General features: G+C 66.2%; 53 protein-coding genes and 1 pseudogene (2 of these 54 only partly in view). 22 read left to right on the top strand and 32 right to left on the bottom strand.

Annotation, left to right across the window (positions count from 1 at the left end):
* The 4 genes from AC1DGC_RS17985 to AC1DGC_RS17970 all read right to left on the bottom strand — a co-directional run.
* A protein-coding gene (locus tag AC1DGC_RS17985; protein ID WP_038686094.1) for a F0F1 ATP synthase subunit B crosses the window boundary here: on the bottom strand, positions 1-450 show its 5' portion. Its footprint begins 21 nt before the window's first position; the window shows 450 of its 471 coding nt (coding positions 1-450); it begins with the start codon at positions 448-450; its stop codon lies off the left edge, out of view.
* A gap of 111 nt (positions 451-561) precedes the next feature.
* Positions 562-864, bottom strand: coding sequence for a F0F1 ATP synthase subunit C (gene atpE / locus AC1DGC_RS17980; protein ID WP_038686092.1), 303 nt, complete (start codon positions 862-864; stop codon positions 562-564).
* Between the two features lie 67 nt (positions 865-931).
* On the bottom strand, positions 932-1,726 hold the full coding sequence (gene atpB / locus AC1DGC_RS17975; protein WP_259209692.1) for a F0F1 ATP synthase subunit A: 795 nt from the start codon (positions 1,724-1,726) through the stop codon (positions 932-934).
* A 31-nt stretch (positions 1,727-1,757) separates the two neighbouring features.
* The gene (locus AC1DGC_RS17970; RefSeq protein WP_181394075.1) at positions 1,758-2,126 is read right to left on the bottom strand and encodes a hypothetical protein; all 369 of its coding nucleotides are present in this window, start codon (positions 2,124-2,126) and stop codon (positions 1,758-1,760) included.
* 548 nt (positions 2,127-2,674) lie between these two features.
* On the opposite strand from AC1DGC_RS17970, the gene AC1DGC_RS17965 reads away from it, so the two are divergent.
* A complete protein-coding gene (locus AC1DGC_RS17965; protein ID WP_394164258.1) occupies positions 2,675-3,484 on the top strand; it encodes a hypothetical protein in 810 nt (269 codons plus the stop codon).
* A gap of 452 nt (positions 3,485-3,936) precedes the next feature.
* Here the strand turns inward: AC1DGC_RS17965 and lpdA are convergent, their stop codons facing one another.
* The 4 genes from lpdA to AC1DGC_RS17945 all read right to left on the bottom strand — a co-directional run bounded on the left by lpdA (position 3,937) and on the right by AC1DGC_RS17945 (position 8,545).
* Positions 3,937-5,754, bottom strand: coding sequence for a dihydrolipoyl dehydrogenase (gene lpdA, locus AC1DGC_RS17960; RefSeq protein ID WP_478048505.1), 1,818 nt, complete (start codon positions 5,752-5,754; stop codon positions 3,937-3,939).
* Positions 5,755-5,771: 17 nt separating this feature from the next.
* Positions 5,772-6,419, bottom strand: a complete 648-nt coding sequence (locus AC1DGC_RS17955) for a hypothetical protein (protein WP_394164223.1) — start codon at positions 6,417-6,419, stop codon at positions 5,772-5,774.
* On the bottom strand, positions 6,416-7,819 hold the full coding sequence (gene aceF / locus AC1DGC_RS17950; RefSeq protein WP_259209698.1) for a dihydrolipoyllysine-residue acetyltransferase: 1,404 nt from the start codon (positions 7,817-7,819) through the stop codon (positions 6,416-6,418). Before aceF ends, AC1DGC_RS17955 begins: the two co-directional genes overlap by 4 nt.
* 207 nt (positions 7,820-8,026) lie before the next feature.
* On the bottom strand, positions 8,027-8,545 hold the full coding sequence (locus AC1DGC_RS17945; protein WP_394164222.1) for a DNA-deoxyinosine glycosylase: 519 nt from the start codon (positions 8,543-8,545) through the stop codon (positions 8,027-8,029).
* 194 nt (positions 8,546-8,739) lie between these two features.
* Between AC1DGC_RS17945 and AC1DGC_RS17940 the strand changes: the two genes are divergently transcribed.
* The 3 genes from AC1DGC_RS17940 to glpK all read left to right on the top strand — a co-directional run bounded on the left by AC1DGC_RS17940 (position 8,740) and on the right by glpK (position 12,562).
* Positions 8,740-9,372, top strand: coding sequence for an OmpW/AlkL family protein (locus AC1DGC_RS17940; RefSeq protein WP_259209702.1), 633 nt, complete (start codon positions 8,740-8,742; stop codon positions 9,370-9,372).
* A gap of 140 nt (positions 9,373-9,512) precedes the next feature.
* On the top strand, positions 9,513-11,024 hold the full coding sequence (gene glpD / locus AC1DGC_RS17935; protein WP_478048504.1) for a glycerol-3-phosphate dehydrogenase: 1,512 nt from the start codon (positions 9,513-9,515) through the stop codon (positions 11,022-11,024).
* Between the two features lie 38 nt (positions 11,025-11,062).
* Positions 11,063-12,562, top strand: coding sequence for a glycerol kinase GlpK (gene glpK, locus AC1DGC_RS17930; RefSeq protein ID WP_478048503.1), 1,500 nt, complete (start codon positions 11,063-11,065; stop codon positions 12,560-12,562).
* 430 nt (positions 12,563-12,992) lie between these two features.
* On the opposite strand, the gene AC1DGC_RS17925 is transcribed toward glpK, so the two are convergent.
* The gene (locus tag AC1DGC_RS17925) at positions 12,993-13,787 is read right to left on the bottom strand and encodes a MetQ/NlpA family ABC transporter substrate-binding protein (RefSeq protein WP_394164219.1); all 795 of its coding nucleotides are present in this window, start codon (positions 13,785-13,787) and stop codon (positions 12,993-12,995) included.
* A 123-nt stretch (positions 13,788-13,910) separates the two neighbouring features.
* The gene (locus AC1DGC_RS17920) at positions 13,911-14,876 is read right to left on the bottom strand and encodes a helix-turn-helix transcriptional regulator (RefSeq protein ID WP_259209716.1); all 966 of its coding nucleotides are present in this window, start codon (positions 14,874-14,876) and stop codon (positions 13,911-13,913) included.
* Positions 14,877-14,968: 92 nt separating this feature from the next.
* On the opposite strand from AC1DGC_RS17920, the gene AC1DGC_RS17915 reads away from it, so the two are divergent.
* Together AC1DGC_RS17915 and AC1DGC_RS17910 are read left to right on the top strand one after the other, a co-directional pair.
* The gene (locus tag AC1DGC_RS17915; protein WP_394164218.1) at positions 14,969-15,586 is read left to right on the top strand and encodes a hypothetical protein; all 618 of its coding nucleotides are present in this window, start codon (positions 14,969-14,971) and stop codon (positions 15,584-15,586) included.
* 118 nt (positions 15,587-15,704) lie between these two features.
* On the top strand, positions 15,705-16,481 hold the full coding sequence (locus tag AC1DGC_RS17910; protein WP_259209720.1) for a DUF481 domain-containing protein: 777 nt from the start codon (positions 15,705-15,707) through the stop codon (positions 16,479-16,481).
* A 230-nt stretch (positions 16,482-16,711) separates the two neighbouring features.
* On the opposite strand, the gene hemC is transcribed toward AC1DGC_RS17910, so the two are convergent.
* The 6 genes from hemC to AC1DGC_RS17880 all read right to left on the bottom strand — a co-directional run bounded on the left by hemC (position 16,712) and on the right by AC1DGC_RS17880 (position 22,791).
* Positions 16,712-17,623, bottom strand: a complete 912-nt coding sequence (gene hemC / locus AC1DGC_RS17905; RefSeq protein ID WP_259209722.1) for a hydroxymethylbilane synthase — start codon at positions 17,621-17,623, stop codon at positions 16,712-16,714.
* A 9-nt stretch (positions 17,624-17,632) separates the two neighbouring features.
* Positions 17,633-18,361 carry a LytR/AlgR family response regulator transcription factor gene (locus tag AC1DGC_RS17900; RefSeq protein WP_259209727.1) on the bottom strand — a complete coding sequence of 243 codons (729 nt, stop codon included), beginning with the start codon at positions 18,359-18,361 and terminating at the stop codon, positions 17,633-17,635.
* Between the two features lie 10 nt (positions 18,362-18,371).
* Positions 18,372-19,418, bottom strand: coding sequence for a sensor histidine kinase (locus tag AC1DGC_RS17895; RefSeq protein WP_259209728.1), 1,047 nt, complete (start codon positions 19,416-19,418; stop codon positions 18,372-18,374).
* A 3-nt stretch (positions 19,419-19,421) separates the two neighbouring features.
* The gene (locus AC1DGC_RS17890; RefSeq protein WP_259209730.1) at positions 19,422-20,087 is read right to left on the bottom strand and encodes an alpha/beta hydrolase; all 666 of its coding nucleotides are present in this window, start codon (positions 20,085-20,087) and stop codon (positions 19,422-19,424) included.
* A gap of 53 nt (positions 20,088-20,140) precedes the next feature.
* Positions 20,141-22,048 carry a glucans biosynthesis glucosyltransferase MdoH gene (mdoH, locus tag AC1DGC_RS17885; RefSeq protein WP_259209732.1) on the bottom strand — a complete coding sequence of 636 codons (1,908 nt, stop codon included), beginning with the start codon at positions 22,046-22,048 and terminating at the stop codon, positions 20,141-20,143.
* 563 nt (positions 22,049-22,611) lie between these two features.
* Positions 22,612-22,791 carry a hypothetical protein gene (locus tag AC1DGC_RS17880; RefSeq protein WP_259209734.1) on the bottom strand — a complete coding sequence of 60 codons (180 nt, stop codon included), beginning with the start codon at positions 22,789-22,791 and terminating at the stop codon, positions 22,612-22,614.
* A gap of 197 nt (positions 22,792-22,988) precedes the next feature.
* Between AC1DGC_RS17880 and AC1DGC_RS17875 the strand changes: the two genes are divergently transcribed.
* Positions 22,989-23,378 (top strand): DUF2628 domain-containing protein, encoded by a 390-nt coding sequence (locus AC1DGC_RS17875; protein ID WP_259209737.1) that lies wholly within the window; start codon positions 22,989-22,991, stop codon positions 23,376-23,378.
* Between the two features lie 70 nt (positions 23,379-23,448).
* Here AC1DGC_RS17875 and arsC read toward each other — a convergent pair whose 3' ends face one another.
* Both arsC and AC1DGC_RS17865 read right to left on the bottom strand, forming a co-directional pair.
* Entirely contained in the window at positions 23,449-23,859 is a 411-nt protein-coding gene (arsC, locus tag AC1DGC_RS17870) for an arsenate reductase (glutaredoxin) (RefSeq protein WP_259209740.1), read from the bottom strand.
* Positions 23,860-23,870: 11 nt separating this feature from the next.
* A pseudogene (locus AC1DGC_RS17865) lies at positions 23,871-24,134 on the bottom strand (NAD(P)H-dependent oxidoreductase); the annotation flags it as partial.
* A gap of 93 nt (positions 24,135-24,227) precedes the next feature.
* Here AC1DGC_RS17865 and AC1DGC_RS17860 point away from each other — a divergent pair.
* The 4 genes from AC1DGC_RS17860 (at position 24,228) to AC1DGC_RS17845 (ending at position 27,598) form a co-directional block, all read left to right on the top strand.
* The gene (locus AC1DGC_RS17860; protein WP_478048532.1) at positions 24,228-24,554 is read left to right on the top strand and encodes an ArsR/SmtB family transcription factor; all 327 of its coding nucleotides are present in this window, start codon (positions 24,228-24,230) and stop codon (positions 24,552-24,554) included.
* Positions 24,551-25,642 carry an ACR3 family arsenite efflux transporter gene (gene arsB, locus AC1DGC_RS17855; RefSeq protein WP_478048502.1) on the top strand — a complete coding sequence of 364 codons (1,092 nt, stop codon included), beginning with the start codon at positions 24,551-24,553 and terminating at the stop codon, positions 25,640-25,642. The genes AC1DGC_RS17860 and arsB overlap by 4 nt, the downstream gene beginning before the upstream one ends.
* 62 nt (positions 25,643-25,704) lie before the next feature.
* The gene (locus AC1DGC_RS17850; protein ID WP_449335513.1) at positions 25,705-26,265 is read left to right on the top strand and encodes a DUF1003 domain-containing protein; all 561 of its coding nucleotides are present in this window, start codon (positions 25,705-25,707) and stop codon (positions 26,263-26,265) included.
* A 214-nt stretch (positions 26,266-26,479) separates the two neighbouring features.
* On the top strand, positions 26,480-27,598 hold the full coding sequence (locus AC1DGC_RS17845) for an acyltransferase family protein (protein ID WP_478048501.1): 1,119 nt from the start codon (positions 26,480-26,482) through the stop codon (positions 27,596-27,598).
* A gap of 80 nt (positions 27,599-27,678) precedes the next feature.
* Here AC1DGC_RS17845 and AC1DGC_RS17840 read toward each other — a convergent pair whose 3' ends face one another.
* Together AC1DGC_RS17840 and AC1DGC_RS17835 are read right to left on the bottom strand one after the other, a co-directional pair.
* Complete coding sequence (locus AC1DGC_RS17840) at positions 27,679-30,285, bottom strand: methyl-accepting chemotaxis protein (protein ID WP_449335511.1); 2,607 nt, start codon at positions 30,283-30,285, stop codon at positions 27,679-27,681.
* A 264-nt stretch (positions 30,286-30,549) separates the two neighbouring features.
* Positions 30,550-32,028: a SulP family inorganic anion transporter gene (locus AC1DGC_RS17835; RefSeq protein WP_478048500.1), complete on the bottom strand. Its 1,479-nt coding sequence runs from the start codon at positions 32,026-32,028 to the stop codon at positions 30,550-30,552.
* Between the two features lie 248 nt (positions 32,029-32,276).
* Between AC1DGC_RS17835 and AC1DGC_RS17830 the strand changes: the two genes are divergently transcribed.
* Positions 32,277-32,567 carry a putative quinol monooxygenase gene (locus AC1DGC_RS17830; RefSeq protein WP_259209750.1) on the top strand — a complete coding sequence of 97 codons (291 nt, stop codon included), beginning with the start codon at positions 32,277-32,279 and terminating at the stop codon, positions 32,565-32,567.
* 10 nt (positions 32,568-32,577) lie between these two features.
* On the opposite strand, the gene AC1DGC_RS17825 is transcribed toward AC1DGC_RS17830, so the two are convergent.
* Positions 32,578-33,441, bottom strand: coding sequence for a DMT family transporter (locus AC1DGC_RS17825; protein ID WP_478048499.1), 864 nt, complete (start codon positions 33,439-33,441; stop codon positions 32,578-32,580).
* Positions 33,442-33,557: 116 nt separating this feature from the next.
* On the opposite strand from AC1DGC_RS17825, the gene AC1DGC_RS17820 reads away from it, so the two are divergent.
* The 3 genes from AC1DGC_RS17820 to AC1DGC_RS17810 all read left to right on the top strand — a co-directional run bounded on the left by AC1DGC_RS17820 (position 33,558) and on the right by AC1DGC_RS17810 (position 37,331).
* A complete protein-coding gene (locus AC1DGC_RS17820) occupies positions 33,558-34,946 on the top strand; it encodes an aminotransferase-like domain-containing protein (protein ID WP_478048498.1) in 1,389 nt (462 codons plus the stop codon).
* A 142-nt stretch (positions 34,947-35,088) separates the two neighbouring features.
* The gene (locus tag AC1DGC_RS17815) at positions 35,089-36,876 is read left to right on the top strand and encodes a putative bifunctional diguanylate cyclase/phosphodiesterase (RefSeq protein WP_478048497.1); all 1,788 of its coding nucleotides are present in this window, start codon (positions 35,089-35,091) and stop codon (positions 36,874-36,876) included.
* A 101-nt stretch (positions 36,877-36,977) separates the two neighbouring features.
* On the top strand, positions 36,978-37,331 hold the full coding sequence (locus tag AC1DGC_RS17810) for a hypothetical protein (protein WP_478048496.1): 354 nt from the start codon (positions 36,978-36,980) through the stop codon (positions 37,329-37,331).
* A gap of 6 nt (positions 37,332-37,337) precedes the next feature.
* Here AC1DGC_RS17810 and AC1DGC_RS17805 read toward each other — a convergent pair whose 3' ends face one another.
* Positions 37,338-37,988: a hypothetical protein gene (locus AC1DGC_RS17805; protein WP_478048495.1), complete on the bottom strand. Its 651-nt coding sequence runs from the start codon at positions 37,986-37,988 to the stop codon at positions 37,338-37,340.
* 195 nt (positions 37,989-38,183) lie between these two features.
* Here AC1DGC_RS17805 and AC1DGC_RS17800 point away from each other — a divergent pair, with 195 nt between their 5' ends.
* Positions 38,184-38,369, top strand: a complete 186-nt coding sequence (locus tag AC1DGC_RS17800) for a hypothetical protein (protein WP_478048494.1) — start codon at positions 38,184-38,186, stop codon at positions 38,367-38,369.
* Between the two features lie 16 nt (positions 38,370-38,385).
* On the opposite strand, the gene AC1DGC_RS17795 is transcribed toward AC1DGC_RS17800, so the two are convergent.
* Together AC1DGC_RS17795 and AC1DGC_RS17790 are read right to left on the bottom strand one after the other, a co-directional pair.
* On the bottom strand, positions 38,386-39,459 hold the full coding sequence (locus AC1DGC_RS17795) for an alpha/beta hydrolase (RefSeq protein ID WP_478048493.1): 1,074 nt from the start codon (positions 39,457-39,459) through the stop codon (positions 38,386-38,388).
* A gap of 145 nt (positions 39,460-39,604) precedes the next feature.
* Positions 39,605-39,931, bottom strand: coding sequence for a nuclear transport factor 2 family protein (locus AC1DGC_RS17790; RefSeq protein WP_394164205.1), 327 nt, complete (start codon positions 39,929-39,931; stop codon positions 39,605-39,607).
* Positions 39,932-40,018: 87 nt separating this feature from the next.
* Here AC1DGC_RS17790 and AC1DGC_RS17785 point away from each other — a divergent pair, with 87 nt between their 5' ends.
* From AC1DGC_RS17785 to AC1DGC_RS17775, 3 genes are all read left to right on the top strand, one after another.
* Positions 40,019-40,363, top strand: coding sequence for a winged helix-turn-helix transcriptional regulator (locus AC1DGC_RS17785; protein WP_394164204.1), 345 nt, complete (start codon positions 40,019-40,021; stop codon positions 40,361-40,363).
* A gap of 55 nt (positions 40,364-40,418) precedes the next feature.
* Positions 40,419-41,396 (top strand): DUF2268 domain-containing putative Zn-dependent protease, encoded by a 978-nt coding sequence (locus tag AC1DGC_RS17780; protein WP_478048492.1) that lies wholly within the window; start codon positions 40,419-40,421, stop codon positions 41,394-41,396.
* A gap of 679 nt (positions 41,397-42,075) precedes the next feature.
* Positions 42,076-45,423 carry an autotransporter outer membrane beta-barrel domain-containing protein gene (locus tag AC1DGC_RS17775; protein WP_478048491.1) on the top strand — a complete coding sequence of 1,116 codons (3,348 nt, stop codon included), beginning with the start codon at positions 42,076-42,078 and terminating at the stop codon, positions 45,421-45,423.
* Positions 45,424-45,518: 95 nt separating this feature from the next.
* Here AC1DGC_RS17775 and AC1DGC_RS17770 read toward each other — a convergent pair whose 3' ends face one another.
* Positions 45,519-45,890: a response regulator gene (locus AC1DGC_RS17770; protein ID WP_478048490.1), complete on the bottom strand. Its 372-nt coding sequence runs from the start codon at positions 45,888-45,890 to the stop codon at positions 45,519-45,521.
* A gap of 137 nt (positions 45,891-46,027) precedes the next feature.
* Here AC1DGC_RS17770 and AC1DGC_RS17765 point away from each other — a divergent pair, with 137 nt between their 5' ends.
* The gene (locus AC1DGC_RS17765; RefSeq protein ID WP_259209771.1) at positions 46,028-46,399 is read left to right on the top strand and encodes a hypothetical protein; all 372 of its coding nucleotides are present in this window, start codon (positions 46,028-46,030) and stop codon (positions 46,397-46,399) included.
* 198 nt (positions 46,400-46,597) lie between these two features.
* Entirely contained in the window at positions 46,598-47,527 is a 930-nt protein-coding gene (locus tag AC1DGC_RS17760) for a tyrosine-type recombinase/integrase (protein ID WP_478048489.1), read from the top strand.
* 39 nt (positions 47,528-47,566) lie between these two features.
* Here the strand turns inward: AC1DGC_RS17760 and AC1DGC_RS17755 are convergent, their stop codons facing one another.
* The gene (locus AC1DGC_RS17755) at positions 47,567-48,181 is read right to left on the bottom strand and encodes a hypothetical protein (protein ID WP_478048488.1); all 615 of its coding nucleotides are present in this window, start codon (positions 48,179-48,181) and stop codon (positions 47,567-47,569) included.
* A 936-nt stretch (positions 48,182-49,117) separates the two neighbouring features.
* Here AC1DGC_RS17755 and AC1DGC_RS17750 point away from each other — a divergent pair.
* Entirely contained in the window at positions 49,118-49,699 is a 582-nt protein-coding gene (locus AC1DGC_RS17750; protein ID WP_478048487.1) for a hypothetical protein, read from the top strand.
* A gap of 1,264 nt (positions 49,700-50,963) precedes the next feature.
* Here AC1DGC_RS17750 and AC1DGC_RS17745 read toward each other — a convergent pair.
* From AC1DGC_RS17745 to AC1DGC_RS17720, 6 genes are all read right to left on the bottom strand, one after another.
* On the bottom strand, positions 50,964-51,839 hold the full coding sequence (locus AC1DGC_RS17745; RefSeq protein WP_478048486.1) for a hypothetical protein: 876 nt from the start codon (positions 51,837-51,839) through the stop codon (positions 50,964-50,966).
* Complete coding sequence (locus tag AC1DGC_RS17740) at positions 51,826-52,554, bottom strand: HipA family kinase (RefSeq protein ID WP_478048531.1); 729 nt, start codon at positions 52,552-52,554, stop codon at positions 51,826-51,828. Before AC1DGC_RS17740 ends, AC1DGC_RS17745 begins: the two co-directional genes overlap by 14 nt.
* Positions 52,555-52,960: 406 nt before the next feature.
* Positions 52,961-53,254: a DUF5681 domain-containing protein gene (locus tag AC1DGC_RS17735; RefSeq protein WP_478048485.1), complete on the bottom strand. Its 294-nt coding sequence runs from the start codon at positions 53,252-53,254 to the stop codon at positions 52,961-52,963.
* Between the two features lie 5 nt (positions 53,255-53,259).
* Positions 53,260-53,502, bottom strand: coding sequence for a hypothetical protein (locus AC1DGC_RS17730; RefSeq protein ID WP_478048484.1), 243 nt, complete (start codon positions 53,500-53,502; stop codon positions 53,260-53,262).
* A gap of 13 nt (positions 53,503-53,515) precedes the next feature.
* Positions 53,516-54,223 carry a hypothetical protein gene (locus AC1DGC_RS17725; RefSeq protein ID WP_478048483.1) on the bottom strand — a complete coding sequence of 236 codons (708 nt, stop codon included), beginning with the start codon at positions 54,221-54,223 and terminating at the stop codon, positions 53,516-53,518.
* Positions 54,224-54,457: 234 nt separating this feature from the next.
* On the bottom strand, positions 54,458-56,173 hold the 3' portion of the coding sequence (locus AC1DGC_RS17720; RefSeq protein WP_478048482.1) for a hypothetical protein. 705 nt of this gene lie beyond the right edge of the window; 1,716 of the gene's 2,421 nt are visible here — the last part of the coding sequence; its start codon lies beyond the right edge, outside the window — the gene reads right to left on this strand; its stop codon occupies positions 54,458-54,460.

Here is a 56,173-nt window from a genome sequence, read left to right as displayed (position 1 = left end):
GTCGAGCAGCGCCTTGTGGGCGTTGGCATCGATTTCGCGCTTGAGCAGCTTTTCGGCACCGCTCACGGCCAGGGCGGACACCTGCTTGCGCAGGTCTTCACGGGCACGGTTGGCGGCAGCCTCGATTTCGGCGTGGGCCAGGTCTTTCTGGCGGTTCGCTTCGGCGATGGCTTCATTCTTGGCGGCTTCAACGATCTGATTGGCGCGCGCGTGGGCCTGGTCGATGATCTCGTTGGCCTTGCCGCGTGCATCCTTCAGTGCTTCGTTGACCTTTTCCTGCGCCTGGGCCAGATCCTTCTGGCTGCGGTCGGCAGCGGCGAGGCCTTCAGCGATCTTCTGCTGGCGCTCTTCGATGGCATTCATCAACGGCGGCCAGATCTTGGTCGCGATGATCCAGATCAGACCGGCGAAAGCCAGTGCCTGGGCAACGAGGGTAAAACCGATATCCATGGGGTTCGCTCAATCGGGGGTGACGGGGTGGATGGGCCGCCGGGGCGGCGCATCCGATCCTTCATCCGCGATCAGGCGCACGGGGCGCCTGATCGTTTCGCTGTTGCTGGATCAGCCAGCAACAGCCGGCAGGCGTGCAACGAACTCGCCGATGGTCGGGTTGGCGAAGGCCAGCAGCAGGCCGACGGCGACCGAGATGATGAACGCGGCGTCGATCAGGCCGGCGGTGATGAACATGCGGACCTGCAGGACCGGAATCAGTTCCGGCTGGCGGGCAGCCGATTCCAGGAACTTACCGGACATGATGGCCAGACCAAGACCGGCACCCAGCGCGGCCAGGCCGATCATGATGCCGACGGCGAGGACGGTGGAGCTCTGGACTTGGGCGAGGTTGGTCAGGACGGCGAGGTACATGGTTTTCTCCTGGAACTTTGAATAGCTAAGGGTTTAGAAACAAACGGATGAAGGGTGAAGCGAAAACTCAGTGAGCGTCTTCCGACAGGCTCAGGTACACGATGGACAACATCATGAAGATGAAGGCCTGCAGCGGAATCACCAGCAGATGGAACAGCATCCAGCCCAGGCCGAATGCACCGCCTGCGATGGCGCCGGCAATACCCGCGCTGCCGAGCACCCAGATCAGCAGGAAGACGATTTCGCCGCCGAACATGTTGCCGAACAGTCGCATCGCCAGCGAGATCGGCTTGCTGAGCCACTCGACGATGTTGAGGATCAGGTTGAACGGCATCATGAACTTGCCGAACGGTGCGGTCAGGAATTCCTTGGTGAAGCCACCCAGGCCCTTGGCGCGCAGTGCGAAGAACAGCATCAGGAAGAACACGCTGATCGACATGCCCAGGGTGGCATTGACGTCGGCGGTGGGGACCGGCTTCCAGTACGGCACGCCGAGCAGTTCGAGCGGCATGGCGATGAAGTCGGCCGGGATCATCTTGATGAGGTTCATCAAGAGGATCCAGAAGAAGATCGTGATCGCGATCGGGGTCACCAGCTTGCTGGTGCCGTGGTAGGTGTCCTTGGCCTGGCGGTCAACGAACTCCAGGCAGATCTCCACGAACGCCTGCCACTTGCCCGGGACGCCCGCGGTCGCTTTGCGGGTCGCCATCCAGAAGCCGAACACCATCAATAGGCCCATCAGGACCGAAGTCACGATGGTGTCGACGTGGATCGCCCAGAAACCACCTTCCTGCATATGGAACGTCAGGTTGTGCAGGTGATGTTGGATGTAGGAGGTGGGTGTCAGCGCCTCGCCTGCCATGTGTCCGGAACCTTGAGTTAAATAAAATGGATCAGCGCCTGGCCAGAGCCAGGACCTGGAACATCAACCCGACGGCGATACCGGCCAGCAGCGCCAATGCAGGCAGCTTGAAGACCAGGAACCCCACCATCAGGACGCCGAATACGAGCACCCACTTTGCCACTACTGCCAGGATCAGGCGGGTCATCGCCGATCCCGCAGCCTGCACACCGCCCCCGAGGGCCATGCGCGCGGCAACCCAACCACCGGCTGAAACCGCCACACCCGATGCCAGCGCCCCCAGGGCGTACATCGTGCCCGCCAGGAGCAGGAAGGCCAAGGCCAGGACAGCCACTGCAGCCAGCGGGTAAACCGCTGCGCGCAGCATCAGTCGCCGACCCGAATCAACGGAGTTCAGCACACGTATGTCCTGCATGTTCTTGAGTAGAAAGGCCGGGGTCGCAAGCTAGCGCCCCGTCGAGCCGCCAAATTATAGCAACGGGACAATTTGCGAGACAACCGCCCCCTGTTCATCCCGGATGGCCGCAAGTTGCTGCATCGCCACAGATTTTGCGGTCCACCTCCGGGCCAATCCCGGCCTGTCAGGCTCTCCGCCTGCTGCAACGCAACATATTGAACTTTGGTCGCAGCGTCCGGTCAGACCCATCGACCTGCACTTTTCGATCCTCGTCGACGCCCCGAAGGCAGGTCTGCACCACAAAGTGGCCCCGAGCTCTCTCCGGGGCCACTTTTTTCGCGGCCCTGCTGCGGCCTTCACTGCCCCGCGGCACGACTGCCCAATAACGCGGGCCAGGCCACCCGGCGGACACAGAATGTGATCGGCGGCGCATCTTTGCGCATGAACGGTACACACTTCCTCCACCATACGTTCACGAATGGTGGACGCGGCGCTGGGCAGAGTGTCGGCACATCAATGAACCACTGCAAGGACACACACCGATGCGCCTGATGCTCCCCCTCCTCGCCCTGCCGCTGGCCATGGCCGCGCTGACCCATGCCAACACCGCCAGTGCCGCCGAGGGCGATGATCGCTTCGCGCTGCGCCTGGGCGCGATGAACATCGATTCGGACAACACGATCCGCGGCAACACCAACGTCGCTGGCCAGGACGTGGGCTTCTCCGAGGACTTCAAGCTGGGCGGCAAGGAATGGGAGCCGCGTGTCGACGGCATGTTCCGCATCAGCGACCGCCAGCGCCTGCTGTTCAACTACTTCAAGTACGACAAGGACCGCCGCGAGACGCTGGATGACGGCGTGAGCTTCGGCGATGTGTCGGTGCCGGCCGGCAGCTTCATCAAGGGCGAGCTGAAGTACCAGGTGGCCAGCCTGGTGTACGACTACTCGGTGGTGGACACCGATACCTTCGACCTTGGCCTGCAGCTGGGTGCCGAGTACGCGAAGGTGAGCACGAAGGCCTATGCGGACGTGGGTGACCTGTACCAGGGTCGCTTCCTGGACGAGAAGGCCGACGGCGTGGCGCCGGTGGTTGGCGCACGCATGAGCTTCAACCCGTCCGAGAAGTGGATGATCACCGTGCAGGGCCAGTACCTGAACACCAAGTGGGGCAACTTCGACGACTACGATGGCGACCTGACCCGCGCCAACGCGATCGTGGACTACCGCCTGACCAAGAACTTCGGCCTGTTCGCCGGCTACGACTGGTTCAAGCTGGACGTGGACCAGACCGGCAGCGACGGCACGATCGGTCTGAAGCAGGAGTTCAAGGGCCCGGTGGCCGGTGTGAGCTTCGTCTTCTAAGTCGGTTCAAGCGTCTGTCTCCGAGCGCGGCAACAGGGTGACCTGTTGTCGCGTTTTTCTTTGCGCGTTTGTTTTTTGGTGATTGGGTGCGTGGGTTTCAGGGCGAAGGCAACGGCGAAGGCAACGGCCTGCCGCCTTGCGGGTGTCGCCGGAGGGTACCGGGCAGCCCGGCCCGGGACACGCCGTGAACCCTTCCATGGGGGCTCGACACGCGGCATCCATGCCGCTTGACGGTCCCGGGCCGGGCTGCCCGGTACCCTCTGGAGGGATCATCGGGGGTGCGGTTGGGGGAGCGACGAGCGCTGCGGGCGGCGGGCGGACTTGATGTAGTGGTGCCTGGCGTTGGCGTGCCTTGACCGCTGATGTGGGTACCGCGCCTTGCCCGCCGCGCACAAAAAACCCGGCGTTCGCCGGGTTTTTTGTTGATGCGGTGCCATTGCCTTGCGGGCGGCTTACTTCTTCTTCGGCATGTACAGATCGGTGATGGTGCCGTCGTAGATTTCCGCCGCCATCGCCACCGATTCGCTCAGCGTCGGGTGGGCGTGGATGGTGTGGCCGATGTCTTCGGCTTCGGCGCCCATCTCGATCGCCAGCCCGATCTCGGCCAGCAGGTCGCCGGCGTGCACGCCGACGATGGCGCCACCGATGATGCGGTGGGTTTCTTCATCGAAGATCAGCTTGGTGAAGCCCTCGGTACGACCGATGCCGATCGCGCGGCCGCTGGCCGCCCACGGGAACTTCGCCACGCCCACCTTGAGCCCCTTGGCCTTGGCCTCGGTCTCGGTCACGCCCACCCACGCGATTTCCGGGTTGGTGTAGGCCACCGACGGAATCACCCGCGCCACCCACTCCTTCTTCTCGCCCGAGGCCACTTCCGCGGCCAGCTTGCCTTCGTGCGTGGCCTTGTGGGCCAGCATCGGGTTGCCGACGATATCGCCGATGGCAAAGATGTGCGGCACGTTGGTGCGCATCTGCCGGTCCACCGGAATGAAGCCACGCTCGGTGACCTGCACGCCGGCCTTCTCGGCAGCGATCTTCTTGCCGTTCGGCGAGCGGCCCACGGCCACCAGCACGCGGTCGAAGGTGCCCTGCGCCAGTGCCGGCGCCTCGCCTTCGGCAGCGGCCTCGAACGTCACCGTGATGCCCTTGGCATCGGCGCTCACGCCCGACGCCTTGGTCTTCAGGTGGACCTCCACGCCCTGCTTCTTCAGGCGGTCGGCCAGCGGCTTGACCAGGTCCTTGTCGGCGCCCGGCATCAGCTGGTCCATGAACTCAACCACGGTCACCTTGCTGCCCAGGGCCGCATACACCGTGGCCATTTCCAGCCCGATGATGCCGCCGCCCACCACCAGCAGCGACCCCGGCACGTCCGCCAGTTCCAGCGCATCGGTGGAATCCATCACCCGCTTGTCGTCCCACGGGAAGTTCGGCAGCTTCACCGCCTGCGAACCGGCGGCGATGATGCACTGCTCGAAGCGCAGCAGCTGGGTCTTGCCGTCGTCGCCGACGATCTCCAGCTCATTGGCCGACACGAACGTGGCCAGGCCCTGCACCGTGCGCACCTTGCGCTGCTTGGCCATGCCGGCCAGGCCCTTGGTCAGCTGGGTGACCACCTTGTCCTTGTAGCCGCGCAGCTTGTCCAGGGTGATGGTCGGCGTGCCGAATTCCACGCCGAAATCGCCCGCGTGGGCCACTTCGTCGATCACCGCCGCTGCATGCAGCAGCGCCTTGGACGGAATGCAGCCCACGTTGAGGCAGACGCCGCCGAGGCTGGCATAACGCTCCACCAGTACGGTGTCCACGCCCAGGTCGGCCGAACGGAACGCGGCGGTATACCCGCCCGGGCCCGCGCCCAGCACCACCATCTTGCACTCGATATCGGCCGGCTTGCCCGACGACAGCGCCGGCTGCGGCGCCGCCGGTTCGGCCGGGGCGCGGTGCGACGGGGTCACCGGCGGCTTGCTGGCCGGGGCCTCGGCCCTGGGTGCCTCGGCCTTGGCCGGCGCGGCCGGGGCCGGGGCAGCGCCCTCGCCTTCGGCCTCCAGCACCAGCACGACGTCGCCCTCGGAGAGGTTGTCGCCGAGCTTGACCTTGATTTCCTTGACCACGCCAGCCGCCGAAGACGGCACTTCCAGCGTTGCCTTGTCCGATTCCAGCGTGACCAGACCCTGGTCCTTCTTCACCGTGTCGCCCACGGCAACCAGCAGTTCGATCACCGGTACACCGCTGTAATCGCCGATGTCGGGAACCTTGATTTCAATTGCGGCCATCGTTGTTCTCCTGGTGCTCAGCCGGCCTTGCCGGCGAGCAGTTGCTGCAGTTCGTCGAGCGACTCGTCCAGATCTTTCCAGCGACGGTCGAGCTTCTTTTCCTTGGTGTCACTGGCTTCGATCAGCAGCGCCACCTGTTTCATCATCAGCTTGCCGCTGCCGCACTCCGGGCGCGGACCGCTGAAACGCTGCCCATCCACCTGGAAGGACAGCACCTCACCGTCCAGCGCCGCGGCCTTGCGGTCGGCCGGCACGGCCGCATCGAGTGCGGCCTGCCAGCTGCGCAGCAGGCGCTGCGCCAATGCGGCCGGAATGCTCACCTGGTACTGGTCCGGCTCCTGCGCCACGCGCAGTTCCAGGCCACCGCCACGGGCGTTGCTGCTCCAGTTGTAGACGCGCTTGTCGGCACGGCTGTAACGCAGCGTCCATTCCTGTTCCTGGGTGCCCGGCAGCAGCGCCACACCGGTCTCGACCCCGCTCTTGGGCAGGGTGACCAGCGACAACGCCGGCTGCGCCTTGCCCTCGAACAGGGTCTCCACCGCCTGGCCGTAGTTGCCCACCGCCGGCGGCCAGCCCCGTCCCAGGCCGGACGCGCATTCCGCCGCGCCCGCCTGCGACACCGGCAGCACCGCCAGCATCAGCGCCCATGCCAGGCCATGCCTCACAGCAGGACGCGCCGCATGTCGGCCAGCACCTGCGAGAGGTAGGTGGTGAAGCGTGCGGCCAGCGCGCCGTCGATGACGCGGTGGTCGTAGCTCAGCGACAGCGGCAGCATCAGCTTCGGGGCGAATTCCTTGCCGTTCCAGACCGGCTGGATCGACGACTTGGACACGCCCAGGATGGCCACTTCCGGTGCATTGACGATCGGGGTGAACGCGGTGCCGCCGATGCCGCCCAGCGAGCTGATCGAGAAGCAGCCGCCGCTCATGTCGGCCGGGCCCAGCTTGCCGTCGCGCGCCTTCTTGGCCAGTTCGCCCGATTCCTGCGCGATCTGCACCACGCCCTTCTTGTCGACGTCGCGGATCACCGGGACCACCAGGCCGCTCGGCGTATCGGCGGCGAACCCGATGTTGAAGTACTTCTTCAGGGTGAGGTTCTCGCCGCTGGCATCCAGCGAAGCGTTGAACTCCGGGAACTTCTTCAGCGCCGCGGCGCTGGCCTTGACCAGGAAGGCGAGCATGGTCAGCTTGATGCCGGCCTTCTCGTTTTCCTTGTTGAGCGCCACGCGCAGGGCCTCCAGCTCGGTGATGTCGGCCTGCTCGAACTGGGTGACGTGCGGGATCATGGCCCAGTTGCGGGCCAGGTTGGCGCCGGAGATCTTCTTGATCCGCGACAGCGGCTGGACCTCGACCTCACCGAACTTGCTGAAGTCCACCTTCGGCCAGGCCAGCAGGTTCAGGCCACCACCGGCGGCCACGCTGCCGCCCGTGGCGGCGCCACCGCCGGTCAGGGCCGACTTGACGAACTTCTGCACGTCGCCCTTGGTGATGCGGCCGCCCTTCTCGGTGCCGCTGAGCTGGTTGAGGTCCACGCCCAGCTCGCGGGCGAACACGCGCACCGCCGGGGAGGCATAGGGAACCTTCTGCGGCAGCACGCTGTCGGCGTTGAACTGCACCGGCGGGCTGCTCGGCGCGCCGGCCGACGGGGCAGCGGCGGCCGGGGCCGGCTGGGTCGGCTTGGCCGCGGCCTGCTCGATCTCGCGGGCGGCCAGCTTGTCCGGCTGGGCCGGGGCGGCGACCGGCTCGACCTTGGTCGCGGTCTCGGCCGCTTCGCTCTTGGCGGCCGGGGCCGGTGCGGCGGCAGCGGCCGGCTGGGCCTCGCCTTCGCTGACCTCGATCAGGGCCACGACCTTGCCCTCGGACAGGTTGTCGCCGATCTTGACCTTGATCTCCTTGACCACGCCAGCCACCGAGGACGGCACTTCCATCGTGGCCTTGTCCGATTCCAGCGTGACCAGGCCCTGGTCCTTCTTGACGGTGTCTCCAACGGCGACCAGCACCTCGATTACCGGGATATCGCTGTAGTCACCGATATCGGGGACACGTGCTTCCTTGATTTCGGCCATGGGGATAACTCCGGCAATCTGGTGTAGGGAATCGCCTATTGTAGGGCAGGAGGCGGCAGCGCCAACCGGCTGCGCGATTTTTTGCGGCGCCTGTCCCGGGACAAGCCGTTGCAGTGGCCTGGCTTGGCCGGCTTGCGCTTGGTACAGCGCAAAGCAGGATTTTCCAGTCGGTACCGTATTGTCCGCGGCACAGCGTGCCTGGCCGGCTCAGGGCAGCGCATCGGCCAGCGGCTGCCAGGCCGCCTGCAGCCGGGGCAGCGGCCAGGCTGCGTTGGCCGGGCTGGTCGATGGCAGCGACCAGATCGCCAGTGCGGGGGTACGCGCCGGCAGTGCGGGCGCGATGAAACGCAGGAACGCCTGGTAGGCGGCACTGCCGTTGCAGGCCACCGCACGCAGCTGCGCCAGCGTCGGGATCACGGCATCCAGTGCATTGGGCACTTCACTGCCGCGCACGATCGCCGCATCCAGGCTGCCACGCCGCCGGCATTGCCCGATCACATCCCACACGCCGACCCCCGCTGCGTTCAACGCGCGCATGCGCGCGGCGTAGGGAAGCGTGGCGTCAACCGCGCACAACGCCTGCATCAACGGCCAGAAGCGATTGCGTGGATGGGCGTAATACTGCGCGGCCTGCAGCGATGCCAGGCCGGGCATCGAGCCGAGGACCAGCACCCGACACCCCGGCGTGAGCTGCGCGGGAAACCCGATGCAGGTTGTTTCTTCCATCACATCTCCACCAGGTGCATGAACATCGGCAAACGCCGTAATGCGCATGTTTGCAGGCATTTTCTGCTGTTCGCTGAACAGAACAAACCAAATTTTAACGCGCGTCGGATTCGATTCATGTTGCGGGGACTACGTTTGCCTCGCCCCGGAACCAACGGGGTCAAGAACAAAAAAAATTCTGAGGAGATTCCCCCATGCGCTCCATCCGCACTCTGACCCTGGCTACCCTGACTGCCCTGGCCTTCGCACCGGCCGCTTTCGCGCAGGATTCCACCACCGACACCGCCTCGGGCAAGCATTTTGCCGTGGTTGGCGGCGTCTCGCTGCTGCAGCCGAAGAACGATCCGCTCGACGGCGTGCGCAAGGTGGACGGCGGCCCGGCCCCGACCCTGAGCTTCAGCTACTACATCAACGACAACTGGGCAGTTGAGCTGTGGGGCGCGGCGGACAAGTTCGACCACCGCGTGCGTGGCACCGATGGCGCGCGCCTGGGCACGGTCGAGCAGCAGCCGATCGCGCTGAGCGGCCAGTACCACTTCGGCCAGGCCGACAACGTGTTCCGTCCGTTCGTGGGCGCCGGCTACTACGAGTCCAACTTCAGCAATGAAGACCTGGCCAGCGACATCGGCCACATCGGCCTGAAGACCGCCAAGGGCGCCATCGGCACCGTCGGCGTGGACATGAACATCAACAGCACCTGGTTCGCCCGCGCCGATGCCCGTTACATGCATTCGCGTCCGGAGCTGACCGTCAACGGCGACAAGACCGGCGACAAGGCCAAGCTGGATCCGTGGACCGTGGGCTTCGGCATCGGCGCCCGCTTCTAAGCGCCGTCCGCGTCACTGCTGTACCAACGGGCCCCTCGCGGGCCCGTTGTCGTTTTCCGGCCCGGTGCCGGTCGCGTGCTTTCATTCGGCCTTGCCCCGGGCTCGCCGATACTGCCGGCATCGCATCAGCGGGAATGGGGATGGAAGCAGCCGGAACGGAGCCGATGCTGGACGTGCTGGTGATCGGCGGCGGCATCAACGGCGCCGGCATCGCCCGGGACGCTGCCGGGCGCGGCTGGTCGGCGTGCCTGTGCGAACAGGACGACCTGGCCGCGCATACGTCCAGCGCCAGCACCAAGCTGATCCACGGCGGCCTGCGCTACCTGCAGTACGGCCAATTCGGCCTGGTCCGCAAGGCGCTGCGCGAGCGCAGCGTGCTGCAGCGGCTGGCCCCGCACCTGGTGGTGCCCACCGAGTTCGTGCTGCCGCAGGCCGCGCACCTGCGCCCGGGCTGGATGCTGCACGCCGCCCTCTGGCTGTACGACCACCTCGGCCATGCCGACCCGGCCTTCCCGCGTTCGCAGCGCCTGGACCTGCGCCGCGATCCACGCGGGGCGGTGCTGCACGCGGACGTCCGCCGTGGTTTCAGCTATGCCGACGCGCGCGTGGACGATGCCCGCCTGGTGTTGCTCAACGTGCTGGACGCGCATGAGCGCGGTGCCCGGATCCGCGTGCGCACGCGCTGCGAACAGCTGATCCGCCATCGCGATCATTGGTGGGCGGTGCTGCGCGACGCCGATGGCAGCATCGTGCGCCTGCGCACCCGCGCGGTGGTCAATGCCACCGGCCCCTGGGCTGGCGACCTGCTCGAGCGTGCGGGCATGGATGCGCCGATCGGGCTGCGACTGGTCCAGGGCAGCCATATCGTGGTGCCACGCCTGTATGCCCACGACAGCGCCTACCTGCTGCAGCAGCCCGACCAGCGGATCGTGTTCGTGCTGCCCTTCGAGCAGGACTTCACCCTGATCGGCACCACCGACGTGGACTACGACGGTGACCCCGCCCGGGTACGGGCCAGCGACGACGAAGTGGAGTATCTGTGCGCGGCGGCCAACCGCTGGCTGCGCACGGCGGTACACGCCGGTGACGTTGTCTGGCGCTACAGCGGGGTACGCCCGCTGCTGGCCGACCACCACCATGACGCGGCCAAGGTCACCCGCGACTACCGCCTGCAGCTCGATGCCACCCAGGCGCCGCTGCTGAGCGTGCTGGGCGGCAAGCTGACCACGTACCGCACCCTCGCGGAAGAAGCGGTGGACCAGCTCGGCCCGCTGCTGGGCCGTACCGAACCGGCCTGGACCGGCGCGGGGCCGGTGCTGCCGGGCGGCGACGGCGGCGATGCGCAGCACGTGCAGGAACGCCTGCAGGCAGCCTACCCGCAGCAGCCCCCTGCCCTGCTGGCAACGCTGGCGCGCCGTTACGGCACCCGTGCGAGCACCGTGCTGGGCGCGGCCAGCACGCCGGCGCACCTGGGCACGCATTTCGGCGCCGGGCTGTACCAGCGCGAGGTGGACTACCTCGTCGCGCAGGAGTGGGTGCGCACGCCGGAGGACCTGCTGTGGCGTCGCACCCGCCTGGGGCTGCGCCTGGACCCGGCCCAGCGCGATACGCTGGCGCAGTACCTGCGGGACCGCGTGGCAGCGATCGCGTAGGCTGCGGCATCCCTTCGATTCGTTGCATGGAGCAAGGCATGGACAAGCAGTACGTGCTCGCCATCGACCAGGGCACGACCAGTTCCCGCGCGATCCTGTTCGACCGCGGCGGGCGCATGCTGGGCAGCGCGCAGCGCGAGTTCGCCCAGGTGTTCCCGCAGCCGGGCTGGGTCGAACATGACCCGCGCGAGATCCTCACCAGCGTCTATACCACCCTGACCGAGCTGCTCAACCGCGAGCAGGTCGATCCACGCCGGATCGCCGCGATCGGCATCACCAACCAGCGCGAGACCACCGTGGTCTGGGACAAGGCCACCGGCCAGCCGATCCACAATGCGATCGTCTGGCAGTCGCGGCAGAGCCATGCCATCTGCGAGCGGCTCAAGGCCGAGGGCCACGAAGCACTCATCCGTGCGCGCACCGGCCTGTTGATCGACGCGTATTTTTCCGCGACCAAGATCCGCTGGATCCTCGACCACGTGGACGGCGCGCAGGCCCGTGCCGAGCGCGGCGAGCTGCTGTTCGGCACGATCGACAGCTGGCTGGTATGGAACCTCAGCGGCGGCGTCGCGCACGTCACCGACTACAGCAATGCCGCGCGCACGCTGCTGTTCAACATCCATACGCTGGCCTGGGACGAGGAGCTGCTGCGACTGCTGGATATCCCGCGCGCGATGCTGCCGCAGGTGCGCAGTTCCAGCGAGGTGTATGCGCACACCCGGGCGCAGTTCTTCTTCGACCAGCAGATCCCGATCGCCGGCATCGCCGGCGACCAGCAGGCCGCGCTGTTCGGCCAGGCCTGCTTCGAGCCGGGCATGGCCAAGAACACCTACGGCACCGGCTGTTTCATGCTGATGAACACCGGCGACAAGGCGGTGGCCTCGCGCAACGGGTTGCTCACCACCCTGGCCTGGGGCATCGACGGCACCGTCGAGTACGCGCTGGAAGGCTCGATCTTCGTCGCCGGCTCGGTAGTGCAGTGGCTGCGCGACGGGTTGCGCATGTTCGGCGCGTCCAGCGACTGCCAGACCTATGCCGAGCGCGTGGCCGACACCGACGGGGTCTACCTGGTGCCGGCCTTCGTCGGGTTGGGGGCGCCTTACTGGCGCAGCGACGTGCGCGGGGCGATGTTCGGCCTGACCCGCGGCACCACCAAGGAGCACTTCATCCGCGCGGCGGTGGAGTCGATGGCTTACCAGACCCGCGACGTGCTGGCGGCGATGCAGGCCGATGCCGGTATCGAGCTGAAAGAGCTGCGCGCCGATGGTGGTGCGATCGGCAACGACTTCATGGCCCAGTTCCAGAGCGACATCCTGGGCGTGCCGGTGCTGCGCCCGCAGGTGGCCGAAACCACCGCGCTGGGGGCGGCCTACCTGGCCGGGCTGGCCACGGGGTTCTGGTCCAGCCGCGCGGAGATCGCCGAGCAGTGGGCGGTGGACCGGCGCTTCGTGCCGCAGATGGCCGTGGACCGCCGCGAGGCGCTGTATGCCGGCTGGCAGCAGGCGGTGGACGCGACGATGGGGTTCCGGGTGAGCTGACGTGGGCGGCCCGGCCCAGGGATCCCGAGCCGGGAGCGCATCCACGCATGGCGTGGATCTACGCCGGATTGCAGCATCCACGCATGGCGTGGATCTACGTCGGATTGCAGCATCCACGCATGGCGTGGATCTACATCGGATTGCAGCATCCACGCACGGCGTGGATCTACGTCGGATTGCAGCATCTACGCATGGCGTGGATCTACGTCGGATTGCAGCATCTACGCATGGCGTGGATCTACGCCGGATTGCAGCATCCACGCAGGGCGTGGATCTACGCCGGATTGCAGCATCCACGCATGGCGTGGATCTACGCCGGATTGCAGCATCCACGCATGGCGTGGATCTACGCCGGATTGCAGCATCCACGCAGGGCGTGGATGCGCGTCGGTTGCGGCGGTTGGCGTCGCTGTGAGGATCGGGGTGCCGATCAGAACGCCGGCAGCACCGCGCCCTTGTACTTCTCGGCGATGAAGGCCTTCACTTCCGGGCCGGTCAGGGCCTTGGCCAGCTTCTGCACGCGGGCATCGTCCTTGTTGTCCGGGCGCGCCACCAGGAAGTTCACGTACGGCGAATCCTTGCTTTCGATCGCCAGCGCGTCCTGGGTCGGGTTGAGCCCGGCATCCAGCGCGTAGTTGGTGTTGATCAGGGCCAGGTCGACCTGGTCGAGCACTCGCGGCAGCATCGCCGAATCCAGCTCGCGGAACTTGAGCTGCTTGGGGTTGGCGATGATGTCGCGCTGGGTGGCCAGGGCGTTGCTCGGGTCCTTCAGCGTGATCACGCCGGCCTTGTGCAGCAGGATCAGCGCGCGGCTGTTGTTGCTGGGGTCGTTGGGGATCACCACGTCGGCGCCGACCGGGAGCTCATCGAGCGACTTGAAGCGGCGCGAGTACGCGCCGAAGGGTTCGATGTGCACGCCGATGACCTTGACCAGGTCGGTCTTGCGGTCGCGGTTGTAGGCGTCCAGGTACGGCTCGGTCTGGAAATAGTTCACGTCCACCTGCTTCTGCACCAACTGGTCGTTGGGCTGCACGTAGTCGTTGAACACGCGCACGTCCAGCTCGAGCCCTTCCTTCTGCAGCAGCGGCTTGACCACCGCCAGGATCTCGGCGTGCGGCACGGCCGTGGCGGCCACGACCAGCTTCTGGGAATCGGCGTTGGGCTTGCCGCAGGCGGCCAGGGCCAGCGCGGCGGCAAGCAGCGGGAGCAGCAGGGTCTTCTTCATGGGGGACGGTATCCGGGGGCAACGATAGCGCCCAACCATACCGTACGCCCCGGCCTTGCGGTATCCGCGGCCATATGACCGGCGGGCATGAGCCAGGCGGACGGGCCAGCGCCCGCCCCGCCGTTACTCGTAGTTGGTCAACGCCAGCGCCAGCAGCGCCTTGGCCTGTTCGCGCAGCATCACCGGCTCGATGATCTCCGCATCCGAGCCGTAGTGCAGCACGTCCATCAGCAGCTCGCGCGAGACGCTGTAAGGCACCTTCAACTCGTAGCGACCATCGGCCAGGAAGCGCCCCTGCTGCTTGGAATGCCAGTGTTCGTCGGCCACCCAGCGCGCGGCCTTGGCACTGAACACGATCGTGGCCCAGCCCTTGGGCGGGCCGGAGAAGATGCCGTAGCTGGCGCCCAGCTGTTCGTCCAGCTCGGTGTCGTCCACGTCGCGGGCCACGGTGTCCACCACCCGCGCCTTGTAGATGCGGTCCACCGCGAAGCTGCGCAGGCCCTCGCGCCCGTGGTCCCAGGCGTCGAGGTACCAGTTGTCGCGGTAGTGGGTCATGCGCTGCGGCGAGACCGTGCGCTTGGTCGCCTCATCGGTGGAGCGGGCGCGGTACTCGAAGGCCAGTTGCTTGCGCTCCAGCACCGCCGAGGCCACCGCACGGAAGCTGGCTTCGTCGAACTTGCGGCCGCGGTGCGGGATCACCCGGACCCGATCGACCGGCCAGGTGGAGACCCCGGCCTGGGCCGCGAGCAGGCCTTCGATGCGCTGCTGCAGCGGCGCCAGCACCGAGGACAGCACGCCGCCGCCGGTCCGCGCCAGCAGATGCTGCGAGGCCAGCAGCGCATGCAGCTCTTCGGAGCTGAGCCACAGCCCGGGCAGTTCGAAGCGGTCGCTCTCGTCGTCCTGGTAGCGGAAGCCGGCCTCGCCGTCGCCCTCCACCGGCGCCATCAGCGCATCGCGCAGGAAGGCCAGGTCGCGGTAGACAGTGGCGCGGGAACACTCCAGTTTTTCCTGCAGGGTCGCCACCGTCACCGGATAGCGGGCGGACTTCAGCAGACGATGCAGGGCGTTGATGCGTTCATATCGGTCCATGACCCGATTATGTCCGAGTCGCCGTCGTTGTGGCGGCCCGGACCGCATCTTCGGCTATCGTGAAGGCCCGATTCCTGCCGTTGCCCCCTGTCATGCGCCTGTTGCCCGCCGCCCTCCTCCTGTCCGCGCTGTTGTCCGGCTGCGGTGGCAGCCCCGATCCGGCCGCTCCGGCGGCCGTGCCGGCCGCGCCGAGCGTGCCGGCCGCGGCCGACCCGGTGCAGGCAGTGCTTGCGGCCAGCCAGCGCTTCGGGCAGCTGCGCAGCTTCCACGCCAGCCTGCGCATGCAGGGCCCGCGCACGGTGGACACCACGATGGAGTTCGTGGCCCCGGACCGCTACCGGCTGCAGACCGACGATGGCCCGCAACTGATCATCGGCGACACCTTCTTCCTGCAGCGTGCCGGTGAAGTGCGCCAGGTGCCGGTCCCGCCCGGCCTGCTCGCGCAATGGCGCAGTCCGTTGCCGGCCGACCTGGCGGCAACCGATCTGACCGTGGACGACCTGGGCGGCGATACGATCGACGGCGTCGCCACGCGCAAGTATCGCGTGCGCCATGCCAATGCCGCGCCGGACGGCATGCTGTACTGGATCAACGCGCAGGGCCTGCCGGCGCAGATCGAACGCGAGGGCCAGACCCAGGGCCAGCGCTTCCGGATCACGCTGCGCTACACGCGGTTCAATGACCCGACGCTGCAGATCGCGCTACCCTGAACAGGGCTGTAGCCCGAACCCCTGCTAAAGCGCCACGCGCTGGCGGGAATCGCCGCCATATGCATCCAGTATCATCCCCCGTTGCATTTCCCCCACCGTTCGATCCGGAGAACCGTTGATGTCCCTGCGCGTCTCGTTGCTTGTTCCCCTGCTGCTGTGCGCCCCGGTGGCCTTCGCCCAGGACACCACCGACCCGGCCGCGATGACCTCGCCCTGGAGTGGCAGTGGTGGTGAGCTCGGCTTCGCCTCGGCCCGTGGCAACAGCAGTACCGAAAGCGCGAACGGTCGGCTGCGGCTGCGCTACACCGACGATGACTGGGTGCACAGCATGGACCTGTTCGGCCTGCGCTCGCGTTCGGACTACATTGAGACCAACGACGACGGCACCACCACCAAGCGCAGCAACACCACGGCCAACCGCTACACCGGCAGTGCCGGCAGCGCGCTGCAGCTGGGCGAGCACCGCCAGCTCACGGCCACGGTGCGTTACGAGCGCGATGACTTTGCCACCTACGACCGCCAGAGCTCGTTCGGTCTGGGTTACGGCACCCGGTTGGTGGAGGGCGACAAGTTCTACATGGACGCGCAGATCGGCCCCGGTGTGCGCCGCACGCACAACACCGAAGACGACTCGACCCGTACCGGCCTGATCGGCCGCGGCCTGTTCGACGTGAAGTATTCGCTTACCCCCAACACCGACCTGGTCAACACCCTGCTGGTGGAATCGGGCTCGTACAACACCTTCGGACAGAACGACTTCGGCGTGTCGGTGAGCATGAACGAACACCTGGCGCTGAAGGCCGGCTGGCAGGCGCGTTACAACAGCGACGTGGCCGAAGACAAGCGCAAGACCGACACCCTGACCACGATGAACGTGGTGTACAAGTTCAAGTGAGGCCCGTGGGCGCAGCCGCGCCCCGGCACCGTAGAGCCGACCGTTGGTCGGCTGAGCGACTCGGTTGAGCCGACCGTTGGTCGGCTGAGCGACCATTGCTCAGCTGAGCCACCGTTGCTCGACTGAGCGCGGAAACACCGGATACCGCGGCGCCCACGTCGCGTCGCCCCACCGCAGCGTGCTCGGCAAGGCACTGCCGGCCGCCGGCCGGCACCACCTTCAAGGGCGTCTCACACCGCGAGCAGTTCGCCCGCGCCGCCCTCCAGCAAGCCACGCGCCACCAACTGCCCCAGCGCGTCCGGATCGCTGCCCGGCCCGCGCGCTTCGGCGCGCACGGTACGGCCATCGGCCACGCCGCCGACCAGCCCCTGCAGGAACAGATCCTCGCCCTCCCACTGCGCCAGGCCCGCCACCGGCACATGGCAGCTGCCGTGCAGCGCGCGGTTCATCGCGCGCTCGGCCTCCACGCAGGCGCGGGTGCGGGGATCGTCCAGCGTTGCCAGCAGCGCCATCACCTGCGCGTCCTCGCCATTGCATTCCACCGTCACCGCGCCCTGCGCCGGTGCCGGCAGCCAGGCCGGTGCGGTCAGCCGCGACACGATCCGCTCGCCCAGGCCCAACCGCTCCAGCCCGGCCACGGCCAGCACGATCGCGTCGTAGCCGCCGTTGTCCAGCTTGGCCAGGCGGGTGTTGACGTTGCCGCGCAGGTCCAGCAGCTCCAGGTCCGGGCGCAGCGCGCGCAGCTGGGATTGGCGGCGCAGCGAGGAGGTACCCACGCGCGCGCCGATCGGCAATGCGTCCAGTGAGGCGTAAAGGTTGGAGATGAAGCCATCGGCCGGATCGTGCCGGGCCAGCATGGCCGGCAGCGCGAACGGCGCGTCCAGCTCCATCGGCACGTCCTTGAGCGAGTGCACCGCGCAGTCGGCGTCGCCCCGCAGCATCGCCAGCTCCAGCTCCTTCAGGAACAGGCCCTTGCCGCCGATCGCGGCCAGCGAGCGATCCAGCACCTCGTCGCCGCGCGTGCTCATCGGGACCAGCACCACCTCCAGCCCCGGATGCGCCTGGCGCAGGCGGTCGGCGACGTGTTCGCTCTGCCAGAGGGCAAGCGGGCTCTTTCGGGTGGCGATGCGCAGGGTTGTCATGCCGCCATTTTACAGGTGCTTGAGGTCCTGCTTGATGCTGGCCACGCAGCGCCGGCTCACCTCCAGCGGCGCCTTGCCATGGCGCAGCACGGCCTGGACCTGGCCTGCGCCATTTCGTCGCAGCTCGATCAGCTCGTGGCGGGCGACCAGGCAGTTGCGGTGGATGCGCACGAAGCGGTTGCCGAATTCCTCTTCCAGCGACTTCAGCGATTCCTCCAGGAGGTCCTCGCCGCGCGCGTGGTGTACGACGACGTACTTCTCTTCGGCCTGCAGGTAGTGGATGTCTTCGATCGGGATCAGCCGCAGGCTGCCACGCAGGCGCGCGCACAGCAGGGTGCGCGCCTGCTGGCTGGGCGTGCTGGGCTGCCCGCTGCGGCCGGCCAGGAAGGTGCGGGCGCGTTCCAGCGCGGCGGCCAGGCGTTCGGGGCGCACCGGCTTCATCAGGTAATCGATCGCGGCGGCCTCGAAGGCCGACAACGCGTGCGCGTCGTAGGCGGTGCAGAACACCACCGCCGGGCGCGGGTCGAACGTGGCCAGGTGGCGTGCCGCTTCCAGCCCGTCCAGGCCCGGCATCGCGATGTCCAGCAGGACCAGGTCCGGCTGCAGCTCGGCGCAGGCATGCAGCGCCTGTTCGCCATTCTCGGCCTCGGCCACCACCTCGACCCCGGCCAGTTCAGCCAGCAGGCTGCGCAGGCGCTCGCGGGCGAGCGGCTCGTCATCGGCAATGACCACCTTCAAGGCTGTTTCCTCACGGCACCGGGACGGTGATGTCGCAGGCATAGTAGCCGTCGCTCCACGCCCCCGTCATCCGCGCGGCCGGGCCGAAGCGCCAGGCCAGGCGATGGGCGATGCTGCGCTGTGCGTGGCCGGCCCCGTGTGCCAGCGGCAAGGCACGCGCCTGCGGGTCCGGCGCCGGGTTGTGCACGCGGATATGCAGCTGGTTGCCCTGGCAGGCCAACGCGATGACGATGGTGCCGCCCCCGGGCAGCCGCGAGATGCCGTGCAGCACCGCGTTTTCCACCAGCGGCTGCAGCACCAGGCGCGGCATCGGCAGCGCCCACGGCAGCGGTTCCTCGCGTTGCCACTGCACCTGCAGGCGCTCGCCCAGGCGCAGCGATTCGATGGACAGGTAGCGCTCGGCCAGTTCGCACTCGTCGCGGAGCGTGGAATCGCCCTCGCCGGCGCCCAGTGCGGCGCGGAACAGGTCGGACAGGTCCAGCACCGCGCGCTCGGCCACCACCGGGTCGCGGCGTACCAGGCTGGCGATGAGGTTCATGCTGTTGAACAGGAAGTGCGGCCGGATCCGCGCCTGCAGCGCATCGGCCTGGGCACGCGCATTGGCCACGGTCTGCGCGGTCCAGCGATCGCTGACGTAGAAGTAGCGCAACGCCAGCGCCACGATCAACGCGGTCATGGTGGCGCTGCCCAGGGTGAAGCGCCAGAACCCGACCTGTTTGGCGAAGCCGTCGGCCTGCAGCACCCCGTAAAGGCCGTGCACCACGCCGGCGCAGAGCGCAGCGATCAGCGCGGTCATCGCCACCGCCAGCAGGGTGCCGGCCAGCTCGGGCAGGCGCGACAACGCGCCACGCGCCAGGCACAGGCAAATGGTCACCGCCAACGCCAGCCACAGCGCGAAGCCGCTGGCCGAGAAGAAATCGGAGATCGACCAGTGCCGGCTGCCGTCCGGGGCCAGGGCGACCACGACCACCACCAGCTCGGCCAGGCCGAGCATCGCCGCCAGCCGCGGCAGGCGGCACAGCTCGGGCAACCAGGGTTGCTGGCGGGGGTCGTTCATGGCTCAGGCGGCCTGGAAGCGCCGGTCCAGCCAGTCGCCCAGGGCCTGCAGTTCTTCGCTGCAGACCTGATGGGCCATCGGATAGGAATGCCACTCCACGGCGATGCCCAGGTCCTTGAGGGTCTGCGCGCTGTGCGCGCCGATCGCCTGCGGAATCACCGGGTCCTGGGTGCCGTGGGCCATGAACACCGGCGGCTGGATACCCTCGGGCGCACGCCGGGCCACGGCGTTTTCCGGGTCCGGCAGGTAAGTGGACAGCGCGATCACCCCGGCCAGTGGACGGGTCCGGCGCAGCATGGCACTCAGGATCACCGCCCCGCCCTGCGAGAAACCGGCCAGCAGGATGCGCTCGGCCGGAATGCCGGCGGCGACCTGCTGCTCGATCAGCGCATCCAGCAGCTGCACCGAGGCATCCACGCCCGCGGCATCGGCGCGCGAACGGAAGTCCATGCTGACGATGTCGTACCAGGCCCGCATCGGCAGGCCGTTGTTGATGGTGATCGGCTGCACCGGCGCATGCGGGAACACGAAGCGGATCGCCGGCCAGTGCGGGCGCAGCAGCTCGGGCACGATCGGGGCGAAGTCGTGGCCATCGGCGCCCAGGCCGTGCAGCCACAGCACCGCCCATTGCGGGTCGGTGCCGGTTTCATTGATGACGGTGTCCAGCATGTGCGGCTCCCCTACGGTCGAACCGCATTATGCCGGGTCGCCGCGGTGCCGGGTCAGCCCGGCGCCGTGTGCTCGGCCGCGGCCTTGCGCAGCTGCGCGGCGCGCACCAGCACGGGCGGCGGCGCGGTTTCCTCGGGAATTTCCATCAGCCGCAGGCGGTGCATCAGGGTGCCCGGTCCGCGGGCGGAGGTGAGCGCCACCACCGGAATGGCCAGAACCATGCCGATCACCACCGGGGCCATCCACGCCGCCAGCGACGGCGACACGGCATACGCCAGCGCGCCCATGAACAGCCCGAACACGCTCAAGCCACCATAGCCGCGGATCAAGGCCGGCCAGGAAATGCCACCGTCGTCGCGCTGCTGCGCATCCCAGCCCGAATCCTTGCCGGCCAGCACTTCGGCCACGCCGCGCGACTGCACGTACATCACCACCGGCGCCATCAGCGCGGCGAGCAGGGTTTCCAGCAGCATCGACAGCAGCGCGCGGATGCCACCGCCGCAGCCGCGCCGCTCGACCGGGTCGAGCAGCATCGCGATGTACCCCAGCACCTTGGGGGTCAGCAGCACCACCATGGTGATGGCGAACATGCGGATGACCTTCTCTTCGTCCTGGTGGCGCCAGTACAGGCTGGGCGAGAGATGCAGCACTTCGTTGAAATCGATGCCGCCCTGGAACAGCGGAATGGCGATGCCGACCAGCATCAGCATCCCCCACATCGGCGCGGTGAAGTAGTGGCCGATGCCGATCATCATGTGCATGCGGCTCACCCAGTGCAGGCCCTTGGAGCGCACCACCTTGGCGTGCTGCAGGTTGCCCTGGCACCAGCGGCGATCGCGCACCAGCATGTCGGTGAGGGTCGGCGGGCCTTCCTCGTAGCTGCCTTTCAGGTACGGCACCATGTGCGTGGCCCAGCCACCGCGGCGCATCAGCGCGGCCTCGACGAAATCGTGGCTGAGCACGTGGCCACCGAACGGCTGCTTGCCCGGCAGCGCGGGCAGGCCGGCGTTGTCGGCGAACGCCTGGGTGCGGATGATGGCGTTGTGGCCCCAGTAGTTGCTTTCCGCACCATGCCACCAGGCCACGCCGCGGCCGATCACCGGGCCATACACGCGGCCACCGAACTGCTGCATGCGGGCAAACAGCGTACGCCCGCCGATCACCGCCGGCAGGGTCTGGATCAGGCCGACGTCCGGGTTGTGCTCCATGCCGGCGACCAGGCGCACGATGGTGTCGCCGGTCATCAGGCTGTCGGCATCCAGGATCAGCATCTGCGGATAACCGCCGCCCCAGCGCCGCACCCAGTCGGCGATGTTGCCGGCCTTGCGCCCGCTGTTGTCGCCACGACGCCGGTAGAACAGGCGTGCGTGCCCATCCACCGCGTCGCAGAGGTCGGCGAAGGCCTGTTCTTCGGCCGCACCGATATCCTCGCGCCGGGTGTCGCTGAGGACGAAGAAGTCGAACTTGTCCAGCTGGCCGGTCTCGGCCACGGACTCGTAGATGGCCTGCAGGCCGGCCAGCAGCCGGCGCGGGTCTTCGTTGTAGGTGGGCATCAGCAGCGCGGTGCGGGTGTGCACCACCGGCAGCGGCTGGTCGGGGTCGATGCCCAGCTTGTAGCCGCGATCGAACACCGCGGTGAGGAAGCCAGCCACCGCGCCGGCGAAGGACAGCGCGATCCAGGCGAACAGCGCCACGAACAGCACCAGCAGGCAGGCCTCCAGCACGGTGACGCCGTTGACGGCCAGCACCTTCCACATCATCACCGTGGCCGCGATGGTCATCGCCGCGGTGCCACCGAGGATGTAGAAGCGGCGCAGCGCCATCAGCCGCGGCGCGGTGCGCTGGCGCGGCACCTGCAGGCGACCCTCGCGGAACGACTGCTCGGGCATGGCCATCGGCACCTCGGCGGGCAGGATGGCCTGGCCGGCATCGGGGAGGACGTTGACTGTCTGCACACTCATCGGCGATTACCCTGCGTGAGTGGTGCCATCCCGGGCTGGCCCGGCGCGGAGAGGGTCATCCAGATCCTGGCACGCCCAGCGGCGTGCGTGTGTCCTGCCTGCGCGGGGCCGTGGCCGGCACGCAGCTGTTGTCTGTCACTACCGGAACCCACGAACTCTCCAACGGATCTGAGGCGAAAAATGCGGCTCAGCATAGGGGGCCAAATGTAAGCCGGATGCGAAGGGGGCCCGCGTGATTTCTCCCCATTCAGCAAATCTGTGACGCGTGCCGCCTCAGGCGGGGTGCGGCAAAACGCCGCAGGCCTTGTGGCACGGGGCTTTCCCCATTCATGTTGAACGCAGGTCCGGTTCCGGGAGCCGCCCGGCCGGCCGTGGCGGCCGCCCCGTCCCGCAGGCATCGTCGGCAGCGCGATGCGCAGCCCGCGCGCAGGCCGGGCGATCACGCCAACGTCGTCCCGGGGTGCGTCACCCGGGGCCGCACGCGCCGCCGATGCAGCATCGCTGCCCGCCTCGGCGTGGCAGCGGCGTCATCGGTGCAACGGGGTCTGCGTGGGACGCGTGCCTCAGGCCGGCGTGACGGCCACGGCGATATCGGCGTCCAGCAACGGCTGGGTCAGCGCGCGCGAGCCGATCTGGGAAAACTGCAGGTGCGCCAGCAGGTGCTGGGCCTGGGTGGCTTGCGGGCACGGTGCGATCCGCGGCCCTGCCGGCGGTCGCTCAGTGGTGATCACAACACTGGACATTGTCTGGTTATCTCGTTGCATTCCAATTCGCCGCGGGGCCCCCTGCCGCGCGGAATGCGAACCCTATATCAAAACGAAGGCCATTGTGTGACGGGGCCTGCGTTGTGCCGGGAACCCTGCCCCAGGCGACAGAAAACTGGCGGCTACGCATAGGCAGCGGCTATCATGTAAACGTTTACAACCCAACCAAGACGGATATGGATTCCACTTCTACCTCCCAGTTCAGCCCCAAGTGGCAGTTCCGCTTCAACTTCTTCGACACCTACGGCGCGCCGAACACCCCGGCGTTCAAGGCGGCCTACAAGGCGCTGCCGTTCGGCCAGAAGATCAAGGTGAACTTCAACTTCTTCGCGCTGTTTTTCAGCTGGATCTACCTGTTCATCCTGGGCATGTGGCGCAAGGCGCTGACCATCCTGGGCATCACCATCGTGCTGATGATCCTGGTGTCGTTCATGCCGGCCGTCGTCGGCCGCGGCGTCGGCATCGGCTGGTCGCTGCTCGTCGCGCTCACCACCAATTACGCCTATTACCTGGAGAAGGTGAAGGGCGACACCGGCTGGAACCCCTTTGCGGGTATGCGCTGGTAAGCGCTGCCTTGCGTGGGTGATGTTGATCCAGGGCCCGGTCGAAAGACCGGGCTTTTTTGTGCGGTTCGCGTCAGCGGCGACGCGGGTCGATGACCACCTCGCCGTCTTCCTTGACGAAAGGCGTCTGCAGCACCGGCAGGATCTCAAGCACCCGCTCCGAGGGTCGCGCCAGGCGCACGCCCAGCGCGGTCTGCACGAAGGGGCGATTGATCAGGATCGGATGCCGCTGCATCGCGTCGAGCAGTGTGTCCTCGCCCAACCGTGGATCGCCCAGGCCAAGCTCGGCATACGGCGTACCCTTTTCCCGCAGTGCATCGCGTACGCACAGGCCGGCGCCGGCGATCAGTTCCCGCAGCCGCGTACGGTCCGGTGGTGCCTGCAGATACTCGATGACCTGCGCCTCGACCCCGGCATGGCGCAGCAACGCCAGGACATTGCGCGAGGTCGCGCAGGCCGGATTGTGGTAGATCACCGCTTTCATGCGCGCATCTCCTGCGTCGGCACGCTACCACCCTCGCGCAGGCTGCCCTCGCCGAGGGGCAGCCAGTCGACCTGGTTCTTGAACACGGCGCTGGGGCTGCCGTGCCGCTCGGGCCTGATCCAGGCCTGGCCCCCGGACCACGCCGGCCACGCGCGCAGTTGCTGGACCTTGGGATGGTCCGGGTCCACCGAGCCGGCCATCGGCAAGCCGTGCGGGTTGAACAGGCGCACCTCCGCCCCGTAGTGCAGCGGCAGGCGCTCCCCCTCGGAGGCCAACGCCGGGTCAGGGATATCGGCGGCTTCGACGATCAGGTCGGGCAAGGAGGCCACAGATTGCTCCACACGTCATTGTTCGACTATTCTAGAAACATGGAAAACAAAACCGCAACCCATGCGCTGGCCGCGCTCGGCCATGCCACCCGCCTGAGCGTCTTCCGCCTGCTCGTGCAGGCCGGGCACGGCGGCCGCCTCGCCGGTGAAATCGCGGCAGACCTTGGTCTGCCGGGCGCCACCCTGTCGTTCCATCTCAAGGAGCTGGCGGCGGCCGGCCTGGTCAGCGCCGAAGCACGAGGCCGCAGCATCTGCTATCGCGCCGACTTCAAGGCGATGGACGGCCTGGTCGGATACCTCACCGAGAACTGCTGCGCCGGCGATGCCAGCTGCGCGCCAGCCTCCCGCTGCGGTCCAGCGCAGTGACATCGCCTGGCGTTCCGCGGCTGGCGTTCCTCGACCGCTGGCTGACCGTGTGGATCTTCGCCGCCATGGCGCTGGGCCTGGGTCTTGGGACGGTGTTCGATGGCCTGCCTTTGGCGCTGGACACCTTGACGCTGGGGGGAACGAACGTGCCCATTGCCCTGGGGCTGATCCTGATGATGTACCCGCCCCTGGCCAAGGTGGATTACACCGCGTTGCCGGCAGTCTTCGCAGACAAGCGCGTGCTGGCGGTCTCGCTCGTGCAGAACTGGGTAGTGGGGCCGCTGCTGATGTTCGTGCTGGCCGCCGTGTTCCTGCACGACCATCCCGACTACATGACCGGCGTGATACTGATCGGATTGGCGCGCTGCATCGCCATGGTGCTGGTGTGGAATCAGCTGGCCGGCGGAGACAACCAGTACGTGGCGGGACTGGTGGCGTTCAACGCGCTCTTCCAGATCGCGTTCTTCAGCGCGTACGCCTGGTTCTTCCTGCGCGTGCTGCCATCCTGGGTCGGGCTGCAGGGCAGCGTGGTGCACATCAGCACGTGGTCCATGGCCGGCGCCGTGCTGGTCTATCTGGGCGTGCCGTTCGCGGCAGGCTGGCTCACCCGGCATGTGCTGCTGCGCCGGCGCGGGGCGCAGTGGTACGCAACGCGTTTCCTGCCGGCCATCAGCCCGATCACGCTGCTGGCATTGCTGTTCACCATCGTGGCCATGTTCAGCCTGAAAGGCAGTGAGGTGCTGCGCCTGCCGTTCGATGCACTGCGTATCGCCCTTCCGCTGACGATCTACTTTGTCGTGCAGTTCCTTGTCAGCTTTGCGATGGGCCGCTGGGTGGCTCGCGATTATCCCCGCAGTACCGCAATCGCCTTCACTGCGGCAGGCAACAACTTCGAACTGGCCATCGCCGTCGCCATCGCCAGCGTCGGTCTGGCGTCGCCGGTAGCGTTCGCCGCAGTGATTGGGCCGCTGGTCGAGGTACCGGTGCTGATCCTGCTCGTGCACGTGGCAGTGCGTCTACGCCGTCGTGGCCGTGCGGCTGGAAGCGTACAGGCCACGCCTGCCGCGTCGCAGCGCCCGGCGCCCTGATCCTCACCGGCCCTTTCCCTGCCTCCGATCACGCTGCCGGCGACCGCCTTCCGGAGCCGCACATGTCCAATGCATCCACCCCCGACCGCCTCGAACGGGCCGCCCGCTGGCTCGGCCGCCAGAGCCACGACCTGGACGCCGTCGCGCGCCGCGTGATCGGGCGGCGTGCGGTCATCGACGACCCCAACCGCCGCCTGGAAGAACAATCCACCTTTGGCGAGCGGCTGGCCGACCGGGTGGCCAGCTTCGGCGGCTCGTGGACATTCATCCTGCTGTTTGCCGCCGCGCTACTGGTGTGGGTCGTCCTCAACACCGAGATCCTGGGCCGGACGGCGTTCGATCCCTACCCCTACATCTTCCTCAACCTCATGCTGTCGATGCTGGCCGCGATCCAGGCGCCGGTGATCATGATGAGCCAGAACCGGCAGGCGATGAAGGACCGGCAGATGGCCAGCTACGACTATGAGGTGAACCTCAAGGCCGAACTGGAAATCATGTCGCTGCACGAGAAAATGGACACGGTGAGCCACGAGACGCTGCTGCAGATCCTGCAACAGCAGCAACGCCAGATCGACCTGCTGAGCGAGTTGGTGGCACGCGGCAGCACCCCGCCCGCGCCTTGAGCGAAGCGCGTGCCAACCCCGGCGCCACGCAGGACGTCGTCGTCCGCGGCGGCGACCAGGCGGCGCTGGCCGTAGCGTCCTTCCTGCACGGCGACCGCCTCACGACGTGCCGGTGGGTGATCCACGAAACAGTGAAGCCGTGCCCGGCCGCGCTGGCATCGGGTGATAGCATGCGCGGTCTTCGTCGTTCGCCCAACGCCCGGACACCGCCCGCATGGCCCAACCCAACCGACTCGCCTTCCTGGATGCCCTGCGCGGCCTCGCCGCCGTCTATGTGGTGCTATTCCACGTCATGGCGATGCCGGCACCGGCACTGGCCACCGGGCCGGTGATGGGCGCCGTGCTGGCGATGGGCGGCACCGGGGTGGCACTGTTCTTCGTCATCAGCGCGTTCTCGCTGGCCTACACGATGCCGCGCCACGCGCGCACGCCGCGCCCGCTGCTGAGCTTCTACCTGCACCGCGTGTTCCGCATCGCGCCGCTGTTCTTCGTGCTGCTGGCATTCTCGATATGGCGCGATGGCCGCGGCAGCCATGCCGGTCATTCGCTCCCGGAAATCCTGGCCAACGTCAGCTTCACCTTCAACCTGTTCCCGGGTTGGGAAGCGGGCATCGTGTGGGCCAGTTGGGCGATCGGGGTGGAGATGCTGTTCTACGCCGTGTTCCCGCTGCTGTTCCGGGTCATCGACCGCCCGCTGCGTGCGTGGTGGGTGGCGGTCGCCGGCACGCTGGCCAGCCTGCTGGCAGGCGCGGGCGTGTTCGGTGCGGGCGGGCTGGCGGCGGTAGGCGACTACGGGCTGCTGCGGCACCTGCCGGTGTTCCTGTACGGGATCCTGGCCTACCACCTGTTTGCCGCGCTGCCGACGCTGCAGGCCGGTACGGCGCGCCGCTGCTGCGCGGCGGCCCTGTTCGGTGGTGCGCTGCTGCTGGTCGCGCTGACCGTGGGCAGCGCGCGCGCGTGGGTGGTGCCGGGCCTGGGCTGGATCCTGTTCGGCGCAGGCTACGCGGCGCTGCTGGTTGGCATGTCGCGCTTCCCGCTGAAGTGGGTGGTCAACCGGGTGACCGCGTATCTGGGCCAGGTCAGTTATTCGCTCTACCTGGCCCATCCCATCGTGGTGGCGTTGCTGATCCCGGTGTTCCGGCGCATCCAGGCGCAGGTGCCGCACGCCGACCTGGCCTACCTGGCCTGTGCCGTGTTGACCCTGGCCGTTGCGATTCCGCTGGCCCATCTGGGCTATCGCCTGATCGAGGTCCCCGGCATCCGCGCCGGGCACCGCCTGCTGGCGGCCATCAACGGCCGCCGCACGGCGTCGGACGCCGAACGCGCGCGGTGATCGCGGCCGCCCGGGCGGTCATGCGATAACCCGCCGCGCGCGGCCGCGGCGCGCGTCGCGGTATCCGACGCGCAGCAGGATCAGAACGTCTGCCAGTCCTCGCTGGCCAGGGCCGGCTCGCGTGCGGCAGCCTGCGGCGCGGCGCTGGCCCGCCTTGCCGGCGCACGCGCGGCGGGCGCGGCGGCGAACGCGGTACCGGTCTCGGTGCGGAAAATCGCCACCGCAGTGCCCAGGTGCTGCGCCTGCTCTTCCATCGCGCGCGCGGCGGCCGTGGCCTCTTCGACCAGCGCGGCGTTCTGCTGGGTGGTCTCGTCCATCTGGGTGATGGTCTGGTTGACCTGCTCGATGCCCGCCGACTGTTCCTTCGAGGCCGCCGAGATCTCGGCCATGATGTCGTTCACCCGGCGCACGCCGCTGACGATGTCCTCCATGGTGCGGCCGGCGGTCTGCACCAGCGCCGAGCCTTCGGTGACCTGGCCGACCGAGTCGTCGATCAGGGTCTTGATCTCCTTGGCGGCACCGGCCGAACGCTGGGCCAGCGCACGCACTTCGGAGGCCACCACGGCAAAACCGCGGCCCTGCTCGCCGGCACGCGCCGCTTCCACGGCGGCGTTCAGGGCCAGGATGTTGGTCTGGAACGCGATGCCGTCGATCACCGAGATGATTTCGGCGATGCGCTTGGAGGAAGCTTCGATGCCGGCCATGGTGGTCACCACCCGGCCCACCACGTCACCGCCGCGCGAGGCGACGTCAGCCGCGTTGGCGGCCAGCGCGTTGGCCTGCACGGCGTGGTCGGCGTTCTGGCGCACGGTGGAGGTGAGTTCCTCCATCGAGGCGGCGGTTTCTTCCAGGCTGGCGGCCTGCTGTTCGGTGCGGCGCGACAGGTCGCTGTTGCCCGAGGCGATTTCGCCGGCGGCCAGGTTGATGCTGGCGGTGGCCTGCTGGATGCGGCCGACGATGTCGGTCAGCTGGGTCACGGTGGTATCGGCATCGTCGCGCATCCGCGCGAACACGCCGTGGAACTCACCCTGCATGCGCGCGGTGAGGTCGCCGGCGGCGATGGCGCGCAGCAGCGCGGAGATCTGCTGCAGGTTGTCGTCACTGACCTGCATCATGGTGTTGAGGTTTTCCACCATGCCGCGGAAGTCGTGGTCGAAGCGCACCACGTCGCCGCGCAGGGTGAAGTCGCCCAGCGCGGCGGCACCGGCCAGGTCGCGGATCTGCGTGTTGATCGCACGCAGGTTGGCCTTGGTGGTGTCCATCGCCTCGGTGAAGCCTGCCTGCTCGCCCGGCAGGCGGTCCATGTCCTGGGACAGGTCGCCGACCGCGTAGCGCTGCATTACCTCGACCAGGCGGCGGGTCACGGCAATGTTGGCGCCGACCAGCTGGTTGGTGTCGCCGACCATGCGCCCGTACTCGCCGGGGAAGGCCTGCGCATCCATCCGGTAGCTCAGCTCGCCGGCCTCGTGCCGCTTGGCCATCTCGCCCTGCGCGGCCATCACCGAGGTGAGCTGGCTGCGCATGCGCTGCATCGATTCAAGCAGGCGCCCCACTTCGTCATTGCGCGGCGACGGCAGCGCGGTATCCAGGCGGCCTTCGGCCACGTCCACCGACAGGCGTACCGCATCGGCCAGCGGGCGGATCGCCTGGCGGCGCAGCAGCACGTACACACTGGCACTGAGCACCAGCGCCGCGCCCAGGCCGACGGCCAGGATGATCCACAGCAGCGCGCGTGCCTGCGCGGTGATCAGCGCATACGGCACCACCACGCCCAGCGCGAAGCGCTCCTGGCTGCCACCGATGCGCAGCGGCACGTAGGCCTTCACGTTGCCGGCCTCATCCACCTGGAAATCCTCGAACCGCTTGTCCGCCCCCACCGCGGCCAGGATCTGGCGCGTGGTCGCATCGTCGCGGCGCTTGCCGATTTCCTTGGCATCGGCGGCGGCCAGCACGATGCCACCCGGCGAGATCAGTTCGACGCGGCCCTCGCCCATCGGGCGCAGGGCGGCCAGGCGGTCCTGCAGCGCCGCCAGGCCGAAGTCCACGGTCACCGCGCCAAGGAACTCGCCCTTGTCCAGCACCGGCGTGGACAGGGTGGTCATCAGCACCGGCTTGCCGGCGATCTCGTAGCGGTACGGCTCGGCCACGGTCTGGCGCTTGAGCGCACGCGGGCGCAGGTACCAGTCGCCATCGCCCGGGGTGTCGTAGCCCTTGAGCGGATCCTGCGCGGGGCCGCCGTCCTGCCAGGACCAGTAGCTCATGAAGCGGCCGGTCGCATCGTGCGCCGGTGCATCGACGAACTCGCTGTCCTTGCCATCGAATGCCTGCGGTTCCCACAACGTGCCAAAGCCCACCCACTCCGGGTGCGAGCGCAGCTGCTGCTCCACCACCTGCGCGGCGACGGCACGGTTCAACGTGCCGGCGGCGTGCTGCACCACCAGGCTGTCGGCGAGCGCCTGGCTGGTGGCGAAGGCGGTGGCCAGCTCGGCGCCGACCCGGCGCGATTCGGCATCCGCTTCGCTCTGCATGGTCTGCCGCGAGGCACCTATCAGGGCCTGGCTGGCTTCGCGGTAGCTGATGGCGGCGGTGACGCCAAAGCAGAGCATGGCAATCAGCGCGGTACCGAGCATCAGCCGGTTGGCGATGCTGCCGGGGCGCGGGGAGGCGGCGGTGCGGGACGCGGACATGGGGACGGTTCCGGGAAGGAGTACGGTTCAGCGGACGCCATCAAGCGCCACTACGGCTTCACGCAGTCCATTGCGGTCCGGATCGGCGCGGTGCGACTCACGCCCGACCCGGCAGGAAAACGGCAACACTTCGACACGGCGCGGCGAGCGCGCCTGCCGGCACGGCCGATGGCCGTCCCAGCACCGCCCCGACACGCACGTCGGGGCATTGAGCTGGATAACGGCGCCACGGCGCCGATGTTGAGTCCCGTTTCCTGACCCTGTTCAGTGTTGCCCGGGTGCCGGGGCCGGATCCGCGGGCTGCCGCCCCACGCGGTCGACCAAGGTGCGGCTGGCCGCGTTGAGCCCGCGCACCTCCACCTGCGCGCCATGCGCGCGCAGTTTGTCCAGCACCCGTTCCAGCGCCGCCACCGCGCTGAGGTCCCAGAAATGCGCCTGGGCCAGGTCCACCACCACCCGCGCCGGCACCTGCTGCAGGTCGAAGCCGGCAGCGAACTGGCCGGCCGAGGCGAAGAACACCTGGCCGCTGACGGTGTAAACGCGGGTACCGTCCGCCTCGATGACATCGTCGACCTGCAGCATCCGCCCGACCTTGCGCGCGAAGAACAGCGCCGACAGCAAGACCCCGGTCAGCACCCCCTTGGCCAGGTCATGCGTGGCCACGGTGACCACCACGGTGGCGATCATCACCATCGAAGAGCTCTTCGGGTGCTGGCGCAGCTCCTGGAACGAGCGCCAGTGGAAGGTGCCGATGCTGACCATCACCATCACTGCCACCAGCGCCGCCATCGGGATCTGCCGCACCCACTCGGCGCCATAGACCACCAGCAACAGCAGCAGCACCCCGGCCACCAGGCAGGACAGCCGCCCGCGCCCGCCGGAGGACACGTTGATCACCGACTGGCCGATCATCGCGCAGCCGCCCATGCCGCCGAACAGCCCGGCGGTGATGTTGGCCAGGCCCTGGCCGGCGCACTCGCGGTTGCGCTGGCTGGGAGTGTCGGTCATGTCCTCGACGATCTGCGCGGTCATCATCGACTCCAGCAGGCCCACCACCGCCAGCGTCGCCGACACCGGCAGCAGCAGGCGCAGGGTGTCCCAGGTGAGCGGCACGTCCGGGAACAGGAACACCGGCAGGCTGTCCGGCAGCGCGCCCATGTCGCCCACCGTGCGCACGTCCCAGTGCAGGCCGATCGACAGCGCGGTGAGCACCACGATCGCCACCAGCGGCGAAGGCACCGCGCGGGTGAGCCGCGGCAGCAGGTAGATGATCGCCAGCCCGGCGGCGCACACCGCCCACACCTGCCAGGACCGGCCGATCAACTCGGGCATCTGCGCCAGGAAGATCAGGATCGCCAGCGCGTTGACGAAGCCGGTGATGACCGAGCGCGACACGAAGCGCATCAGCACGCCCAGCTTCAGGACGCCGGCGAGTACCTGCAGCAGGCCGGCCAGGATCGTGGCGGCCAGCAGGTACTGCAGGCCGTGGTCCTTGACCAGGTCGACCATGACCAGCGCCATCGCCCCGGTCGCGGCCGAGATCATGCCCGGGCGGCCGCCGGCGATCGCGGTCACCACCGCGATGCAGAACGAGGCGTACAGCCCCACCTTGGGGTCCACCCCGGCGATGATCGAAAAGGCGATCGCTTCGGGGATCAGGGCCAGCGCGACGACCGTGCCGGACAGCAGGTCACCGCGGATACTGCCGAGCCATTGCTGGCGCAGCGGATAGGAAACAGACATGGGCAGACTCCGCGCGCCGGCGATGCGCACGGCGCGCTGTGTGATGAAGACACGACACTCCCTGGACCCGGCAGTGGCACGGGTGCGTGATCAACGCGATATCAGGGCGGGGTCATCACAATCCAGCAGGGCGGTCGGCGGCGGCGCGCAGGATAACGCAGCCCCCGGCCTGGCTCAACGCGCCGGTTGACCGTATCGGCGCCGCACGCGCACGATGCCGGCTCACGGCTCCCACCACAGGTACCTGCATGTACGGTTTGATCGGAAAGATGTTGATCGCCCCGGGCCAGCGCGACAGCGTGCTCGCGATCCTGCTGGACGGTACGCGCGACATGCCCGGTTGCCGCAGTTACGTGGTGGCCACCGACCCCACCCACGCCGACGCACTCTGGATCACCGAAGTCTGGGACAGCCAGGAGGCGCATCGCGGCTCGCTGGCATTGCCGGCGGTGCAGGCCGCGATCGCCAAGGCCCGGCCGCATATCACCGGTTTCGGCGAACGGTTCGAAACCGTGCCGGTGGGTGGGCACGGGATCTGAGCGGGCCGGCTCATCGCGCGAAATGCCTGGCGCCAGCCACGCACGCCACCGCACACAGGGTCACCCCCAGCATGCCCATGCTCACCCGCTCGTGCAGCAGCACGGCGGCCAGCGCCAGCCCGAAGAAGGGCTGCAGCAACTGCAGTTGGCCGACCGCCGCGATCCCGCCCTGCGCCAACCCGCGATACCAGAACATGAAACCGATCAGCATGCTGAACACCGACACATAGCCCAGCCCCAGCCACGCCTGGGTGCCCACGTGTGCCACGTCAAGCGGCCAGCGCAACCACAGCAGCGGCACCATCAAGGGCAACGCCAGCAGCAACGCCCAGCTGATCACCTGCCATCCTCCCAACGTGCGCGTGAGTCGCGCGCCTTCGGCGTAGCCCAACCCGCAGACCAGCACGGCGGCGACCATCAGCAGGTCGCCCTGCAGCGAGCCCCGGCCTGCGCCGAGCAGCGCATAGCCGGCCACCGCCGCGCTGCCCAGCAGCGAGAACACCCAGAACGCCGGACGCAGGCGCTCGCCACCGCGCAGCACGCCGAACACTGCCGTACTCAGCGGCAGCAAGCCGAGAAACACGATCGAATGTGCCGAGGACACGTGCTGCAGCGCCAGCGCGGTCAGCAGCGGGAATCCCACCACCACCCCCAGTGCCACCACCAGTAACGGGGCCAGGCTGGACCGCGAGGGCGGCCGCTGACGCAGGCCCACCAGCATGGCCGCGCCCAGCAGCGCGGCGATGCTGGCGCGCGCCGCGGTCAGGAACGTGGGGTCGAGGTCGGCGACCGCCACGCGCGTGGCCGGCAGTGAGCCGGCGAAGATCAGCACGCCAATGAATCCGTTGATCCAGCCTTGTGTCCGGTCGTCCATGCCTGCGTTCCTTGAATGAACCGCCAGTGGACCACGCACGACGGCAGGGCACCCACACACAATCCAGTACACTTCCGCCGAACTGTTATGCCCTCCTCTGCAACACGGATCGCCCCATGCCACGGCCCCAGCGCATCACCCGCATCGAGACGGTCATGGAGGCGGTACGCGCGCGCATCACCGCGCGCAGCTATGTGCCAGGCACGCGCCTGCCGTCGGTGCGCGCCCAGGCAGCGACCCTGCAGGTGTCGGTGTCCACGGTTGTCGAAGCCTATGCACGCCTCACCGCCGAGGGGCTCATCAGCCCGCGCCCGGGTGCCGGCTTCCACGTGAGTGGTCCGGTCGCACCGCTGGCACTGGCGGGCATGGATCCGCCGCGCGACCGGCAGGTCGATCCTCTCTGGCTGGCACGGCAATCCCTGGAGCATGAGCCAGGCATGCTCAAGCCGGGCTGCGGCTGGCTGCCCGAGGACTGGATGTACGTCGAGGGCATCCGCCGTGGCCTGCGCAGCGCCGCGCGTGCCGATGCCGCCGCACTGGCCGACTACGCAACCCCGCTCGGCCTGCCTGCGCTGCGCCAGCTGCTCGCCCGGCGCCTGGCCGGGTACGCCATCGATGCGGCACCGGAACAGATCATGCTCACCGAATCGGGATCGCATGCGGTCGATCTGATCTGCCGCTTCCTGTTGTCGCCCGGCGATACGGTCCTGGTGGATGATCCGTGTTACTTCAACTTCCTGGCGTTGCTCAAGGCGCACCGGGTCAACGTGGTGGGCATTCCGTACACGCCCACCGGCCCCGACGTGGAGGCCTTCAGCGCCGCGCTGCAGGCCCACTCGCCGCGGGTGTACATCACCAACTCGGGCATCCACAACCCGACCGGCGCCACGCTCTCGCCGGTCACCGCGCACCGCCTTCTGAGCGCTGCGGACAGCTCGGACCTGGTGATCATCGAGGATGACCTGTTCGCCGATTTCGAGCACGCCCCGGCGCCACGCCTGGCCGCGTTCGACGGCCTGTCGCGGGTGATCCAGGTGGGCAGTTTTTCCAAGACCCTGTCCGCGTCGGTGCGCTGTGGCTTCATCGTTGCCCGTGGCGACTGGATCGAAGGGCTGGCCGACCTGAAGATCGCCACCAGCTTCGGCGGCGGACGCCTGGCGGCGGACATCCTGCTCACCGCGCTGACCGCCAGCGGCTACCGGCGACACGTCGAAGCGGTGCGCACCCGGCTGGCGAGCGCGCGCGACACCACGTTGGCACGACTGGCGCCGCTCGGTATCCGGCCGTGGGTGGTGCCGCAGGCGGGAATGCTGCTGTGGTGCCAACTGCCCGATGGGGTGGACGCGGCCAACATCGCGCGCCGCTGCCTGGCCGAGGGCATCGTGCTGGCGCCGGGCAACGCATTCAGCCCTTCGCTCGCTGCCGCGCGCTTTCTCCGTTTCAATGCAGCGCAGGCCCAGGACAGGCGCGTGTTCGAGGTCCTGGCACGCGCGATGCGCGGCTGACGCGGCGCGCTGTCTGCGCGACCAACGGCCGTCCGGCCACGCCTCGTGAATGCTTCATCCTCGCCGCACGCGCACACCTTCACGGGCATTGCGCAGGCCGCGCGGGAGAGTAGCCTGAAAGGAACGGTGGCAGGCAAGGCGCATGTGGGACAGCAGCAGCGATAGTGACCGGGTTGCATTGATCGACGCATTGAACGTGATGGACCCGGCGTTGGGGCGCGCGCTGGATCCGATTACCGAGCTTGCTGCGTTCACCTTCGACGTGCCCATCGCGCTGATTTCAATCGTCGACGCCGACAGCCAGCGCTTCATCTCGCGCGTCGGCCTCGCCGTGGAGGGCACCGATCGGCACGCCTCGATCTGCTCGTGCGCCATCGGCTCGGCGCAGGTGATGCAGGTGGCCGACCTGCGCGAGGACCCGCGCTTCGCACAGAATCCGCTGGTGGTCGGCCCCGAACAGGTGCGCTTCTATGCCGGCGCTCCCCTGCTCACCAGGTCCGGGCTGGCCCTGGGCACCCTGTGCCTGATGGGACGCGCGCCGCGCGTGCTGTCGCCGCTGGAAGTGCAACAGCTGCAGACGCTTGCCCGCGTGGTGATGGCGCAGATGGAACTGAAGATGTCCATGGGCCGGCGCGAGCAGGTCACCGGCCTGCCCAACCGCCAGCAGTTCCAGGCGGACCTCGACCTGCTGGCGCGGCGTGCCGGCGACGGGCACTTCACTGCGGTGCTGCTGGACGTCCTGGATGCCCACAGCGCCAACGACGCCGGCCAGGCCCTGGGCATGAAACCGGTGGAGGCCCTGCTCCGGCAATCCTCGCTGCGCGTGCAGAGCGTGCTGCAGGACCAGGCGCAGGTCTACCACGTTGGCGTCAGCCGGTTCGCGTTCTTCCTGGTCGACCAGGACCGCACGCAGGTGGAGGCGCTGCTGGATCGGTTGCGCGAACGCATGCGGCGACCGCTGATGGCCGGCAGCGTGCCGATGTTGCCGCAGTTCCATGCCGGTGCCTGCCATTTCAAGGCAGTCGCGGCCGACACCAACGACCTCATCCGCAAATGCCTGGTCGCCATGCAGCATGCGGTGCAGACCGATGCCTGCCTGTGCTGGTACTCCGACGAGCGCGACGCGCGCCTGCGCCGGCGCTACCGTCTCGCCTCCGATGCCGCGCGCGGCCTGGCCCAACACCAGTTCAGCCTGGTCTACCAACCGCGTTTCAGCCTGCACGATGGGATGCCGGTGGCCGCCGAAGCGCTGCTGCGCTGGGTCCATCCCATGCTCGGGCCGGTCAGCCCCGGCGAGTTCATCCCGGTGCTGGAGCGCACCGCATTGATGCCGGCGTTGAGCCGCTGGGTGGTCGATCACGCGCTGGCCCAGCTGGCGCTATGGCAGCACGCGCTCCCCGGTTTTGGCCTGTCGCTGAACCTGTCGCCGCGCGACTTCGATGATCCCGGCCTGTGGGAGATGCTGTCCACCCGGCTGCAGGCGCATGGCCTGCCCGCGTCGCTGCTGGAGGTGGAAATCACCGAGGGCGAATGGTTGCAGGGCCACCCCGGCGCGGTGCCGCAACTGCGCGCGATGGCCACCGCCGGGATCCGCATCGCCATCGATGATTTCGGCAGCGGCTACAGCAACTTCGGCTACCTGAGCGAAGTGCCGATCTCCCTGATCAAGATCGACCGCAGCCTGGTGACCGGGCTGGCGCGCTCGCGCACCTCGCGACTGAAGGTGGAGGCCATCATCAAACTGGCCCGGCAACTGGGCTACCGCACGGTGGCCGAGGGCGTGGAGTCCGACGCCGAACTGTCGCTGCTGCGCCTGTGGGGTTGCGACGAGGCGCAAGGCTACTTTCTCGCCCGGCCCATGACGGCCGACGCGGCCACCCTGCTGGTGGATGCGTGCCGGGCCGGCTCCCCGGGCGAAGACACCGCCTGATCGTCGCGGCGCGCGCTCCTCACGCCGCCAGCGCATTAATTCACCGCCCCTTGATCGCACGCAGGACTACGCTCGGCGTGCAGTAGCCAGGGAGCCATGCAATGCCGAACACAGGACTGTTCTACCTGCTGGACGTCGCCGGCGATGCCGACAAGCAAGACCCGCACGTACTGCGCAGGCTGCGCTTCGTGCGCGCCGAATGCCTGCTCTGCCACACCCTGCTCAATGCCGCCAGCGCGCCGGGCCTGGTCAACGTGGCGCACGGCTCGGCCGTGCTCACCTGCGCCCACTGCGGCAACCGCCAGGCGATCTCCGGCGCACGCTTCTCCGACTTCGCCATGCGCCTGCAACGCGGCCTGATCCCGCCGCGCGAAGACGTGTTGCCGGTGGCCTCGCCGACGCCACCGGACCTCATCGTCGCCGACCCCATGCCGCACAAGCCCGCCCTGCGCTAGCGGCGGTCAGGCCTGCCACACGCTGAAGTCGCCGTTGGCCTCCACCGCCGTCAGCACGAACTGCTGCCGCCAGTCGACCAATACCAGCCCGAACGCCGCGTGCAAGGTGGCGAACACCGCCGAGAGCTGCATGTCGTCGCCGTCCAGCGTGGCTCCCAGCGCGCGCACCCCGCCTGCGTCGGCCAGTCCGTGCAGCAGCACGTCCGAGGACGGATGGATCGCGAAGCCGCCCACCACCTGCCCCAACGCCTGCGCGGAGGTGGTGAGGATCGGCGCGGCGATCGGCAGCGTCGCGAACTGGTCGGCCAGCCGCTGCACCGCACCGGGCGCCTGGACCAGCACGGGTCGGTCCAGGTGCCGCACATGCAGCGCCGACCAACCATTGGGCAGGCGATGCGCCAACTCGAACGCCTTGTACTCGGTCAGCGCGCGCTGCAGTTGCGGCAGGGCCGCGGCGGGCCAGAATTCCAGCTGGCACCACTCGTCCTCGTGGAACTGCGGCGCCCCATCGGCCGTGGTCGGATCGGGTGCACGGAACTGCAGCGCATCGCCTGCGATGGTCGGCATCGAGTACAGGACCTCCGCCGGGTCCAGCCGCTGCGGGGGAACGTCCTTGCGCGATCCCAGTGATGCCTTGATCCGATCCATCCAGCCCATGTCTACTCCCTGCAAGGTGGCGCCCGCCCAGGGCGATGTGGTCACGTGCCGCGCTGCCCGCGGGCCAACGGCGCCATGAAGCGTCCGTGTTCAGGTGAGAAGTTCGGGTGAAGGTCGGCCCGTACCACGCGGCCCGCCGGCATGCGGTCTGGTTTCACAACCGGCGGCGCGTTCTTCCCGTGGCGTAGGAGCGGCATGCGACGACAGGCCGCCGGGCGGCTGCGGATGTGCCATGCTGCGCGCAATCACCACGGAGACACCGCAATGGCCAAGGGCATGGACAGCAAGAAAGAGCAGAAGAAGAAACCCGCCAAGACCGCCAAGGAAAAGAAGGCGGAGAAGAACGAGAAGAAGACCACGCGGGGTTTTGCACCGACCTGAGCCGGCGCGGCCCGGCTCAGCCGTCGCCGCCCATCAGCCAGCGCAGCGCCTGCGGGAACGACACCTGCCAGTCCTCGGGGTAGGTGTGGCCGCCGTCATGGGTCCGCGAGCGCACCTGGTTACCCTCGCCAAACAACCTGCGGAAGTCCTCACTCATCCGCAGGTTGCGCGGCCCTTCCTCGCGACCATTGACCACCACCACGCGCTTGCCGCGCGCCTTGCTCTCCGTCGGCGTGGCCTGGCTGCCACCGGGCGACACCAGCAGTGCCCCGGCGTAGTCCTGGGGATGCTGGGCCAGCAACGCACCGGCGTGCTGTGACCCCTGCGAGAACCCCATCAGGTAGATCCGCTTGCGGTCGATGCATTGCCGTGCGGCCAGCGCGTCGAGTCCGTCCTGCACCGCCCGATGGGTGCCGTCGAAGCCCGGGCCGATCCAGCGGAAGCTGTCGAACGTATCGATCATTTCAGTGCCGTTGATGCCCAGCAGCACCGCGCCGGCATCGGCGAGCGGCTGATCGCTTCCATCCAGGTGGCCATTGATGCCATAGCCGTGCAGCCAGACCACTACCGGCGGGCAGGCACCGGCGGCCACCACACCCGGCGAGGGGGGAAGTACCGAGATCGCCCCCACCCTGCCGGCCGCCACCTCGCGGTAGCGCCGCTGGGCATTGTCCAGCACGCTCTGGAAGGCCGGGGTCTGGCGAAGATCGGCGAAATCGGCATCCTCGGCCAGCATCGGACCAAACCACAGGCCGCGTTCATCGGCTTCGCGCAGGTAGCGCAGCGCCAGCATTTCATCAGTGCCACGCCGGGCCAGCAATGCGGCCACCTGGTACGGCGCCCGCAGTTGCGCGCGGTCCTCGCGGCTGGCGGCCAGGTACAGCGCAAGGGCCTGCAGCTCGTTGCTGTCTTCCATGGCATCGGCGCGCTTGACCAGATCCTGCGCGTCATCGGCATTGATCAGCGCATTCACCACCGGACTCAGCACCGGGAAGGTGGCATCTTCGACCTCGTCGGCCGTGGCCGCGTGCAGTGCGGGCGCGCAGGACAGAAGGGCGGCAGCCAGGGCGAAACCGAACAGACACTTCACGCGGATCTTCCTTGAGGTACGACGGCAGCGGCGGAGTCTATCCACCCTGCCCGGTTTCGTCACCCTCGGCGTGGCGCACGTGCGCCTGGGTTACCGCGCCTACGCGACATTGCCGACGCTTGCCATCGATGCATGCGTGCGTGCGTCAACCGATCTTCAGCCCGCTGATGCGCGCGTCGGCCACGACGAACCGGTGCGTCAGCACCACCGGGCTGCCCGGGAAGGTGCCACTCACCCGTGAGGTCACCACATCCTGGCCGTCGCGGCGCTCCCACTGCAGCGGTTCGGTACGATGCTGATAGCGCGCGCGTGCCTGCGCCATCCACGCGGCAATCGCCGCCACGCCCCGATGGTCCTGGCGCTCGTCGTGGACCGTGGCGTCGACAGCAAAGCAATCCTCGATGCGAACGCCGGGTTCACCATTACTGAGCGCAAAGTAGCGCGAAAGCGGCAAAGGCAGATCGAGCGTCATCACACGTACTCCGCAGGGGTCTGGCGATATTCTCGACACGGCCCGGGCCGCCCACAAGAACGCACGAAAAGGTAAGTAACCGTCGCCATGAGAAAGGCATACACACCAGAAACCGCCGCATCGGACGTGGCCGCCGCCCTGGACGTGCTGGACGGCCGCTGGAAGCTGCTGATCCTGTTCCACCTGTTCGACGGAAAGATCCAGCGCTACTCCGACCTTGAGCGGCTCATCCCGGCCATCTCGCAGAAGATGCTCGCCCAGCAGCTGCGTGCACTGGAAGCCGATGGCATCGTCGAACGAACCGTCTACCCGCAGGTGCCACCCAGGGTGGAGTACCGCCTCACCGCATGGGGGCAGGCGCTCTGCCCGGCACTGGATGCGCTGTTGCTGTGGCGGGAGCAGAAGCCCCCTGCGGCGGATGCGCCGGCTTAAACCTTTCGCGTGCTTGCTGCATCCAACGGGGGATACCCACCGCAAGGCGAACGACATGAAGGCATGGAAGCGGCTGCTCCTGGTGTTGCTCATCGCTGGTACGTTGCCGTTGAGCCTGGCCAGCGCGGGTCACCCCGTGGCGCAACAGGTCCATACCCGCGACATCGACAACTTCTGGATCGCCTACGACGCGGTCCGCCGCGAGGCCGATCCTGCGCGCAGGCAGCAGCTCATCAAAACCCTCTATATCGACAAGGGCACGCCGGGGCTGCATGCGCTGATGCAGGCGCGCGACTACAGCGGCGAGCAGTACGTGGCGGCCATCGATGCCTGGCCGCGCTACTGGGCCTCGATACGCCCGCTGACCGGCCGCGCGTTGGCCGCCACCACCGCCCTCGATGCCGACCTGGCCAAACTCAAGCGCCTGTACCCGGCGCTGCGTCCGGCCAGCATCACCTACGCGATCGGCGTGCTGCGCACCGGCGGCACCACCCTGGACGACAAGGTGCTGATCGGCGCCGAGCTTGCCCTGGGCGATGACAGTGTCGACGTGTCGGAGCTGCCCGAACCCCTGCAGACCCGCCTGCGCACGTTCTACGCCTCGCAACCGTTCCACAACAACCGCCAGAACAACATCCACGAGTACATCCATACCCAGCAGGTGGAGGCCGGCGACACCCTGGCCCAATATGCGTTGCGCGAAGGCGCGGCGGAGCTGGTGGCGGAGCTGGTCACCGGGAAGAAGCCCGACCTGCCGCTGTACGTGTACGGGCCGGCGCATGAGGATGCACTCAAGGCGCAGTTCCAGGCCGACCGACGCGGCAACGATTACCGCGACTGGCTGTATAACAGCAGCGCGAATCGCTTCGGGGTCAGTGACCTGGGGTATTACGTGGGGTACCGCATCGCCCGTGCCTACTACGACGCGCACCCGGACAAGGCCAAGGCGGTCGCCGACCTCCTCGAGCTTCGGTATGACGACAGGGAGGCCGTGGATGAGCTGATCGAGCGCTCCGGGTACTTTTCCGGCTAGTCAGGCTGGCGTCACGGCGACACTCGCCGACCATGCACGTTGATCACCTACGAAGTGCCGCGACATCAGCGATTGCAACGCTTACCGACCTGTTTTCAGTCTGCTTCGGCCAGCTGAAACGTTCTAGCGCTTGAGCTTCTCAGGCTGCAGACCAAGCGTTGGCAGGGAGTGTTTCCTATTCTCCGCAGGAACGTCGCTCTCTTTGTCCTTCGGGGTTTCCCCAGTTAGATCCTCACTGGGTCACCACCGGTCGCTACGACAACGATCTGCCGGCCGTGAAACCATCGCGTAAGCGCTGAATTTTTCCAACCATTTTCCCAAAGGCATAAAAAAGGCACTCTGGCCAACGCCTAAGTGCCTGTTTTTCATGGTGGCCCACCAGCAACCGCATAATACCCGCATCCTGCTGATTAATAAGGATAACTTCGCTTGCCAAGTCCGGAATGACACACTAAACGACTCACTATGTGGATGCCGCCCCATGACAAAGGCAGCACTCAGGATTCCCGTCCCAGGGTGAATGAGAGCATGTTCAGGCTTCAGGGCCGCCCTTTCTGCAGGAGGCGGCACCGGAGAGAAAATGAATGGAGAGCTTTCAGTGGTGATTTACAACTAATTGCATATCGCGGAGCTGGGACAGTTCCTAAAGTCGCCGTCTTTCCCGAATAGATCGCGACACATGTCCCACTATCCCCGCCCCCTACATGCTCACCTGCTGTCGGTCTCAATTGCTGCTGCCCTGGGTTGCACCGCGCTCTCCGCCAGCGCCCAGGCGTTGGCACCGGTAATCGCCGACGGCAGCGCGGAAACCGCGGCATCTGGCGCTTACGATAACGCTGACGATGGGGCGGCGGGATATGTGTTCCACGCGTTGAACAACGGCAGCATCACCCACACCGGTTCGCTGACTCTGACTGCTACCGGCATCAATTCCGCAGCCGTGCGCGCGGAAAGCGGCGGACAGGTTCTGCTCAACGACAGTACGGTAGGCACCACCGGCAACGGTTCAGCGGGCTTGTGGGCCACTGACGGCGCAACCATCACGTTGGGCAGCAGCGGCGGGAGCGGGGTTACCGTCAGCACTGAAGGTAGCAGTGCGCGCGGCGCGCTGATAGATAGGGCGGAACTGGTGGCCACTAACGCGATCTTCCAGACAAGAGGCGCCGTCTCCAATGGCATCCAAGCCAGCAATGGCGCCACGGTCACGCTGACCGGTGGGCGTGTGAGTACCGAAGGGCAGCAGTCCGATGGTGTGGTGATCGACAACGCCGCGGCCACGCTAACCGGCACACGGGTGGAGACATCCGGCTCCAGTAGCAATGCAGTGGTGGCGCGGGCCGGCGGCACCATCAACGCAGATGGGGTCTCTCTGGTCACTGCTGGCTACGGCGGTTACGGCGCCTTTGCGGACAGCGGGAGCAACATCACCCTTAGAAGCAGCACCATTGAGAGCACGGACAGCCGACATGGCCGCGGCGCCGGCGGGAGTGGCACGGTCACGCTGCTGGACACCACAGTCCACGCGCTGGGAGCCAGCTCCACCGGCGTGACGATGGATGACGGCGGCAGGCTTAACGTGGAGCGCGGGAGCATCACCGCCGACACAGGCGTGTTCCTGTGGGACAACACCACGGCCACCCTCACTGACACCAAGGTCAATGGAGGCGGCTACGGCATCAACATCAACGGAACGGGCAACGTTGTCACCTTGATCGATGTGGACATCAGCACCGCTACCAACGTCGGTACTGGTATCTGGTTGCCCGGCGCCTCGTCCTTGATCATGCACGGCGGCAGCATCAGCACGCTTTCCAACCAAGGCGTGGCCATCGACAGCCGCTCAGGCGCGGTCGAGCTGGAGGGGGTTGCCATCGCCACCGCCGGCACTTCTGCCCACGGTTTATATGCCTCTAAGGATGCCGGCACCGGCCTGCCAATCTTTGAGGCCAGCGGCGTGACCGTCACCACCACCGGGGCTGGCAGCATCGGCGCAGTGGCTAGGCTGGGGGGCAGCGTCAACCTGCGTGATAGCGTCATAAACACCCACGGCGCCAAGGGTTATGGCGTGCTCAGCGGCGGTAACGGTGTGATGACGCTGACCGAAACTGATGTGCGGACCCGCGGGAACGACGCCTGGGCCGCTGTGGTCAATGCCAATGGCAGCCTGGACATCAACGGCGGCTCGCTGATCAGCGAGCGGCACGGCGCACTGTGGGTGCGCACCGCACGCAATGTGAGCGCACGCAATGGTGCGCGATTGATCGGCGGCAATGGCATGCTGATGGCGGTGGATGCCGCCTTCGCCAACCCATTCGAGCTGAGTTTGGACGGCGACGTGTTCGCCGACGGCGACATCGTGACAACGCCGGAGGACATCGCCGCCGGGGTACCAGTGGCCTCCGATGTACGGGTGCGCCTGGACAACCGCTCGCATTGGCTGGGCGCCAGCAGCCTGGTCAAACAGGTCAGCCTGCAGAACGCCAGCCGCTGGACCATCACCGGAGACTCCAGCGTGGACAAGTTGACGCTGGATAACAGCACGCTGGCGCTGTCGGCCCCCGGCGCGTCGCGCTTCAACTTGCTGACCGTGAACGGCGACTTCGAGGCGGACAACGGCTTGCTGATCTTCAACGGTGCGCTGGCGGGCGATGACTCCTTCATTGACCGACTCCACGTCCGCGGCGACAGCCGTGGCAATGCCGCGGTGCAGGTCAACAACGTGCATGGGCTGGGTGCACAGACCGACAACGGCATCCTGCTGATCCAAGTAGACGGCACCTCAGGCGCCGCATATACCCTCAATGGCCGCGCCGTGGCCGGGAGCTATGACTACTTCCTGCACAAGGGCGGCACGCTGACTCCGGGCGACGGCCACTGGTATCTGCGTTCGGAACTGGGCACGCTGCCGCCGGACCCGTGCGATACCGATCCCAACGGTCCTGGCTGCACTCCCCCGCCGGACCCATGCAGCGCTAACCCGAACGCCCCCGGCTGCATCACCCCACCGGACCCGTGCCTGGAGAACCCCAACGGCACCGGGTGCGTGGCGCCGCCGGACCCTTGTGAGGCCGGCCATGACGAAAACTGCGACCGCCCCACGCCGCAGGTGGTGCGCCCAGAAGCGGGGGCCTACTTGGCCAACCTGCGCGCCGCGCAGGACATGTTCCGCATGGGCTACCACTACCGTCTGGACGGCCAGAATAGCGGACGCAGCTGGGTACGGGTGGACGGTGCGCGAGATGGATACAAGGACGGCGCCAACCAGCTGTCTATCAACGGCAACCGCCAGGCGCTGACCTTGGGCACCGACCTGCTGCGAACCGAAAACGGCAGCAGTATTGGCATCACTCTGGCCAGCGGCAATGCCAGCAGCACCTCGGTTAGTGCATTAACAGGCTATTACGCCCGCGGCAAGGTCAAGGGCGAGGCGCTGGGTTTGTACGGTACATGGCGAGCTGGGAGTTCCGTCGATCCGTACGCCGGCTTCTACGTGGATGGTTCGGTGCAACGCGCCCAGTTCCGCAACCGTGTGGAGGGGGTGGGCCTGGCAGCTGAGCACTACCGCAGCCGCGCTTGGCAGGGCGCGCTGGAAACCGGCTACGCCGTGCGCGTGGGCGGCGCAGACAGCGGTGGCATCTTCGTGGAACCTCAGTTGCAGTTGGGCTACAGCCGCTGGGATCAAGCGCGCCATGTGGAAGCCAACGGCACATCGGTGATCGCCGACGATGCCAGCGGTCTGTTCGGCCGCGCCGGCGCACGTGTGTCAGGCACCACCCGCGGTACGGGCGGATCCGCACAGGTGCAGCCATTCCTTGCCGCTCATTGGTTGTACGCACACAGGGCACCGGGCGTCCGCATGGACGGGAAGCGGGTGGAGGCACGGATTCCGCGAGCCCGTGGTGAGTTTAGCGGCGGTGCGTCGCTGAGGTTCGCCAATGGAGTAAGGGCTTGGGGTAGCCTGGGCGTGCAGCAGGCAGGCGGCTATCACCAAGTCCAGATGCAGTTGGGCATGAGCTACAGTTGGTAAGGCTCAAATTGCATTGCGGAGGAAGCCGGCTTCGGGCCGGCTTCTTGCTTATCACCACCTTGGATTTTCCGGAGAAACCCAAGCGCCTGAGTGGGCTAGTGGACCTCGCCACTCCCTAAAAAGTGAGCCAGTATCTCAGCGCTATCTACCGATTTATCAAGTACGGCGGTAGCCCCGGCCTCGAAACACTCTCGTCTGGTCACCGCGTCCACGCCGGACACAATAACTATGTCCATGCCCGGGCAGACGGCCCTCAACTGGGCGACGAGCTTTAGAGTGCGAAGCTGTCCACATCCCAGCTCGAGGTCGATTGCGACCACTTCCAGAGACTGCTCACGCACGAACGAGACAAGTGATCTGCCGTCGGTATGGACGCCACATAAGACCAAACTCGGGGCCGCGTCGATCAGCACCTTAAGGCCTATGGCAGCAACTGGATGACCTTCGAGTATCGCGATTCTTCTCACGGCTAACCTCTAATGGCTGCATAGAAGCGGGGGCACGCGTCATCTGATCGCGGGACATCCCCAGATAAGCTAGAGTCTCACTACGCCGTATTCTTAAGAATGCAATTTGTTTCAATTTTCAGATTGGGAGCGAAGTCATGGCGGAAGGCCCGGGGCTCATCTCTACATTAAAGTCGCTCGAAGTCGAACTAGCTTCCCTCCGATTTCAATTAGGCCTCTCGCGCGCAGATCTCTCAGGCAAAGACTGGCTGACCGTGGAGGAGGCCGCTTTCTACTGCGGCGTTAGCACCTCACAGTTCAACGCAAAAGCCACCGAGTACTCGCTCGAGCCGCGCAACTTCATGGGGAAGAAGCTGTACGAGAAAGCATCCCTCTACCTGGCGATCCATGGAGCCAGCCAGTGGAAACGAGGGCCGCTCAGGGGCTACGCTACCGAGCCAGGATCACCCCGCATAGCTGAAGCTGCTGCAAGGCTCGCCAGATACGAGAAACGACGCAGCCGGACTTGAGGAGAAGGGCTTGAGCATCACGGTAAAGCTATTGACCTTGGCGCAGGCAGCGGAACTCTCAGCCTGCTCGACCAAAACCCTGCGGCGAGCCATCGATGCGGGGGCGCTCACCGCTTACCGACTCGGACAGGGCGCAAAGTCGGATCGAATTCACCCCGCTGACCTGAACATCTGGTGGGGCAAATGCAAGGTGCAAACATGCCAGTCACAAAGCGAGCCAATGGAAGCTATCAGGTTACCGTTGGATTCGGTGGACGAACGGTTAGAAAGACTTCTCGCCACTGGACGTTCAAGGAAGCCAAAGCCTACGAGGTCAAGCTCCTCTCGGCGAACAAGGACAAGGCCGCCGGGAAGCAACCTGAGCGCCTGATCGGCCACGCCCTGGAAAAGTGGTTGATTGACCATGTGCCCCGGCTTCGCTCGGCGAAGAAGACCATGGCACACGCCTCCAAGCTGAGGCGGTATATCAGCGGCAGGAAGTTATCGGAAGCGTCGCAGGTGTGGGCCGAGATCAAGGCGGCGGAGATCGGCAAGGCCCCGGCCACGGTAAACCACAAGGGCCGGATTCTGAGGCAGATCACGCGGATGGCATGGCGGGAATGGGGTTGGTTGGAAAGGCCGGCGGCGATTGCGCTGTTGCCTGAGAAACCGCGCGAGACGTTCCTGACGACCGACCAGGTTGAAGCCCTGGCGAGGGCATGCCCTAACCCACTAGCGGGTGACTACGTGCGCTTGGCGGCGTATACGGGGATTAGGCGGGGGCACCTGCTGCGCCTGACCCATCACGACGTGAAGGATGGCTTCCTCCGGCTGGATCGGACCAGTAAGACGCGGACGCTGCAGTTGGTGCCACTGCACCCGAAGGTGCTGAGCGTGGCCCAGCGATTGCCGCTGGGTATCTCGGATGACGGGGTGCGGGCGTCGTGGAAGACGGCCCGGGAGGTTTGCGGATTGGAGCACGTTCGGTGGCATGATCTGCGGCACACCTGCGCGTCCTGGCTGGTGCAGGCAGGGGTATCGCTGCACACGGTTTCTGAGGTGCTGGGGCACAGCTCTCTGGCGATGACAAGGCGTTACGCCCACCTCGCGCCGGAACATCTGGCCGACGCCATAAAAAAGCTGACCTGAAGCTACGACGCGGGATTTTGAGCACTGGACGGAACGGTGTTACAAATCGCCAAGGTCGGATATGACTGCTTGGCTAGCCGTGAGGGTGGCACAGAGCAGCTTGCCGCCCGACACCACACGTCCAACATGGGCATTCTCGTGCGCGGCCTGCAGCCGCCCAGCATCCAGCACCGAGGCGGGGTCGAAGTTGGCCGGCCTATCTCTCAGCGGGTCTCCTGGCGAAGCTAAGCCGCCCTCTAGAGGCTGCACGACGACTGGTTTTGCGTTAGCACTCTTGGCGTAGGCGGTAGCAACCATTCTGCCGCTCTTGGGTGACCATCCACCGAGAACCAGCTCGCTATGAAGAACGTCGCGTGGGATGCCGGCTTGAATCGCCGCCATCTCATAGGCAGGCCACAACTTCTCGATGACCAAGCCGAACTCTGCCATGAGTTGTTCCATGGTGAAGTCCGCGCGGAAACTAGCCTGGAGGCTTAGCTCGTACAGCCTCAAGAAGAACTGGGCAGAGCCTCGGGTCGCCAGAATCAAGTTGTGTTGGGGGATTAGCAGCAGCTTGGCGCCGGTAGAAAGCTCCCCCGTCGCCGCGTCTTGGGCCAAGGTATCGACCGCGACCAGCAGCTTGTCCCGGCTAAGGATTACGTTGAGGATGCTCATTGAGTGGACCGCTTGGCGAAGCTGCACTATCGCGGGGCTGTGCCGCCCTGTCTAGCGCCGCCCAGGTAGACCCACTCGCTCGCCATCAGGCCGACGCCGACGAACTCGCCGACCGGCTCGATTAGATTCCCGCCATGCCAGGACCTCGCCGGCGATCCATGTGGCTGGCCGCATGGACACCCTCACGGGGAAGTCGGGTCTGCACGCGACCGTTTCTAGGACGGTGCGCCCGGCGAGACCTAGCAGCTCGCCCACGGCCCCTGCATTGATGGCCCGGAGTTCAAATGGCACCTGGCTATCGTGTTCGCTCATGGCCGCACTCGCTTATGAGGTTCGTCGCGCGCAGCCTAACCAAAGCAGATGCCATTGTCGTCCGGCGTTGATTGTGGGACTCGAACCCCAAGCGTCGCGGCGCATTTGAAGCCATTGGCGTAATTGCGGACTATCGATACAGCTATCCCGGCCTCTTAAGTGCGTCGCGAAGCCGGCGCTGCTGCTGTACCTCAAGGCGCAGACGGTCCTGGTACCGGATCGCCCAAAGCTCCGAGCCGACCACGCCCTGTTCGTAGCTGGTGCATGTCCGTCCCTTCGGCCTGTCGGAGGGGATGTGTCTGTCTACCCAGACCCACCAGACGTGGTCGTCTACCCGCTGGCTGAGGCGCAGTACCTCCACGCCATCACAGAGCAGCGCGTCCGGCAGCCCGTCGGGGCGGCTGGCCACTGATCGCCATCGGAAGTCGGGAGGGAGCATGGGCGCATCGTACGTATCTGGCGCTCAGATCCTGCGACTGGCGCAGTCCCCTACCCCCCTGCGCCCTAATGGTTCCCGAATGGCCAGGCCCTCGGCCCCAAGTCGCAGCATAGGGCAAATCCCTACAGACATACTCGCGCAAGTGGCTCATCGTCTGAACTCAAGGAATACGAGGCAGGATGGCCATGAGCGAAGATGAGAAGAAATTTGCAGAGAAGTTGAGCGAAGCATGCACTGCTATTGCCAAGCTACCAATGCCGTATCACGGCTCACTGAAGGGCGTAGATCATTCCTCGTCGGATTCGCCATGGTCCACAGCCGACACCATCGCATCAGGGCTAAGCAACTGCGCTGACGCTCAGAGAATTCTCCGCGCAGCCGGCTTCAAGCTGGTGGACGAAGCCAATCTTCAAGTGGCCGTCGTGATGCTCAAGAACAGAGCAGAGAGCATATCGGCAGAGTCCGATGGCCTACCCGCTATCGCAACGTTTTGCGGCGTATGGATTGGTGGAGTCGGGGCAATGTCAGCGGCAGTGTCGCCCTTGCTCTCCATTGCATCTCTGGCGTGGGCCACAAGTATGATCGCCCTGGTGATGGGCATCTATTTTCTGTCCAACCGTCTGGAAAGCAGAAGAAAGGTTTCCGCGCTCAAGGAATTGGCCAATCATATTGAGCTGTTCGCGAAGTCCCTGAAGAAGCCCGAAGAACTTGAGTTCCCCGCGCGACTACCTGTGAACCACGGCCGCAACGGGGACAAGCCCTCGTAATGCCTCGCACCTCCCTCCCTCACCCCAGCGTAACCCGCGCCGTCGCTCGCCGGTCTGTTCAGCCCTGAGGCCGAGGTGCAGTCATGAAGCCAGTGAAGTTGCGGGGCGGGAGCATCGGAGCAGAATACGCGCACTTCTCTCAAATCCTGCGATAGGCAGCCAGGACCACGGACGTCTAGGGATTACCACTTATTGACAGGGAAGCCTGTGTCAAGGGCAGCCCTGCCGAGGCTCATGGTAGGATGCCGCCCCCGCGCATGGGGTAATTGGAGCTGCTGTGAATCAAGCGGTATTGGACAAGGATGTGAGGCTCCCGCACCCGAGCAATGGCTCAGAGGTGTTTGGACTGTTGCCGGAAATCCTCGTCCACCGCGGCCCTCGATTCGCGGCCGGTCCGATCTACCTAAAGTATGGTATCCACCATGGGCCCAATCATGGGTTTGGCTTTCAGCACTTATGGAAGGCCCACTTTCAGCTAACGCTGGATCATGACGAAGCCCTGCTTGAGATCCGACAGCACGTTGCGGACTGTCTCTCTGGGCCGGTGACCGTCTTTTACCAGACCGAACCGAGAATTGAGACGGTAAGGTTCAAAGTTGGCAACCTCATCCTTGAGCGATTCAATCGGCCTGAGCCTCACTACTCCGTCGTATCCGGCGGCTATATCCGGGGTGGCAAAGGCAGTCAGGTGGGGCGTGTCAATCCGCAACAAACGAAAAAGGCCCCATAAAGGGGCCGTGTTTCGCGTTGGATGCAATGACGAAGCTATCTCCTTAGCAAGCCTTCCGTGTCGCCACGGCAGGGGGGTCGGAGCATCTCAGCTAAGCCGGGAAATCATTGCAAAGCTACTTGTCGTTTAGCAGCTAGGCCCTCTGCGGATGTAGCCTGAAACATCGACTAAGCATCACCGCCTGCTCTTTGCCTTCTTCCAACGAGTGTCACTCTACCGGCGTTACGAATTTCGTGCAACACATGTATTGCACGTGCGTAACGGGGGCTTAGTCTTTGTGAAAGCTTACCTTAACAAATAAACTGAACGATTCAGGAAGGGAGCGTGTGCGCTACGCACAGCCGCGAGCCGATCATTCCGTGCTCATGACTGAGGGACTCCCGGGCCACACCGGCGCCGCGGGACGCTGGTCATCGCCGTTACGTAACGCGTGACGCAACGGTGGCGTCACTCGGCCCCAAGCCGCTATAAACGGTTTCAGAACCGTCTGCGAACGGTTCTCCCGTCGTTCCCCTGGCTGTATCCATCACATAACTAGCCGTTCTCGGCCGCAACCATCCTTTCAGCTGCTGATTCCGCGCTGTCGACACCGACAACCTCAATCTTGTGGCGGCCACCGAAGTCCTTAAGCTCAAGCAGCACGGCCTCCGAAGCATCCGCTCCTTTCCTCGTGCCACCTCCGGCATAGGAAGGCAGCCATAGCAACAACTCGTAGCTTTCCTTAGGGAACATTTTGTCGTGATCGCGGAGGTTCTGAAGGTCCAGAAGGCGGGATTTTGCTCGTTGGCGCTTATGGGTGATGTTTGTCGAGTCAAGAATTTCGAAACTGGCTGACATTCGCTCGCCTATGTACCCCACCTTTGTTGGCAGTGCGCCATCCACCACCTTCACTTCCCGATTGAATCGGCTCCGCCAGCTGGGAGCATGCGCAACGACCTGCTCCCTGATCTGGGCAACCCAAGCATCCAGGTCAAGCCTCTGTCGCTCGCCACCAGTTGCGACAGCAACGTGAGGAACGGATTGACCCATCAAGCTCGCGACCAACTGCGCCCCCAGAAAAGCGGCCTGCTTTGCGTCTACCGCCAAAGTATTTCGTACTTCTCCCATGAAGCAGCCGGCGAACGGACCTTCCCACTCCGCCAGTGATGCACCATCCGCCAAATGGTCTTGCATTGCCTTTATAGCGACCTCAATCAAACCGATCATACTGGGCGCAGAATCGCCATACATGCAGTGCAAGACCCTTTCGGCGGCGGTTGGCAGCACACAAAAATCACCCGCCCCCGTGGCGGCTACTGCGCAGACGAATCGCTCACCACTTCCTTGCATTGGCTCGATCATCAATGCTCCCCAGTTGAAGGACTGAGTCGGGACTGTGGGAAAACGTCGTGGGTCATCAAAAATGATCATCAAAAATCCTCCCCTGCTTGGCATCCTGCCCGGTCCTCACTCTCCCAAGCCGGACAAGTTGAGCCTGTCTGGACGTTAGGAACCGCTCGTAGTGGCCCACGTTTGACGCCGCGAATAGGCTGGCGCATTCCGCGATTACGTCATCGAGCTGGGCCACTTCGTAGCTCGCCATTACGGCTTCGGTTTTAGGCTGAAGTTTCCCGACGACAACGTCTGTAGCACCTTTCATCAAGAGCTCAAACAACCTGTTGAATTGATTCAATGCATCACTCGCCACTTGGTCAAGCATCGCCCGATCATGGTCAATCAGCCAGTACTTGCCGCGCCCATCAAAGATGATGTTCCCAGGATGCCTATCGCTGTTGGCTATCCACTCATCAAAGCACGCAGCATCCAGCACATGAGGCCATTTCTTCATTCTTAGCTGGGCCTGCGGCCCCTTCATTTGAACAGCCTGAGCCAGATCTGGGTAAGGCAGTGCGACGCTGCCGAAGTGAAAACCAGGAGCAAGGCCCAGAGATGCATCCGAGACCTTGACGACAATGGGCGTGGCAACGGGCAAGCCAAGCTTGATTCCAACCATCGAGGCGATCACCTCAGCCAAGACTCTATCGTCGTTCTGGCTCGGTTTTACAAATGCCTGCAGCATGCCTTCGGGGGTGCTGACGTTGCACCTGACGGGCCTGGATCCCCCCCGGCTAGCCACAGACAGCATAGACATCAACGTCCCTGTAAGCAGCGTCATTGACGCCTCTCCCTCAAGTTGGTGCCTGTCAGGCTAACAGCACAAGAGTCCTGCGTTCAATTTGGGTGGGGGTGGTTAATGCAGCGGGTGTAGCGCTTGGAGGCAATGAAACATGTCCACATAGGCGACCCAACGGTCGTTCGTGAAGATGCTCACAAGGCCGCAGGCGCAGCCCCCACCCTGGACCTTTGGACAGGCAGGGTCGTGGAGGTCGAAGGCCCGCCAGGGTTCTCCTATGGCTTGCCGTGCCACTTCCAAGCGCCCCTCGAAGTCCTCGGGCAGGCACTGGCGTTCGGCGGCATAGATCACGTAGGTGACCCCGTCCCAAGGCTCCACAGAGCTATCCGTATCTACAGTAGAGATTGGCTCTCGGTCGTCAGCCACGGTCGCCCTCCTGCTCGGCGTCTGCGGTCATAGCCACAAGCTGCACCGTGATCTTCTGGATGGGCACGGAGTCAGGGTCGACCCCTACCGACTGCACCGGCTTCCCGAAGCCGCGATCCAGTAGCGCCTCACAGGCCGCCCGGGCGAGGGAAAGGTTGTCCCCCCGCATGATCTCCACCAGGCGCTCAATAGCCTCTCGGCCGTGTCCCCGGGCCAGCTCCCGGACCTCGAAATCCACCTTGGGCCGCCCGCTGGGGTTGCCCGATTGCCCTGGAACGAATGGCATAGCTCTCACCTATTGTTTTCATCTGTTACCAATGCAAACCCCTGCTTGCGGAACGTCTTGTCTGCGGCGTCGAACCCAACCGCTTGAACGTGCCTTTGGAGGTAATTGCCCGCCATCTCGGTGAGGTCAAGCCCTCCGAAGTGAACCCGCCTTCCTGCATTGGCTTGAAGCAACACAGCAGCGATTCCTCGCACTGCCGCAGGGCTCAGCGCCTCACCAGATCCTGCAGCCTTCGACTTCTCCTGCATGCCCCTAACCCCCTCAGGTCGCCCGGGTGTACTTCTCGGGGTCGCCCTGGAACTTGCCCAGGATCTCGCCGGTGTTCAGTGCGTTGACCCAGCCGGCAGCGGAGCCACCAGCACGGGTAAGGCCAGCCCTTGAGCCTGCCGAGGCAACCGGCGATCTCGCCCCGCCCGCTCCGCCGCTCAGGAAGCCGCCCACGTTGTTTCCAAAGCCGCCTAGTGATCCGGGCGTGGGCTGCTGGGCAATGAGCTGCTTGCCCCAGCCGCTCGTAGGCGACCAGTTGGTGAACGACCCCGGGCGCATGAAGCCCTGATTGCCGAAGTTGTTGGCCGAGCCAGCGCCCTGCAGGTAGCCAGCCCAATCTCCACCGGGGGACTGAGCGCCAAGGCCGAGGTTGGCGATAGTGGGCGGCGTGGCCGAAGGAGCAGCGAATTCGCCTCGAGTGATTTGGGGGGCGCGCCAGTCCATCGGGATTGGAATCGACTCCGCCTGCACAAACCCGGGGTCTTTCCCGTACCTATCAACCATCTTGCTGATGCCCCTGCCCGCTATCGCCCCGATTAGCGGGCCGCCAAAGGCACCAATCACCGTCTGCGCCGCGCGACCAATAAGCCCCGGCATCACGTTCCGGTATTGCCCCGTCCGTGGGTCATAGTTGTTCGAGCCCGACAGGAATCGCTCCCCGACCCTGCCGGTCGTCCGGCCCAAAAAGTTGCGTTGTGCCACATGCCTCTCCTAGGACTATTGGTTTAGCCCATTCATTTACTGGTGAGATTTCGTCGCCCGGGGCGGGTGTATGCTGGCGTCGCCAACCCTTGGGACCGACTGCAATGGATGCTTGGAAGAACACCCAGTACCCCCTGCCCCAGTCGTGGGAGGAGAGGGCTACATCTGACGGCCGCAAAGATGCCCGTTACGGGTTCGCCTTCGTGTCGCTGGTTGTTGCTATTCCCGTCCTGCTCATCGCATTGGTAGTGCTTGTCTACGCGGGGTTTGCTGTCGCTTCATAGCCTCGAGCTGATCTGCCAGTTCGGTTACGTCGTCGTTGTCTTCTGACTCGGCGACATGCCGCAACATCTGAGTCTGAGCGACCAATTCACCGACGGGCTTCTCCCCGTTCTTCGCCACCCAGCGCACAAAGCCAGGGCTGGTCATTAGTCGGCCCAGGCCGTTGAATGCCGCGGCCAATGAAGCCGAACCAGCTACGATTCCGGCCCCCAAGAGCGGACTACCGGACATCGCTGCAGTTGCCGCGCTACTCGCCGTACCCGCCGACTGGGTGATGAGCGAGATGAGCCGACCCGTGCCAGACGGGTTGCGGAACACTGCGCTTCCCTGCCGGATTTTCTCTGTCATCCGCGCGATCTTGTCCATATCCTGGCGGAAGCCCATTCCGTGGCGGTCAAACAACACCCGCTTGGCCTCCGGGCTCATGTTTGCCCAGTTCGTCAAGAACGTCTCCATGCTGAAAACGTCGTTGTCGGCGTTCTGCTGGCTGCCCGTCGCCCGGCCCATTCGGCGGATAAACGACGCTGAAACCTCCCGCTGCGCCTCCTTGGGAAGCGACTGCATGACCGCGTGCAGCGTGGTGGCGCCTTCCTTCGTGTTGCCAAATGCCGCCTTGTAAACGGCTTCCGGACCGCCGCCCTTGTCCACCACGTGGGCAATGGAGTCGATGCGGTTGCTTCGGGCAGCGTAGTAGGCGTTTGCGCGCTTCCAAGCCTGCCGGGCTTCCGGGGTGGTCGCGGCCGCCTCCATATCGCGTGTCAGCGCACCGTAGAGCGCCTTCCACTTGTCCCGAGGCACGTTGTCCGCCAGGGAGTAGTTGTCTAGCTCCTTCCCCACGACCGTCCGCAGCTTGGTGAGGGCTTGATACGGGATCTGGTTGTCCGCCATCCCAGCGATTGCGGTCTTAACCTGTTCGTCAATCTGCTGAGGACTCGCGACCGGTTGTGAGGCACGCATCCCCAGTGTCTGGAGGCGCGTGTTCTCCGCCCTGGCCTGCTGTGCTTGGGCATTCAACTGCTGCCTAAGCTCATCTGCCTGCTGGCGCACCTCAGGCCGCTGCAGAGCCGCCTCCGCACCGCCGATATCCTTTCCCAAGGCAGCCTCAATGCCCTGGATCCTGGCGTTCTGGAAGAGCTTTGCAACATTGGGCGCACCTTCGATGGAGGCGTTAAGATCGGATAGCGCCTGCTTGGTGTTCTCTACGGGCACTCGCGCGCCAGGGGCGATCTGCTTCGAAACCCGGTCGTAAAGCTCCTCCGCCTTCTTTGCGGTCTTGGGTACGAACGCTACGGGAGACTTGCCCTCAACACCTTCCAAGATGGTGCGGCCCGCCTGCTCAGGGCTCATTGGTCGGCCACGCGGAGACAGCCCCACTGCGTACTGTTCGACCGCCTGTCCTGTTGCGGCGGACTGCTTAGCACCAAGCTGGGCAATGGGGCCCGCACCGCCCGGGACGTTCCCCAGCATCGTTTCGACGGCCTGGGGGAAACGACCACCAGTAGCCTGCCCCACGCTAGGAGTTGCGCCAACGGCTGCGAAGTCCCCCACGGTCTGCTGAATGTCTGCAGAGGTGACCGGCGCGCCAACCGCGTTCCTCCCCCTCAGTGCTCCTCGCGTCCCTTGGGCCACAGCAGCCGGCACGATGCCGCCGCGCATGCCCGGAACGAG

Source organism: Stenotrophomonas sp. 05N37, from assembly GCF_056397365.1.
Note: the sequence above shows the minus strand (reverse complement) of the source record. Positions and strands in the feature narration are given on the sequence as shown.

Coding starts and splice junctions, on each gene's coding strand:
- atpE (WP_038686092.1), bottom strand. CDS start 864: ATGTACCTCGCCGTCCTGACCAACCTCGCCCAAGTCCAGAGCTCCACC.
- atpB (WP_259209692.1), bottom strand. CDS start 1,726: ATGGCAGGCGAGGCGCTGACACCCACCTCCTACATCCAACATCACCTG.
- AC1DGC_RS17965 (WP_394164258.1), top strand. CDS start 2,675: ATGCTCCCCCTCCTCGCCCTGCCGCTGGCCATGGCCGCGCTGACCCAT.
- lpdA (WP_478048505.1), bottom strand. CDS start 5,754: ATGGCCGCAATTGAAATCAAGGTTCCCGACATCGGCGATTACAGCGGT.
- aceF (WP_259209698.1), bottom strand. CDS start 7,819: ATGGCCGAAATCAAGGAAGCACGTGTCCCCGATATCGGTGACTACAGC.
- AC1DGC_RS17945 (WP_394164222.1), bottom strand. CDS start 8,545: ATGGAAGAAACAACCTGCATCGGGTTTCCCGCGCAGCTCACGCCGGGG.
- AC1DGC_RS17940 (WP_259209702.1), top strand. CDS start 8,740: ATGCGCTCCATCCGCACTCTGACCCTGGCTACCCTGACTGCCCTGGCC.
- glpD (WP_478048504.1), top strand. CDS start 9,513: ATGGAAGCAGCCGGAACGGAGCCGATGCTGGACGTGCTGGTGATCGGC.
- glpK (WP_478048503.1), top strand. CDS start 11,063: ATGGACAAGCAGTACGTGCTCGCCATCGACCAGGGCACGACCAGTTCC.
- AC1DGC_RS17925 (WP_394164219.1), bottom strand. CDS start 13,787: ATGAAGAAGACCCTGCTGCTCCCGCTGCTTGCCGCCGCGCTGGCCCTG.
- AC1DGC_RS17920 (WP_259209716.1), bottom strand. CDS start 14,876: ATGGACCGATATGAACGCATCAACGCCCTGCATCGTCTGCTGAAGTCC.
- AC1DGC_RS17915 (WP_394164218.1), top strand. CDS start 14,969: ATGCGCCTGTTGCCCGCCGCCCTCCTCCTGTCCGCGCTGTTGTCCGGC.
- AC1DGC_RS17910 (WP_259209720.1), top strand. CDS start 15,705: ATGTCCCTGCGCGTCTCGTTGCTTGTTCCCCTGCTGCTGTGCGCCCCG.
- hemC (WP_259209722.1), bottom strand. CDS start 17,623: ATGACAACCCTGCGCATCGCCACCCGAAAGAGCCCGCTTGCCCTCTGG.
- AC1DGC_RS17895 (WP_259209728.1), bottom strand. CDS start 19,418: ATGAACGACCCCCGCCAGCAACCCTGGTTGCCCGAGCTGTGCCGCCTG.
- AC1DGC_RS17890 (WP_259209730.1), bottom strand. CDS start 20,087: ATGCTGGACACCGTCATCAATGAAACCGGCACCGACCCGCAATGGGCG.
- mdoH (WP_259209732.1), bottom strand. CDS start 22,048: ATGAGTGTGCAGACAGTCAACGTCCTCCCCGATGCCGGCCAGGCCATC.
- AC1DGC_RS17880 (WP_259209734.1), bottom strand. CDS start 22,791: ATGTCCAGTGTTGTGATCACCACTGAGCGACCGCCGGCAGGGCCGCGG.
- AC1DGC_RS17875 (WP_259209737.1), top strand. CDS start 22,989: ATGGATTCCACTTCTACCTCCCAGTTCAGCCCCAAGTGGCAGTTCCGC.
- arsC (WP_259209740.1), bottom strand. CDS start 23,859: ATGAAAGCGGTGATCTACCACAATCCGGCCTGCGCGACCTCGCGCAAT.
- AC1DGC_RS17860 (WP_478048532.1), top strand. CDS start 24,228: ATGGAAAACAAAACCGCAACCCATGCGCTGGCCGCGCTCGGCCATGCC.
- AC1DGC_RS17850 (WP_449335513.1), top strand. CDS start 25,705: ATGTCCAATGCATCCACCCCCGACCGCCTCGAACGGGCCGCCCGCTGG.
- AC1DGC_RS17845 (WP_478048501.1), top strand. CDS start 26,480: ATGGCCCAACCCAACCGACTCGCCTTCCTGGATGCCCTGCGCGGCCTC.
- AC1DGC_RS17840 (WP_449335511.1), bottom strand. CDS start 30,285: ATGTCCGCGTCCCGCACCGCCGCCTCCCCGCGCCCCGGCAGCATCGCC.
- AC1DGC_RS17835 (WP_478048500.1), bottom strand. CDS start 32,028: ATGTCTGTTTCCTATCCGCTGCGCCAGCAATGGCTCGGCAGTATCCGC.
- AC1DGC_RS17830 (WP_259209750.1), top strand. CDS start 32,277: ATGTACGGTTTGATCGGAAAGATGTTGATCGCCCCGGGCCAGCGCGAC.
- AC1DGC_RS17825 (WP_478048499.1), bottom strand. CDS start 33,441: ATGGACGACCGGACACAAGGCTGGATCAACGGATTCATTGGCGTGCTG.
- AC1DGC_RS17820 (WP_478048498.1), top strand. CDS start 33,558: ATGCCACGGCCCCAGCGCATCACCCGCATCGAGACGGTCATGGAGGCG.
- AC1DGC_RS17815 (WP_478048497.1), top strand. CDS start 35,089: ATGTGGGACAGCAGCAGCGATAGTGACCGGGTTGCATTGATCGACGCA.
- AC1DGC_RS17810 (WP_478048496.1), top strand. CDS start 36,978: ATGCCGAACACAGGACTGTTCTACCTGCTGGACGTCGCCGGCGATGCC.
- AC1DGC_RS17805 (WP_478048495.1), bottom strand. CDS start 37,988: ATGGGCTGGATGGATCGGATCAAGGCATCACTGGGATCGCGCAAGGAC.
- AC1DGC_RS17800 (WP_478048494.1), top strand. CDS start 38,184: ATGCGACGACAGGCCGCCGGGCGGCTGCGGATGTGCCATGCTGCGCGC.
- AC1DGC_RS17790 (WP_394164205.1), bottom strand. CDS start 39,931: ATGACGCTCGATCTGCCTTTGCCGCTTTCGCGCTACTTTGCGCTCAGT.
- AC1DGC_RS17785 (WP_394164204.1), top strand. CDS start 40,019: ATGAGAAAGGCATACACACCAGAAACCGCCGCATCGGACGTGGCCGCC.
- AC1DGC_RS17780 (WP_478048492.1), top strand. CDS start 40,419: ATGAAGGCATGGAAGCGGCTGCTCCTGGTGTTGCTCATCGCTGGTACG.
- AC1DGC_RS17775 (WP_478048491.1), top strand. CDS start 42,076: ATGTCCCACTATCCCCGCCCCCTACATGCTCACCTGCTGTCGGTCTCA.
- AC1DGC_RS17765 (WP_259209771.1), top strand. CDS start 46,028: ATGGCGGAAGGCCCGGGGCTCATCTCTACATTAAAGTCGCTCGAAGTC.
- AC1DGC_RS17760 (WP_478048489.1), top strand. CDS start 46,598: ATGCCAGTCACAAAGCGAGCCAATGGAAGCTATCAGGTTACCGTTGGA.
- AC1DGC_RS17755 (WP_478048488.1), bottom strand. CDS start 48,181: ATGAGCATCCTCAACGTAATCCTTAGCCGGGACAAGCTGCTGGTCGCG.
- AC1DGC_RS17750 (WP_478048487.1), top strand. CDS start 49,118: ATGAGCGAAGATGAGAAGAAATTTGCAGAGAAGTTGAGCGAAGCATGC.
- AC1DGC_RS17745 (WP_478048486.1), bottom strand. CDS start 51,839: ATGATCATTTTTGATGACCCACGACGTTTTCCCACAGTCCCGACTCAG.
- AC1DGC_RS17740 (WP_478048531.1), bottom strand. CDS start 52,554: ATGCTGTCTGTGGCTAGCCGGGGGGGATCCAGGCCCGTCAGGTGCAAC.
- AC1DGC_RS17735 (WP_478048485.1), bottom strand. CDS start 53,254: ATGCCATTCGTTCCAGGGCAATCGGGCAACCCCAGCGGGCGGCCCAAG.
- AC1DGC_RS17730 (WP_478048484.1), bottom strand. CDS start 53,502: ATGCAGGAGAAGTCGAAGGCTGCAGGATCTGGTGAGGCGCTGAGCCCT.